Source organism: Nostoc sp. CmiVER01 (genome assembly GCF_034531135.2).
GTDB lineage: Bacteria > Cyanobacteriota > Cyanobacteriia > Cyanobacteriales > Nostocaceae > Nostoc.
Map to the genome: position 1 here is coordinate 182595 of NZ_JAVRBU020000008.1, position 57671 is coordinate 240265.

Annotated in this window: 50 protein-coding genes and 1 pseudogene; 31 read left to right on the plus strand and 20 right to left on the minus strand. The window is 41.5% G+C overall.

Annotation, left to right across the window (positions count from 1 at the left end; all coding sequences use genetic code 11):
- Positions 1 to 262: 262 nt before the first annotated feature.
- Entirely contained in the window at positions 263 to 985 is a 723-nt protein-coding gene (locus RMZ43_RS15350; protein WP_322650719.1) for an NnrU family protein, read from the minus strand.
- A gap of 212 nt (positions 986 to 1197) precedes the next feature.
- Here RMZ43_RS15350 and RMZ43_RS15355 point away from each other — a divergent pair, with 212 nt between their 5' ends.
- The 7 genes from RMZ43_RS15355 to RMZ43_RS15385 all read left to right on the plus strand — a co-directional run bounded on the left by RMZ43_RS15355 (position 1198) and on the right by RMZ43_RS15385 (position 11734).
- Complete coding sequence (locus RMZ43_RS15355; protein ID WP_322650720.1) at positions 1198 to 2211, plus strand: LysR family transcriptional regulator; 1014 nt, start codon at positions 1198 to 1200, stop codon at positions 2209 to 2211.
- Positions 2212 to 2475: 264 nt separating this feature from the next.
- Positions 2476 to 3876: a serine/threonine-protein kinase gene (locus tag RMZ43_RS15360; protein ID WP_322650721.1), complete on the plus strand. Its 1401-nt coding sequence runs from the start codon at positions 2476 to 2478 to the stop codon at positions 3874 to 3876.
- Positions 3877 to 3902: 26 nt separating this feature from the next.
- The gene (locus tag RMZ43_RS15365; protein WP_322650722.1) at positions 3903 to 4940 is read left to right on the plus strand and encodes a PstS family phosphate ABC transporter substrate-binding protein; all 1038 of its coding nucleotides are present in this window, start codon (positions 3903 to 3905) and stop codon (positions 4938 to 4940) included.
- Between the two features lie 149 nt (positions 4941 to 5089).
- A complete protein-coding gene (locus tag RMZ43_RS15370) occupies positions 5090 to 6487 on the plus strand; it encodes an ABC transporter substrate-binding protein (protein WP_322653438.1) in 1398 nt (465 codons plus the stop codon).
- Positions 6488 to 7220: 733 nt separating this feature from the next.
- Entirely contained in the window at positions 7221 to 9293 is a 2073-nt protein-coding gene (locus RMZ43_RS15375; protein WP_322653439.1) for a phospholipase C, read from the plus strand.
- A 298-nt stretch (positions 9294 to 9591) separates the two neighbouring features.
- Entirely contained in the window at positions 9592 to 10569 is a 978-nt protein-coding gene (locus tag RMZ43_RS15380) for a hypothetical protein (RefSeq protein ID WP_322653440.1), read from the plus strand.
- A gap of 118 nt (positions 10570 to 10687) precedes the next feature.
- The gene (locus RMZ43_RS15385; RefSeq protein WP_322653441.1) at positions 10688 to 11734 is read left to right on the plus strand and encodes a PstS family phosphate ABC transporter substrate-binding protein; all 1047 of its coding nucleotides are present in this window, start codon (positions 10688 to 10690) and stop codon (positions 11732 to 11734) included.
- An 80-nt stretch (positions 11735 to 11814) separates the two neighbouring features.
- On the opposite strand, the gene RMZ43_RS15390 is transcribed toward RMZ43_RS15385, so the two are convergent.
- Positions 11815 to 12534, minus strand: coding sequence for a Crp/Fnr family transcriptional regulator (locus tag RMZ43_RS15390; RefSeq protein WP_100901811.1), 720 nt, complete (start codon positions 12532 to 12534; stop codon positions 11815 to 11817).
- A gap of 525 nt (positions 12535 to 13059) precedes the next feature.
- On the opposite strand from RMZ43_RS15390, the gene RMZ43_RS15395 reads away from it, so the two are divergent.
- Positions 13060 to 13755, plus strand: coding sequence for a DALR anticodon-binding domain-containing protein (locus RMZ43_RS15395; protein ID WP_322653442.1), 696 nt, complete (start codon positions 13060 to 13062; stop codon positions 13753 to 13755).
- Positions 13756 to 13934: 179 nt separating this feature from the next.
- On the opposite strand, the gene RMZ43_RS15400 is transcribed toward RMZ43_RS15395, so the two are convergent.
- Positions 13935 to 14804 carry a Cof-type HAD-IIB family hydrolase gene (locus tag RMZ43_RS15400; RefSeq protein ID WP_322653443.1) on the minus strand — a complete coding sequence of 290 codons (870 nt, stop codon included), beginning with the start codon at positions 14802 to 14804 and terminating at the stop codon, positions 13935 to 13937.
- Between the two features lie 142 nt (positions 14805 to 14946).
- On the opposite strand from RMZ43_RS15400, the gene polA reads away from it, so the two are divergent.
- A complete protein-coding gene (gene polA, locus RMZ43_RS15405; RefSeq protein WP_322653444.1) occupies positions 14947 to 17886 on the plus strand; it encodes a DNA polymerase I in 2940 nt (979 codons plus the stop codon).
- Between the two features lie 143 nt (positions 17887 to 18029).
- Here the strand turns inward: polA and psb27 are convergent, their stop codons facing one another.
- The 4 genes from psb27 to RMZ43_RS15425 all read right to left on the minus strand — a co-directional run bounded on the left by psb27 (position 18030) and on the right by RMZ43_RS15425 (position 21017).
- Positions 18030 to 18434: a photosystem II protein Psb27 gene (psb27, locus tag RMZ43_RS15410; RefSeq protein WP_322650730.1), complete on the minus strand. Its 405-nt coding sequence runs from the start codon at positions 18432 to 18434 to the stop codon at positions 18030 to 18032.
- A 270-nt stretch (positions 18435 to 18704) separates the two neighbouring features.
- Positions 18705 to 19403, minus strand: a complete 699-nt coding sequence (locus RMZ43_RS15415) for a phosphatase PAP2 family protein (protein ID WP_322650731.1) — start codon at positions 19401 to 19403, stop codon at positions 18705 to 18707.
- A gap of 31 nt (positions 19404 to 19434) precedes the next feature.
- Complete coding sequence (locus tag RMZ43_RS15420) at positions 19435 to 20178, minus strand: COG4705 family protein (protein WP_322650732.1); 744 nt, start codon at positions 20176 to 20178, stop codon at positions 19435 to 19437.
- Positions 20179 to 20249: 71 nt separating this feature from the next.
- Positions 20250 to 21017, minus strand: coding sequence for a COG4705 family protein (locus RMZ43_RS15425; protein WP_322653445.1), 768 nt, complete (start codon positions 21015 to 21017; stop codon positions 20250 to 20252).
- Between the two features lie 304 nt (positions 21018 to 21321).
- On the opposite strand from RMZ43_RS15425, the gene RMZ43_RS15430 reads away from it, so the two are divergent.
- Complete coding sequence (locus RMZ43_RS15430; protein WP_322653446.1) at positions 21322 to 21807, plus strand: PepSY domain-containing protein; 486 nt, start codon at positions 21322 to 21324, stop codon at positions 21805 to 21807.
- A 23-nt stretch (positions 21808 to 21830) separates the two neighbouring features.
- Here RMZ43_RS15430 and RMZ43_RS15435 read toward each other — a convergent pair whose 3' ends face one another.
- From RMZ43_RS15435 to RMZ43_RS15460, 6 genes are all read right to left on the minus strand, one after another.
- Positions 21831 to 23063: a sensor histidine kinase gene (locus tag RMZ43_RS15435; protein WP_322653447.1), complete on the minus strand. Its 1233-nt coding sequence runs from the start codon at positions 23061 to 23063 to the stop codon at positions 21831 to 21833.
- Between the two features lie 42 nt (positions 23064 to 23105).
- Positions 23106 to 23780: a response regulator transcription factor gene (locus RMZ43_RS15440; RefSeq protein WP_322650736.1), complete on the minus strand. Its 675-nt coding sequence runs from the start codon at positions 23778 to 23780 to the stop codon at positions 23106 to 23108.
- Between the two features lie 228 nt (positions 23781 to 24008).
- The gene (gene cofH / locus RMZ43_RS15445; RefSeq protein ID WP_416212432.1) at positions 24009 to 25151 is read right to left on the minus strand and encodes a 7,8-didemethyl-8-hydroxy-5-deazariboflavin synthase subunit CofH; all 1143 of its coding nucleotides are present in this window, start codon (positions 25149 to 25151) and stop codon (positions 24009 to 24011) included.
- A 56-nt stretch (positions 25152 to 25207) separates the two neighbouring features.
- Positions 25208 to 27154 (minus strand): ArnT family glycosyltransferase, encoded by a 1947-nt coding sequence (locus RMZ43_RS15450; protein WP_322653448.1) that lies wholly within the window; start codon positions 27152 to 27154, stop codon positions 25208 to 25210.
- Positions 27155 to 27675: 521 nt separating this feature from the next.
- Positions 27676 to 28845 (minus strand): hypothetical protein, encoded by a 1170-nt coding sequence (locus RMZ43_RS15455; protein WP_322653449.1) that lies wholly within the window; start codon positions 28843 to 28845, stop codon positions 27676 to 27678.
- 289 nt (positions 28846 to 29134) lie between these two features.
- Positions 29135 to 29326: a CbtB domain-containing protein gene (locus tag RMZ43_RS15460; protein WP_322650739.1), complete on the minus strand. Its 192-nt coding sequence runs from the start codon at positions 29324 to 29326 to the stop codon at positions 29135 to 29137.
- Positions 29327 to 30021: 695 nt separating this feature from the next.
- Here RMZ43_RS15460 and RMZ43_RS15465 point away from each other — a divergent pair.
- The 5 genes from RMZ43_RS15465 to RMZ43_RS15485 all read left to right on the plus strand — a co-directional run bounded on the left by RMZ43_RS15465 (position 30022) and on the right by RMZ43_RS15485 (position 34474).
- Positions 30022 to 31047 (plus strand): multicopper oxidase domain-containing protein, encoded by a 1026-nt coding sequence (locus RMZ43_RS15465; protein ID WP_322650740.1) that lies wholly within the window; start codon positions 30022 to 30024, stop codon positions 31045 to 31047.
- Between the two features lie 172 nt (positions 31048 to 31219).
- Complete coding sequence (locus RMZ43_RS15470; protein WP_322650741.1) at positions 31220 to 32254, plus strand: helix-hairpin-helix domain-containing protein; 1035 nt, start codon at positions 31220 to 31222, stop codon at positions 32252 to 32254.
- 180 nt (positions 32255 to 32434) lie between these two features.
- Entirely contained in the window at positions 32435 to 32869 is a 435-nt protein-coding gene (locus RMZ43_RS15475) for a ferritin-like domain-containing protein (protein WP_322650742.1), read from the plus strand.
- A gap of 86 nt (positions 32870 to 32955) precedes the next feature.
- Positions 32956 to 33924 (plus strand): FTR1 family iron permease, encoded by a 969-nt coding sequence (locus tag RMZ43_RS15480; RefSeq protein ID WP_322650743.1) that lies wholly within the window; start codon positions 32956 to 32958, stop codon positions 33922 to 33924.
- 112 nt (positions 33925 to 34036) lie between these two features.
- Positions 34037 to 34474 (plus strand): hypothetical protein, encoded by a 438-nt coding sequence (locus tag RMZ43_RS15485; RefSeq protein WP_322653450.1) that lies wholly within the window; start codon positions 34037 to 34039, stop codon positions 34472 to 34474.
- Positions 34475 to 34706: 232 nt separating this feature from the next.
- Here RMZ43_RS15485 and RMZ43_RS15490 read toward each other — a convergent pair whose 3' ends face one another.
- The gene (locus RMZ43_RS15490; protein ID WP_322650745.1) at positions 34707 to 35642 is read right to left on the minus strand and encodes an ABC transporter substrate-binding protein; all 936 of its coding nucleotides are present in this window, start codon (positions 35640 to 35642) and stop codon (positions 34707 to 34709) included.
- Between the two features lie 286 nt (positions 35643 to 35928).
- Between RMZ43_RS15490 and RMZ43_RS15495 the strand changes: the two genes are divergently transcribed.
- From RMZ43_RS15495 to RMZ43_RS15505, 3 genes are all read left to right on the plus strand, one after another.
- Positions 35929 to 37428 carry a family 10 glycosylhydrolase gene (locus RMZ43_RS15495; RefSeq protein ID WP_322653451.1) on the plus strand — a complete coding sequence of 500 codons (1500 nt, stop codon included), beginning with the start codon at positions 35929 to 35931 and terminating at the stop codon, positions 37426 to 37428.
- Positions 37429 to 37728: 300 nt separating this feature from the next.
- Positions 37729 to 38109, plus strand: a complete 381-nt coding sequence (locus tag RMZ43_RS15500; RefSeq protein ID WP_322653452.1) for a hypothetical protein — start codon at positions 37729 to 37731, stop codon at positions 38107 to 38109.
- A 22-nt stretch (positions 38110 to 38131) separates the two neighbouring features.
- Entirely contained in the window at positions 38132 to 41638 is a 3507-nt protein-coding gene (locus RMZ43_RS15505; protein ID WP_428850736.1) for a hypothetical protein, read from the plus strand.
- Between the two features lie 120 nt (positions 41639 to 41758).
- Here RMZ43_RS15505 and RMZ43_RS15510 read toward each other — a convergent pair whose 3' ends face one another.
- On the minus strand, positions 41759 to 42361 hold the full coding sequence (locus tag RMZ43_RS15510) for a molybdenum cofactor guanylyltransferase (RefSeq protein ID WP_322653454.1): 603 nt from the start codon (positions 42359 to 42361) through the stop codon (positions 41759 to 41761).
- Positions 42362 to 42453: 92 nt separating this feature from the next.
- Between RMZ43_RS15510 and RMZ43_RS15515 the strand changes: the two genes are divergently transcribed.
- On the plus strand, positions 42454 to 42678 hold the full coding sequence (locus tag RMZ43_RS15515) for a hypothetical protein (RefSeq protein WP_322653455.1): 225 nt from the start codon (positions 42454 to 42456) through the stop codon (positions 42676 to 42678).
- On the plus strand, positions 42675 to 43097 hold the full coding sequence (locus RMZ43_RS15520; RefSeq protein WP_322653456.1) for a type II toxin-antitoxin system VapC family toxin: 423 nt from the start codon (positions 42675 to 42677) through the stop codon (positions 43095 to 43097). The genes RMZ43_RS15515 and RMZ43_RS15520 overlap by 4 nt, the downstream gene beginning before the upstream one ends.
- A 70-nt stretch (positions 43098 to 43167) precedes the next feature.
- Here the strand turns inward: RMZ43_RS15520 and RMZ43_RS15525 are convergent, their stop codons facing one another.
- Positions 43168 to 45222 carry a thioredoxin domain-containing protein gene (locus tag RMZ43_RS15525; RefSeq protein WP_322653457.1) on the minus strand — a complete coding sequence of 685 codons (2055 nt, stop codon included), beginning with the start codon at positions 45220 to 45222 and terminating at the stop codon, positions 43168 to 43170.
- 503 nt (positions 45223 to 45725) lie between these two features.
- Positions 45726 to 45881 (minus strand): hypothetical protein, encoded by a 156-nt coding sequence (locus tag RMZ43_RS15530; RefSeq protein WP_322651923.1) that lies wholly within the window; start codon positions 45879 to 45881, stop codon positions 45726 to 45728.
- 436 nt (positions 45882 to 46317) lie between these two features.
- On the opposite strand from RMZ43_RS15530, the gene clpP reads away from it, so the two are divergent.
- Positions 46318 to 46929, plus strand: a complete 612-nt coding sequence (gene clpP, locus RMZ43_RS15535; RefSeq protein WP_109007488.1) for an ATP-dependent Clp endopeptidase proteolytic subunit ClpP — start codon at positions 46318 to 46320, stop codon at positions 46927 to 46929.
- Positions 46930 to 47082: 153 nt separating this feature from the next.
- Here the strand turns inward: clpP and RMZ43_RS15540 are convergent, their stop codons facing one another.
- Entirely contained in the window at positions 47083 to 47970 is an 888-nt protein-coding gene (locus RMZ43_RS15540; protein WP_322653458.1) for a hypothetical protein, read from the minus strand.
- Between the two features lie 1288 nt (positions 47971 to 49258).
- On the opposite strand from RMZ43_RS15540, the gene RMZ43_RS15545 reads away from it, so the two are divergent.
- The 4 genes from RMZ43_RS15545 (at position 49259) to RMZ43_RS15560 (ending at position 53640) form a co-directional block, all read left to right on the plus strand.
- A complete protein-coding gene (locus RMZ43_RS15545) occupies positions 49259 to 49381 on the plus strand; it encodes a hypothetical protein (RefSeq protein ID WP_322653459.1) in 123 nt (40 codons plus the stop codon).
- Positions 49382 to 49440: 59 nt separating this feature from the next.
- On the plus strand, positions 49441 to 51795 hold the full coding sequence (locus RMZ43_RS15550) for a ribonuclease R family protein (protein WP_322653460.1): 2355 nt from the start codon (positions 49441 to 49443) through the stop codon (positions 51793 to 51795).
- Positions 51796 to 52013: 218 nt separating this feature from the next.
- Complete coding sequence (locus RMZ43_RS15555; RefSeq protein ID WP_322651926.1) at positions 52014 to 52634, plus strand: flavin prenyltransferase UbiX; 621 nt, start codon at positions 52014 to 52016, stop codon at positions 52632 to 52634.
- A gap of 304 nt (positions 52635 to 52938) precedes the next feature.
- Positions 52939 to 53640, plus strand: a complete 702-nt coding sequence (locus RMZ43_RS15560) for a LapA family protein (protein WP_322653461.1) — start codon at positions 52939 to 52941, stop codon at positions 53638 to 53640.
- A 19-nt stretch (positions 53641 to 53659) separates the two neighbouring features.
- Here RMZ43_RS15560 and RMZ43_RS15565 read toward each other — a convergent pair whose 3' ends face one another.
- Together RMZ43_RS15565 and RMZ43_RS15570 are read right to left on the minus strand one after the other, a co-directional pair.
- Positions 53660 to 53854, minus strand: a complete 195-nt coding sequence (locus RMZ43_RS15565) for a hypothetical protein (RefSeq protein WP_322651928.1) — start codon at positions 53852 to 53854, stop codon at positions 53660 to 53662.
- Positions 53855 to 54367: 513 nt separating this feature from the next.
- Complete coding sequence (locus RMZ43_RS15570) at positions 54368 to 54568, minus strand: hypothetical protein (protein ID WP_428850737.1); 201 nt, start codon at positions 54566 to 54568, stop codon at positions 54368 to 54370.
- A 189-nt stretch (positions 54569 to 54757) separates the two neighbouring features.
- Between RMZ43_RS15570 and RMZ43_RS15575 the strand changes: the two genes are divergently transcribed.
- The 6 genes and pseudogenes from RMZ43_RS15575 to argB all read left to right on the plus strand — a co-directional run bounded on the left by RMZ43_RS15575 (position 54758) and on the right by argB (position 57657).
- On the plus strand, positions 54758 to 55303 hold the full coding sequence (locus tag RMZ43_RS15575) for a shikimate kinase (RefSeq protein ID WP_322653462.1): 546 nt from the start codon (positions 54758 to 54760) through the stop codon (positions 55301 to 55303).
- Positions 55304 to 55323: 20 nt separating this feature from the next.
- Entirely contained in the window at positions 55324 to 55740 is a 417-nt protein-coding gene (locus RMZ43_RS15580; protein WP_322653463.1) for a XisH family protein, read from the plus strand.
- Positions 55728 to 56063, plus strand: coding sequence for a XisI protein (locus RMZ43_RS15585; protein WP_322651931.1), 336 nt, complete (start codon positions 55728 to 55730; stop codon positions 56061 to 56063). The genes RMZ43_RS15580 and RMZ43_RS15585 overlap by 13 nt, the downstream gene beginning before the upstream one ends.
- Positions 56063 to 56206, plus strand: a pseudogene (locus RMZ43_RS15590) (shikimate kinase); the annotation flags it as partial. The gene RMZ43_RS15585 and the pseudogene RMZ43_RS15590, both read left to right, overlap by 1 nt.
- A 295-nt stretch (positions 56207 to 56501) precedes the next feature.
- Positions 56502 to 56702, plus strand: coding sequence for a hypothetical protein (locus RMZ43_RS15595; protein ID WP_322651932.1), 201 nt, complete (start codon positions 56502 to 56504; stop codon positions 56700 to 56702).
- Positions 56703 to 56763: 61 nt separating this feature from the next.
- On the plus strand, positions 56764 to 57657 hold the full coding sequence (gene argB / locus RMZ43_RS15600; RefSeq protein ID WP_322653464.1) for an acetylglutamate kinase: 894 nt from the start codon (positions 56764 to 56766) through the stop codon (positions 57655 to 57657).
- The last annotated feature ends 14 nt before the right edge of the window (positions 57658 to 57671 follow it).

Here is a 57671-nt window from a genome sequence, read left to right on the forward strand (position 1 = left end):
TGATAATAAAAGCCAGCGCCACTCTCACGGTGGCTTTTTTGGATGTTAGGCTCCTGATTGCCATGGCCACCTGGGGATCTGACTGAATATGACATTTTTCCCCAAGGAAAAGCAACTAACCAATAACTACCAATTTAAAATTTTAACTCGACTCAGACCACCCCCATCGATAGATGTTTGAATTTATCCTACATTGATTTAGGGCAATTGATAAGCTGAAATCCTCATCTATTTTGGATTTTCTGTTGACACTGGGGATCGCCTAGATTTCCCATCTTATCTTACTAGTTGCTTCCAGCAACAGAGGGTGCGACAACCAAAGCAAAACTATAAAAATGGCAACTCCTAAATAGGAAGGGCGAATAAATTCCCGCCATTTGATAGATTGACGGCCGTCGATAATTGCTTTAAAGGGAATAATTGAAGTCCGTTGCTTGGCAATTTCAAAGGCTTCCCCATAGCGATCGCTTAAACGGCGATCGCCATGCCAAACTCCAAACAAGTGATGCAACACCAATCCAATAGAAGTCACAAGGGTAAAGGTAGTACCCAGCCACAGAGTATGGGCAATACACCAAATTATTTGTCCTACCATCTGAGGATGACGGGTAATCCGAATAATTCCTGTTTCATAGAGATGAACTTGGGGCTTTTGAATGGCAGCAATTTCTAGTAGATTGAAGGTAGCAGGATATAAAAATAAAAACGAGATAGCTGACAGCAGCCAAACAAATTCTCGCACTCCTGGTACTCCTTGTACCTGCCAAAGTTGCAAACCATCATATCGATGCCCAAAAAAGTAAATAATTAATATCACAGCCAACGGTAGGCTGACTAATGCAAAGAGAACGCGATAAAGCCTTGGGCCAATATATTTTTCTGCCCTTGGACGCAAAGCAGCGCCTCCACTGTGAGCGATCGCAAAAACTATTTGTAGCCCCAGCATGACAAAATGACTGGGTGTCAACCAAGAAATCAACAGCATATACACGGGTGAAATAATTTAAAGAAAATGGAACTCAGTACAACCAATACCACAAAGTATTCAAAGGGAGACTTTAGTCAAGATGTTGTGCTTCTGTCTTTTTCGAGTCAAGTGTTCAAGTTTAATCTGCAACAAATCATACCTGGCTGATTGTTGCCAAACCTGATTTGTTGTGTGCATCCGCTCCTTTCAAAGTTTGTGGTTTGAGCCTTATGTCTGACCTTCCTTTCACTTTAGATCAGTTACGTATTTTAAAAGCGATCGCCCAAGAAGGAAGCTTCAAGCGTGCCGCTGATAGTCTGTACGTTTCTCAACCTGCCGTTAGCTTGCAAGTGCAAAATCTCGAACGGCAGCTAGATGTCCCCCTATTTGATCGAGGAGGACGACGCGCCCAATTAACTGAAGCAGGGCATCTACTCCTAAGTTACGGTGAAAAAATCCTCAGTCTTTGTCAGGAAACCTGCCGCGCGATCGAGGATTTACAAAATCTCCAAGGCGGTACTTTAATTGTCGGTGCTTCTCAAACCACCGGTACTTATCTTTTACCCAAGATGATCGGTATGTTCCGACAAAAATATCCAGATGTGGCAGTACAATTACACGTCCACTCTACCCGGCGGACTGCTTGGAGTGTCGCTAACGGACAAGTTGATTTGGCAATTATCGGCGGTGAAATTCCTGGTGAATTATCAGAATCCTTGGAAGTTCTTTCTTATGCTGAAGACGAACTAGCGCTAATCCTACCTGTCTTTCATCCCTTTAGCAAACTAGAAAAAATTCAAAAAGATGACCTATACAAATTACAATTCATTGCCCTAGATTCCCAATCTACTATCCGTAAAGTAATTGACCAAGTATTAGCACGCTGTGAAATTGATACCAGACGTTTTAAGGTTGAAATGGAATTAAATTCCATTGAAGCAATTAAAAATGCTGTGCAATCTGGTTTGGGCGCTGCCTTTGTTTCAACTAGCGCGATCGCTAAAGAGTTACAAATGGGTGTTCTGCATCGTACCCCCATTGAAGGCGTTGTTGTCAAACGGACACTGTGGCTGATTTTTAATCCTAATCGCTATAGATCCAAGGCCGCAGAAGCTTTTAGTCGGGAAATTTTGCCTCAGTTTGCTAATCCTGGATGGAGTCAAGATGTGTTAACATTAGCACAAAAAACCATAGTAATATCTACATTAGATATAGCGACGTCTACCTCTGCCGCCGAAGACTAAAATTTGGTGATTAGTCCTACCCTTAAGGCGTCTACGTCATTTGTACTATGTTTTTTGTGAATGACCAATGAACAAATAATTCGTAATTCGTAATTGGTAATTATTATTTCATAGCTTTTCGCCTAACGTAACGTAGGCAAGCTAAGAATTTGACATCAGTAAAAAAGTTTCCTGCTCTTGATAAAGAAGTTGAGTTTCTATGTAATTTAAAGGAATTACGTATTATCAATTACGAATTATTTTGACTAATGACTAATCACAAAAATGGAAGTTTACTGTACTCGTCCACGTTGCCCACGCCCACAAAACTATTTTGCCGATTTAGATGATATTACGACGCTGAAAACAACGCAGCAAAAATACTGTACTAGCTGTGGTATGCCATTGCTGTTAGATGGTCGATATGTGCCCGTAAAGCTGCTGGGAAGGGGGGGATTTGGAGCAGCCTTTTTGGCACGCGATCGCCGAATACCGGGAATGCGCCAATGCGTAGTAAAGCAGTTTCAGCCTGCGGGAAATTTAAGCTTAAATCAACTACAACAAGCACAGTTGATGTTTGAGAGAGAGGCAGAAGTTTTATCACAACTGGGTAACGATCACGAGCAAATACCTGACTTGTTTGCTTTCTTTCCAGTAATAGTTAATGGTTTACAACCAGGAGAGCAAGACCAGTTTTTTTACTTGGTACAAGAATACATTGATGGGCAAAACTTAGAGGAAGAATTAGTTCAACAAGGCAAGTTTTCTGAACAGCAGGTGTTGGAAGTGCTGCAAGAAATCCTGAAGGTGCTAAAGTTTGTCCATCATAGAGGCATTATTCACAGAGATATTAAACCCTCTAACATCATGCGCCGTCGTGATGGTAGACTTTTTCTCCTAGATTTTGGCGCAGTTAAGCAAGTAACAAATGTTGCACTTGGTTCTGCTGCTTCTTCCACAGGAATTTATTCTATGGGATTTGCACCGCCTGAGCAGATGGCTGGGGGTCAAGTATTTCCATCTACGGATTTATACGCTTTGGCTGTAACTATTATTATTTTGTTGACAAATAAAGAAGCAGTTCAATTATTTGATGCCTATAGCAATCAGTGGAAATGGCGATCACAAGTAACTGTCAGCCCTCGCCTTGCTGATATCTTAGACAAGATGCTATTACCTGCTGCTAATCAGCGCTTCCAGTCAGCCCAAGAGGTTTTAGATGCACTTAACTCACAGGCGGCTCATGCTTCTACACAACTTAATTCGCCTTCTGTAACACTTCCACCACAACCACCTAGTTCTAGTCCCGTCGTCCCCCGCCCTTCACCAACTCAACCAGCGTTTTCGACAGTGGAATTGTTAGGTGGGGCGGCATTTAGTGGATTTGAAGGGGCATTAATTGCGATCGCTCTCTTCAGTCTAGTAAAATCACCAATAGTTAGTTTCACTGTTGCATGTGTGATTTTGGGGATACTGATATTTGCCCAAACTAGGCGATGGATTGAAAAGTTCGATTTATTAATTATTCCAACAATTAGTTTTGCGATTATTTTTTTTCTCCCTTTTTTACAGGGAGGGCTTGGCATTAAGGCAGTAGTAATTTTATCAGTTGCAGCAGCCTTAGTAGCCATTTCTTTAACAGCCGTATTTCGGCTTATTTATAAATTATTATCTCTTTTACTTTAAAAAACTTTTGGTGCTAACAGCTAACTATGTCTCAGAAAAACGAAACACTTAGCCTTTTCTTAGCTGCTGTCATCACCATTGGCTTAATCTTTAGTGGCTTATGGTTTTTTATGGAACGGTGGGCGCAATTAAATGGAACTGTTACTAAACCTTTGGGGAATAGCACCACAGATAATGCTACAAACCCCAACAAATGTAACGTGCCAAATCTCCCAGAGGGAACGTTCAACTATGGTGGTAGCACAACCTGGGCACCCATTCGTAAAGACGTAGACTCTGTACTAAAAAGCCTGTGTCCTCAATTTACTTTACGCTATACTCAACCTCCTTCAGGTCAACCAGGATCTGGAACTGGGATTCGGATGTTGATAGATAATCAACTAGCTTTTTCTCAATCTTCTCGCTCAGTTAAAGCTGAAGAAAATGCTGAAGCTAAACAAAAAGGATTTAGTTTGAAAGAGATTTCGGTAGCGATTGATGGAATTGCGATCGCAGTTAACCAAAATCTTAATGTTTCTGGTTTAACTATCGCCCAACTAAAAAATATCTACACTGGCAAAATTACTAATTGGCAACAGGTGAATGGGCCAAATTTACCAATTACAGTTTACTCTCGCAGTAAAGAAGCTGGAGGAACAGTTGAGTTCTTTGTGGAAAATGTTTTAAATAAAGAGAATTTTGGTAACAACGTTAATTACATTAGTACGACCACAGAAGCAGTACGAAAAGTAGCTGCAAGTCCTGGTGGAATTTACTATGCTTCTGCGCCAGAGGTTGTACCCCAGTGTATGATTAAAACTCTACCACTAGGGCGGACAAGTAGTCAATTTGTGCCTCCCTACCAAGAACCCCTTGTACCTCAATCTGAATGTCCCAATAAACGTAACCAGTTGAATAGTCAGGCGTTTCGTAGTGGTGATTATGCAATTACTCGCAATTTATTTGTAATAGTTAAACAGAATGGTCAAACAGATCAGCAAGCTGGAGAAGCTTATGCAAATTGGCTTCTGACACCTCAAAGTCAACAACTGATCGAAAAAGCTGGATTTGTCAGAATTAAATGAACCAAATTGCTAAATTTAGCCAAATAATCAAATTAGGGTTTATACAACTTTATTAAATTTTTATTTATCGTGCATCTGGAATGGTTCCTTTTTACTTCCAAACGTAAGTTCTACAAATAATAAACATTTTTATCTTATTAAATTTGTTCATGTCACAAAAGAATGAAACTAAAATTTTAGCTTTGACCCTGCTGTTGACCGTTGGAATAGTTGGCGGTAGTATTTGGTGGTTTACTAACAATGGGGTCAAATTTAGTAATAGTATCACTCAAAATCCAGAAACAGATAGCAATCCATCCTTACAAGACCGCATTAGTTTTGGGGAAAAATCCTTAACTTTGGGTGATATCTCTCCAGTTAAAAAAGAAGGAGTACAGGCGATCGCAGCTAAAAGTTATGATAAAGCGATCGCTAATTTTACAGATGCCTTAAAACTCAACCGTAACGATCCAGAAACGCTTATTTTTTTGAACAATGCCCGCATTGGTTCTTCCCAGAGCTACACCATTATGGCTTCTGTACCATTGGGCACTGACCCCAATGCTGCTTTAGAAATTTTACGTGGTATCGCTCAAGCCCAAAATGAAATTAATACCTCTGGAGGAGTTAAGGGAGTACCGTTAAAAATAGGGATAGCTAACGACGACGACAATCCAGAAATAGCCAAGCAAATCGCTTCCAACTTAGTCAGTAATTCAGAAGTATTAGGTGTAGTTGGGCCGAATACTAGCGATTCTACCTTAGCCGCAGGTACTATTTATACTTCAGGACAACTTGTAGCAATTTCCCCTACCAGTACATCTGTAAAAATTTCTAACTTTAGCCACTACGTTTTTCGCACGGTTCCCAGTGATTTTATGGCTGCTAGAAGTTTAGCCAACTACATGGTAAGAACCTTGCAGAAAAAAAATGCAGTAATTTTCTTTAATTCTCAGAGTAACTATAGCCAGTCTTTAAAGTCGGAGTTTGTCTCATCAGTTTCCCTAGAGGGTGGACAAGTATCTAGCGAATTTGATTTGTCTCAGGTGAATTTTAGTGCGGTTAAAAGTGTAGAACAAGCAACTAAGCAAGGTGCAGAAGTGTTGATGTTGGCTGCTAACACTGAAACTCTTGATAAAGCGCTGCAAGTAATTCAGATTAATCAGAAAAAATTAACTCTGCTGGCGGGAGATGATGTTTACACCGCTAAAACTTTAGAAATTGGTAGAGAGCAAGCTGTGGGAATGGTATTGGCAGTTCCCTGGCATATTGATGGCGCTCCCAAGTCAGATTTTCCTCAAAAATCTCGGCAGTTATGGGGCGGTGATGTGAGTTGGCGAAGTGCCCTTAGCTATGATGCCACTGTAGCTCTGATTGAGGCATTAAAACGCAATCCTACACGTTCTGGAGTCCAACAAGCACTTTTATCCTCTGACTTTTCTGCCACTGGTGCTTCTGGTACAATTCGGTTTTTAGCATCAGGCGATCGCAATGCGCCAGTCCAACTTGTAAAAATTGTTCCTGGTTCTCGCTCATGCACGGGTTATGACTTTGAACCAGTGCGATAATCACCGAAGAAAATTAGAAGCCATGAATGTTTTAGCTTAGTTTATCTTTATTTATATAGTTTGGTTTTGTTAGCTTTTTCTTAACTTTTCATTAATTTTCAGGTAACAAAATTATAGAAGTGAGGATTTTTAGCAACTGGTGAGGTAGGAATAATACCAATTCACAATGGGCTTCTCTGCGAGACGCTAAAAGCGAACGCCCCGCTACACTAACGCAATGGGCTTCGCTAACGCAATGACGCTCGAATATTATCCAACAGTTTGGCTGACAATACAGCTTACATTAAAGAGAATATACTTGCTTTTTCAGACGCAGGCTTACTGACAGATAAAAACAATAATTTGTACAGTTTATAACTGAATTTTGACAGCTATATAACAGGGACTGGTAGTACCAATAAGAGAAAGTTTTTGGACAATAGCGACTTTGGAAATGTTCAAACTTCGGGTATTACTGCCGTTAAATTCGTTAAAACTGAGCCTGTTCCTGAGCCTCAACCTTTTGCTGAAACACTAATTTTTCTAACATCGGTTTTTGGCTAAGAAGAAAGCAAAAAGGTTAAATTAGAGCATGATTTTGCTTATCTTAAAAGATATTAATTTTTAATAGAGTTCGGAACCAATAAAGCAAAGCGTAACCAAAATACCTATTCTAAATCAATCAAATGCTTGCAGTATATAAAAATGAATTCCGCATAGCGTAGCTGGATAGAAATTACTAAGGAGATGTGCTTTGAGACAATTTACGAAATTCTATTTTGTTCTAACACTCTTGCTACTTCCCTCGTCACTCGCACCGTCTATGTTTCTCGGTTCAGCGATCGCAGAGGAGTCTTCTGGACACGAAGCTTCGCCAGCAAACTCAACGGTCACAACTCAGCCAAATGCAACGCCAGACGTAGCACGATACTTAAACGATCCAAGCAAGGAACCCCAGCTACCACCAAAATTGCTCACAAGGCTGCTTCAGGAGCGGATAAAATACGTCTTCGTCATCTTTAACGAGAACCACTCTTTCGACAACGAGTATGGCACATTGCCCGGTGTTAACGGACTCTATTCAGATGGACAAAAGCCTCGTGACCCGGAGAAAACGCCAGGTTTCACCCAGACCTACACCGATGCCAACGGCGCAACCGTAACAGTTCAGCCATTCCGAATCGGAGCTGAACAGAACGCCAGCGACGTTGACAGCGTTGACCACTCGCACACGGGACTGGCAGCCAAGCTCCATGTTGTAGACGGCAAGCCACAGATGGATCGGTTCGTCTATGACGAGTACACACGCTTCGCGTCAAAGGGTGGAGAAGCCAATATTGCTGAGGGCAAGCAGTTCGCACGCCTTGTGATGTCGCACATTGACTGCGATACCATTCCATTTTTCTGGAAGTGGGCTAGTCGCTTCACAGTCTTTGATAACATCTTTGCAACTGAAGACACACCTTCAACCCCGAATGCAGTAGCGATGCTCGCAGGGCAGTCAGGTGAAACACAGTGGGTTAAACACGGTGCAAATGGTCAATCTTACACCGTGGGCAGCCACAGTGGCATAACGCAGGGTGTACCCTTGGTCAACGACCCACAGCCCTTTTATGGCTCCCAGTTCGACATAACCACAGATAACAAGCAACCGGCTGGTGCAAAAGAGAGCTACGCTGATAACAACATTTCCTCGAATCTGACCTTCGCCAGTCTGCCACTCACCTTCCAGGGGCGTGATATTAAGTCGGTCTTGGCTAATAACAAGAATCCTTTATTTGACCTAGTTGACATCCAAAAGGATATCTCATATATCGACAAACTCAAGACTGAGCCGGTCAATTGGCGCTGGTATCAGGAAGGCTACGATCTCGAACCGACCGATACCAACGGCATTGCTTCGCATAATGCCTATGTCAGCCATCACAACGGCGCACAGTATTTCGGCTATATTGCCAACACGCCGCAGGTGAGCAAAAACCTCCGTGGGCTGAATGACTTTTTTAGCGACATAGCCAACAATTCGTTGCCCAAAAGCGGCGTGTTCTACATTCGTGGCGGCTATACAAACCAGCAGGGGCTGAAGCCGCCGATCACGAACCCCAACACACCTGCGGATGAAATCGCCGCAATTAATGCCGCGAAGTCAGGTGATGACGACCATCCGGCCTACACCGATCGCCAACTCAGTGAAGCGATGGCAGCTAGGACGATCAACGCGATCGCGTCAAATCCAGAAATTTGGCAGCAGAGTGCCATTATCATTACCTATGACGAGTCCGATGGCTTCTACGACCATGTACCACCAAGGATCTTGTCCTATGGCCCTGATGGGCTGCCCCTCTCTCGTGGTATCCGTGTACCACTGATCCTCATTTCACCCTATGCCCGGACGCACGCAGTCTCGCACGTCGAGGGCGATCACAACTCGGTGATCGAGACAATCAACACGATCTTTGGTTTGCCTGCTCTTGCTAGTTTGCCCGATGAGGCACAGGCACTCGCTGCTGGCAACTCCCCAGAGTTCAACAAATTTGGGCCGCCAGGATTCCAGCAGAAATACCTCGGCCCACGCGACATCAATTCGCCGATTACTGACAGCTTGCTGTCGGGCTTCGATCCGAAGCGCCTGCTCGGTGTCTCGCCGCCACTGCCAGCCTCCTTTGCGAAGATTCCAGATAATGTAGTAAAGACACTACCGCACTACGGCGGTAAAGGCTGCCGGGCGATCGGGATTACGCCAGAGGACAAGCGCCAGGGGATAGTTAACAAAATCCCTAAAGGCTTCAACGCGCTACCAAGCACCTATCCAGCAGCTAACCCTTAAATCAGTGAACAGTTATCAGGTGTTGAGGGCCTAGGTTTATACCCCGGATTTCTCACCACATCTCTCAAAACCTTGAGCAGGAGAGCAGGGGAGCAGAGGAGAGTTCAATGTGCCTTGTTCAATCCCCTCTGCCCCTCTGCCCCTCTGCATTTCAAACTTGTGAGAAATGCGGGATACCTGCCACTACCTATCACTAATCGGCGGCATAGTGTTAATTTTCAGTTAAAAGTTTTCGGCTTAACTGATAACTGGTAACTTTCCCAATTCCCCGTTTTTCGCCATTCGCTGAGGATAATTCATGCGCTTTGTGTTAGTCTTCCTGACTCTATTTGGTGTCTGCTGTTCGATTTCCGATGCTCAGGCGGGTTCGGTTATCAAACGTGTCAAGGAACACAATGTGGTTCGCTGTGGTAGCGTCGAACGGGCGGGTCTAGCAACTTCCGCCGAGCCAGGTGGCTGGAGTGGTCTAAACGTCGATATCTGCCGTGCGATCGCCGCCGCCGTGCTAGGAGCTTCTGACCGCATCGAATATCATCAGTATGAGACACCGAAAGACTTTGACGCGGTGCGTAACCAACAGGATGACGTATACTTCCTCACTGGGTCGGAGATTGAGGAGCAGAAATTGGCTGGTAAGCTGCTGCCTGGCCCTACTGTCTTTGTAGAATCTAATGCGGTAATGGTGGCGTCCACCTCGGCTGCACACCACGTCAGCGACCTGGGCAAAGAAAGCATCTGCTTTATGATTGGCAGTTCAGTTGAGCGGAGCCTCACGGGTTACTTTGGTGCGCTCCACAAAAACTGGTTGCGTCGGCCGTTCTCTGAGGATGGGGAGATGATCGATACATACAACGTGCAAAATTGCCAGGCGATCGCGGGTGAGATCACGACCCTTGCAAAAATCCGCCTCGACCCTGGAGTAAACCGATTATCGAGCCGCATCCTCCCAGAGTCGCTGACGGCCTTTCCGGTAATCGCTGCCACCGGAACCGAGGATGCCCAGTGGTCAGCGATCGTCGCCTGGACAGTTAATACATTGATCAATGCAGAGAGGCCGGAAACACACTGGTATGCGGGCGGTGCTGGGGTAATGCCGATCTCCGCACCAGATTTAGGTCTTGACAAAGAATGGCAGCGCCGCGTTCTTGCATCTGTAGGCAACTACGGCGACATCTTTAATCGCAATCTGGGGAAAGGCTCCCTACTCAAGCTTGATCGCGGATTAAATGCGAACTATTTCCGGGGAGGACTTCTTCTGAGTCCGTTCCTTGAGTAATTTCAACCAAGTATAAAAGTATCAAAATTTGTGAATAAAACACCTGTACTCCAAATACAATCTCAAGTAGCAAGAACCTATCAAGCACTTATATTGAATGGAAACGGCGGAATTTACTATGTCTCAAAAAAATGAAACAACTATTCTTGTATTATCAATACTGATTACGGTTGGGCTAATAGCTGGCGGTTTTTGGTGGTTTACTAAAAAATCTGGTGTTAACTTAAATACAATTAATTCTAGTAGCAGCAAAACGCCCCAAACTCCATTAGAAAAGCCTAGTGGCAATACTTTCACTTCAATACAGGATGTTCCTACAGGATTATTTAATTACGGTGGCAGTACATCTTGGGCACCGATTCGGCTGGTAGTTGATCCAGCACTTCAAGCCGCGCGGCCAGAGTTTCGGCTGCGCTATGTAGAACCAAGTAATGCATCTCCTGGTTCTGGTACTGGCATTCAATCTCTGATAGACGGTCAACTAGCCTTTGCCCAGTCTTCCCGACCAGTTCTAGATCAGGAATTAAGCCGTGCCCAGCAGCGTGGGTTCACTTTGAAACAAGTTCCTGTGGCAATTGATGGTTTAGCAGTTGCAGTTAACCCCAACCTTAACATCCAAGGGCTAACGGTAGAGCAGTTAAAGTTAATTTACACAGGTAAAATTAATAATTGGAGCCAGGTGGGCGGCCCCAATATTCCAATTAAACCCTATTCCCGCCGCATTACTGATGGTGGTACGGTGGAACTTTTTGTCCAAGATATCTTGGGTGGTCAACCTTTCAGTCCCAATGTGGAATTTATCTCCACAACCACCCAAGCCTTGCAAAAGTTGGCTGATAGTCCTGGTAGCATCTACTACGCTTCTGCCCCAGAGGTGATTCCTCAATGCTCAATCAAAGCCTTGCCGTTGGGGCGGACGCAAGGGCAATATATTGCTCCATACCAGGAACCATCTGTCCTCCCGTCCGAATGTCCTGGTAAACGGAACAAATTGAACATTGAGGCTTTCCAATCAGGGAAATATCCGATTACCCGCAATCTGTTTGTGGTGGTCAAACAGAATGGTCAGACTGAGCAGCAAGCAGGTGTCGCTTACGCCAACTTACTGCTGACTGAGCAGGGACAGGAACTGATTTCCCAAGCTGGGTTTGTCAAAATTCGCTGACTCTTGCGATCGTCTCCGGCGGGGCGTAGCCCATCGCGCTCAAGACAGAGTGGCGGAAATCGCCGCTCTGAACCCGTGCTTTAACCAGCTCTATTAATCGATTCTGCTGGCAAGCAAATGAGATTATCGCCTTGAGTCAGAATTAAGCCACGTTGGCGCAGCTTACCCATCAAGCGGGTGACAGTAACACGAGTCGAACCAATCGCACTCCCAATTTGGGCATGGGTGAGGGGGAAGGGCAGACAATAGCCGCGAATCACATCAGGATCAGTGTCGCTCATTGCTGGCTCTCCATATTCCTCAATTAACAATGTGAGAAATCCTAAGAGTCGGTCAATTGTGCGGCGTTGTCCCAAGGCACTCAGCCATAGTAGCTTACGCTGGTGCTGATACCTAAAGGCATCCATAACTTCACGACGGAAGTGAGGCCAGTTATCTAAGTCATGCCAGTACATCCACAACACCGCAGTTTGGTCAACATGGGCGTAGGACTGGAGTGTGAATGGTGATTGAGCAACAATTTCAAATGGCTGTCCCGCTCCCACAAAACCCAAGAACGCTTCTTCTGGGGTTCTGTTAATTCGTCGAGACGTTAGCTGGCTGGCAGTCGCGCTAACTTGGGCGGTTCCTACCATACGGATCGCACCCCTTTGCACCAAATATAGCAATCCAGGCCGGGCTGGAATGCGCTCATCTTTGCTAAAGGTACGGCAGCGGTAGTGTTCTTGAGCCCAGTCAAGAATGCGTTGCCAAGTTAAAAAAGGCCGTGATGCCTCAGAAAAGGAGGATGGAGATTGCATAGGTAACAAAGAGCGTTCGGCTGAAGACAAAGACGTAAGTAAAAGGGTGCAAGGAGTGTCTTTGTGTTGGCGAGGCAGGCATAACGCCTAACAGCGCCAGCCAATCCAAAGAATAGAAAGCAAATTACTCTCTACTCTTTTGTTATACTTCCTACTGTACAATGATGGTAGTAAAGTTTACTTACTATTCATCGATTATTCATCAAATTTTATCCTCTTCTCATTTTTCTTTATCTAAATTAAATTTATACCGCAAGACTGATGACAAAAAAGTAACAAATATATCTTACATGATGATTTAAATAATATTACGTGCATTATAAAATACAAGTTAGCAAATATACGTCAATAAAACAGTTAGTATACAGTTGCTTGATAAAATCACTAAGCATTGATACTTATAAAGCAGAAAATAGATGCATAAAGAATGAGAAAATTCCTCTACACAAAGGTAGAGATAACAATAGATTTTTATACACCTCAAGTGTGTCTTTGGGACTATCAAAATCTCAGAATCGAAAAGCGATGGAGCTTGCCAGTGCGATCGCCTCAGATATATCAGGGATCTGTGGCGACGTTTTTAGCGTCCAAATAGTTCCCCCTGGTTTGATACATTTTGAATTAACTCACTCGACGTTAGCGACTTGGTTACAAAGTCTTGTGGAGGGGAGTGGGAAGTGGGGAGATGAGGGAGATAAGGGGACAAGGAGACAAGGGGACAAGGGGACAAGGGGGATTACTAAAGCCAATGCCCAATGCCCAGTGCCCAATTTGTTTAGTGTTCAGTACGCCCATGCACGCTGCTGTTCGCTAGTGCTTCTGGCTCATCGAGATGGATTGATTAAACTTAGAGAACCAGTTCCAAATACTAGTCCAGCTTTTTGGAGTGTTATTTCTCCTAATCCTTTACCTTGGCTTAATGGTGACGGAACACTACGGCTCAATCACCCAGATGAGCGTCGTCTAATTAGTGAGTTAATACAAGTGGTAGACAACATAGAGTGCCCTGATGTTAAGGGTTCTGTGAAATGGGAAAAAGTAGCGTTGAGTTTGAGCGAAGCTTTTGAAAAGTTTTGGTGTAATTGCCGGATTTGGGGTGAGGTGAAAATTACTTCACTAGAGTTAGCCCAAGCCAGGCTCGGATTGCTTATGGCTACTCAGTCAGTATTAAGATTTATGCTGGAGGAAAACTTAGGTGTTTTTGCGCCCTTGGAGTTATGAATCGGTAATGTCGCTTAAGCCAAAATAAAAACTTTTATATATCTATTGACTCAATGCACCACCTCAGCTACATTAACAGGTGTGTGAGGAGCGAACCAGCTAGGACACCGAGACGAAACACGGCCAGTCGTCGGTGTCCTTTCTGATTTATATGGGTTAGGTTTGAAAAAGTACCTTCATTACAGCAAAAACTTTTCAATTGCTACTGCTGCACCATCTTCCTCTACGTTGGGAGCTACCCACTGCGCGATCGCTTGCACTCCTGCTGGTGCGTTGCCCATAGCTACACCCAGTCCAACATACTCCAGCATTTCTACATCATTGAAGTTATCGCCAATTGCCATAACATTGGCTAACTCTAATCCCAGCAATTCTTCGGCTAGGTAACGTACAGCAGTTCCTTTATTCACAGAGGCGTTAGTTGCTTCAAAGAAAGTAGCAACAGATGTTGTGAGATAAAGTTCAGCCGGTGTGTATTGACGGCGCAAATTTCCCAATAGCTTGTCGATTACATCTGTGTCATCGCATAAAGCGAGAATTTTTGTCGGTTCATTCGTTAAAGCTTGGCGCAAATCACCTACTGGAATCGGGGTAATACCAGAACGTTCTGCATAAATTTTGGTTTCTCTGGTTACTTCACGGACGTATAGTTGATCATTGATGTAGAAGTGGACAGATAGAAGCGATCGCAACTCAGGTTGTTCAAAATAGTCGAGTAACTTGTGGGCAATTTCTCTAGAAACAGCCCAATGGCGATGGATTTTTTGAGTGATCGGATCTTGAATCCAGGCTCCTTGATAGGCCATTAATGGTAGTGTAGAGCCGATATCTTGGTGAAAGCGCAAGGCTGAACGATACATCCTCCCTGTTGCGATCGCCACTTTAATTCCTCGTGCTTGCGCTGCAATAATAGCTTGCTTTACAGGTTCGCTGATAGTGTTAGAGTGTCCAGCGATCGTGCCATCTATATCCAAAACTAGTAGTTTAATGTCTTTTGTAGCAGCCTGATGATCAGTAGATGCCAAGTGTGTGGCAGATGCTTTCGGCATAATTTCCTAGATTTATAAGTTCCAGTAAGAGGTTATACCATTTTGGATTTTGGATTTTAGATTTTGGATTGAGAATAGAGTTCTGAATCTGAGTTTACTGAATTGCGATCACAGTAACGAAGCTTCTGGCTAAAATAGGGCTATGTCTGAAATCACTTCTAAAACTGCAACACGCCCCACGTTCATCCTCATAGATGGACACTCGCTGGCTTATCGTTCATACTTTGCTTTCGCCAAAGGGCGAGATGGAGGACTGCGTACAAAAACGGGCATTCCTACCAGTATATGTTTTGGTTTTGTGAAGTGCCTGCTGGAGGTAATGGCAACACAACAGCCCCAAGCAATGGCGATCGCTTTTGATTTGGGTGAGGCCACCTTTCGCCATGAAGCTGATGATACTTATAAAGCCGATCGCAAAGAAACGCCAGAAGACTTTATTCCCGACTTAGAAAACCTGCATGAGTTGCTCAATGGCTTCAATTTACCAATTTTCACTGCCCCTGGTTTTGAGGCAGATGATGTTTTGGGAACATTATCACAACGAGTAACTGCTGCTGGGTATAGGGTGAAGATTCTCACTGGCGATCGCGATTTATTTCAACTAATCGACTCTGACAAAGAAATCACTGTTCTGAATTTTAGTCCAGATGCCCTAAAACGCTCTACAAATAGCATTACGGAATTTGAAGCAGAACAAGTCAAAGAGAAGATGGGGGTTTTACCTTCACAAATTGTTGATTTTAAAGCTCTTTGTGGTGATAAATCAGATAATATTCCTGGTGTCAAGGGAATTGGAGAAAAGACAGCAGTGCAGCTGTTAAACACCTATGGTTCCCTTGATGGTGTTTATGCTGCGTTAGATGAAATTAAAGGCGCAACTCAGAAAAAACTGGCAACGGGTAAAGAAGATGCCGAAAAGTCTCGGTATTTGGCAACCATAGTTTTAGATGTTCCTATAGAATTTGATTTAGAAAATTGCAAGTTAAAAGGTTTTGATACAAACGTCTTATCACCAATTTTAGAAAAGCTAGAATTTAAGTCTTTTTTAGGTAAAATCAACGACCTACAGCAGCGTTTTGGAGGAAAAGTTGAAGAGAAGCAAGAAGCCAAAACAGATATAAGTAACCCCAATACTAACTTAGAATTCAGCAATGATGAAGATAGTGATTTGTGGTTTTTTAGTGATAGCGATACAGCAGCAGTTACACAACAATCTACTTCCCCAATTACACCACGCATTATCAACACTGAAGCAAAATTAACTGAGTTAGTAAAACTTTTGCAAAAATTCACTAATCCAGAAACACCCGTTGCTTGGGACACAGAAACTACAGCTTTAGAACCAAGAGACGCTGAGTTAGTAGGAATTGGTTGCTGTTGGGGAACGGAACCAGATGAAGTAGCCTATATTCCTCTGGGGCATAAAACTGGGGAAAATTTGCATAAAGATTTGGCGCTAGAAACATTACGCCCAATTCTCGAAAGTGCTGAATATCCCAAAGCTTTACAGAATGGAAAATTTGACCGTTTAGTTCTAAAGTGTCAAGGAATTAATTTGGCGGGAGTAGTTTTTGATCCCATGCTGGCAAGTTACATTTTAAATCCCGATTCAAGTCATAATTTGATGGATTTGTCACAGCGATATTTGGGATTAATAGCGAAAAGTTATTTGGATTTAGTTCCTAAAGGTAAAACCATTGCTGATATAGATATTCCTGCCGTAGCAGATTACTGTGGTATGGATGCCTATTCTACCTTTAGCTTAGTGTCCAAATTGCGTGAAGAACTGGATAAAATTCCAACTTTGTCTAAGCTATTAGTGGAAGTGGAACAGCCGCTAGAAGCAGTTTTAGCCGAAATGGAATACACGGGTGTCCGCATTAATTCAGCTTATTTACAAGAACTTTCACAGCATTTAGAAACTGAGTTAGCCAGGTTAAAAGAGAAAGCTACTGAAATAGCTGGGGAAAATTTTAACCTGGGTTCGCCTAAACAGTTGAGCCAAATTTTGTTTGAAAAGTTAGGGTTAAGTACTAGACATTCTCGCAAAATTCAAACAGGCTTCTCTACAGATGCCGCAACATTAGAAAAACTCCAAGAAGATGATAAAAGTGGATTTGTTGAGGCGATCATTGAGTATCGTACTCTATCTAAATTAAAGTCTACTTATGTTGATGCATTACCTGCATTGGTGCGTCCAGATACACAGCGAGTGCATACTGATTTTAATCAAGCAGCAACATCAACTGGTAGATTATCTTCTTCTAATCCAAATTTGCAAAATATCCCCATTCGTACAGCTTTTAGTCGCCAAATTCGCAAGGCGTTTTTGCCAGAACCTGGTTGGTTAATGGTGGCTGCTGATTACTCACAAATTGAATTGCGGATTTTGGCTCATTTGAGTCAAGAGCCGATATTAGTGCAAGCATATCAGCAAAATGAAGATGTTCACAGTGTTACGGCGCGGTTAGTGTTTGAAAAAGAAAATATAACCTCAGAAGAACGAGGGATAGCAAAAACTATCAATTTTGGCGTGATTTATGGAATGGGTTCTCTAAGATTTTCGCGCTCAACTGGGATAGATAAAACTATTGCCAATGAGTTCATTAAGCGGTTTAATGAACGATATCCGAAAGTATTTGCATATTTAGAGCGAATGAAAAAAGAAGCGATCGCTCTTGGTTATGTAGAAACTATTTTCGGTCGCCGTCGTTATTTTGACTTTACTAATAATAGTTTACGCAGATTAAAAGGCAGTAACCCAGAAGATATTGATCTGAGTAAATTGAAAAATTTGGGTGCTTATGATGCAGGTTTACTACGCTCTGCTGCTAATGCACCAATTCAAGGTTCCAATGCTGATATTATCAAAATTGCAATGGTGAGATTGCATGAGGTTTTGAAGAACTATCAGGCGCGTTTGTTGTTGCAAGTTCACGATGAATTAGTGTTTGAAATTCCCCCTGATGAATGGGAAGAATTACAACCGCAAATTAAGTCGGTGATGGAAAATGCAGTCGAGTTAAGTGTGCCGTTGCTGGTGGATGCGCGTGTCGGTGAAAATTGGATGGAGACGAAGTAAGTTGAACTGTGACAACGCCTTTATTTATAAAAGTGTCAATCAGTTTATTTGACAATTTAAAACTTTGATTTATATGAAGTTGATAAAATAATCAAGAGCCAAAAGTATTGACTCTTGATGATGGAGTAGGCAATAGTTAAAAATTAACCGCCACGCTTTAGCGCTGCTTCTACCTGCTGTAACTCCTTCTCTAAACGATTTTTGAGTTTTTCGGGTACTGCACGATTTGGGTAAGAACTGTAGTGTCCAGCCAGGGAGTTGAGGGCTGTTCGCATGGTTGTAAAGGAGCCAAGACCAGAAACAGAGTTAACTCGCTGATAGCGAGCCGAAAAGTCATTAATTTTTTGACGCGCTTCTGCTTGAACTGCTGCTTTTTCTGGTGAATCTTGTGATAGATCCAGAGCTTGTCTCATAATATTGACCACAGCTAAGGTGTCTTGGCGATAATCCCCAGTCAAGCTATCTGGACTGCCAGAACAGCCCATTAAGCCGATAGATACAACCAAAACCAGTGCAAGCAAACGCGACCAATAGCGCTTCATATGCATTAAGTAAAAGGATACGTAAATCAACGTCTATCCTATCTTGGATTGGTAACTTGGGGATCAATTGAATGGGGAGTGGGGAGAGACGCGATTAATTGCGTGTATACTAAAAAGTAGGCTGGACTGTTTTTTCCCTAAAAGGCGCTCATTTATAGGTATATTGGGCAAAAAAATCGGGTGATTAAAAAATCTGATGAGACAATTATCACCAAGATGCCTTTTTTTCGAGAGACTTTAGCAACGGCAACTTCTTGGGTGTACATACTTAAAAATTTAATTAACTAACTTTTCTTGCCTCAATCTTTGCAATTTAAGCATCGTAATACATACCATCAGCCACAAAAAGCCGACTCCATAACCTGCAATTATGTCTGTGGGCCAATGGACTCCTAAATATAAGCGGCTGATTCCAATAGCAGCAATTAAAATAACCGTCAAACTGTAAATAACTTTAGCAAAATGAGGATAGTGAGTTGCCAATTCGTAAGCAATAAAACCATAAAGTACCATAGAGCCTAGTGCATGACCACTAGGGAAACTAAAAGATTTTTCAGAAATCAATTGATGCCACAGTTCTGGGCGAGGTTTAGAAAAAAACAACTTTAGCCCTGTATTTAAAATTAACCCTCCTAAGCAAGCAATTACAAAAACTTTTGCTTCTTCTTGGTAATGTCGCCACCAAAGTAACAAGACAGTAATGCCTGCAACTATAACTACTGTATTGGGATTACCAATATTTGTAACAAATAGCATTAAATTGTCTAAATTTGGATTGGCAAACTGATGTAGCCATAACAAAAAATTAGTATCAAATACAAAGCTTTCTCGCTCCAAAACCTCTTCTGCCAGTTTTGCTAAAACAAAAAGGATGAGCAGACAACTAGCAAGTCCAACAATACCAATTGTGGCAATTAAGGGAGCCAAACGAGGATGTATATGACGTAACCAAAAATTAGAAATTTGTCGGAGCATACTTTAATTTTATTCATTATGCTTAAACGCATCACTCAATTGGGTAACGCACTTTTTTTTCCTTTTGCACGGAAAAGAATAGCACAATTGCGAGCAGGATAAAGGCGATCGCTGAAGCATATTCCCTCGGCAGTGATAAACCGCCACTTTTAACTGGTTTAGTCAGAAAATCTCCGAAAGTGGCTCCGAAGGGACGTGTAAAGATGAAAGCGAGCCAGAATAGAAGGATATCGCTCAACTTTGTTACGTAGTGAAGGGCGATGACAACACCAATGACGCTGGCTGTCACCAATGCGCCCTGAATATAGCTTAGTCCCAAGTTGCTTGTGAGAAAGTCACCAAAGGCTGTTCCCAAACTGTTAGAGAACACGACAGCCAGCCAGTAGGTGGTCTCTGCATCTTTCTTCACAATCGGATAAACACTCAGATCGCGATCGCGATAGTACCAGATGCTAAGAATGCTCAGAAGACCGGCTACCAGGATAAGCGATCCCAGTGCGTAGCCAAGCCCAAGAGATCGATCCATCAGGTCTGAAACTTCGGTTCCGGCTGTAGTTGTGGCGATGATGGCCACCCAATAAAGGGCTGGACGATATCTGTCGGATTGAATTTGAAAAAACAGGAGAATAGCCAGAATAGCAAACGTTATGGCAAAGCCCATGTAATACCCCAGCCCAAGAGTCATTGAGATGAAGTCACCTGCCGTCTCGCCGAGTGTTGTGGCAATGATCTTCATGATCCAGAAGAAAATTGTGACTTTTGCAACTTTGTTCATTTATTTTTCACAATAAAAAATAGTAAGTCATCGTTTTTTATACTCATGAGATTCAATTAGCTAGATGCTAATCAGTCTTGTCGGTCAATCGGTAGTAAGGCTGGTTTCTTCTGCTTAAGGCTTAAGTAAATAACCAGGCTTATGATTATAGAAAGAAAAAGCATACTGGTTCCGACAGTACCAAAACCAAAGCCACCATTTGTAGGAGATTGGGATAGTAAATCACCTATAGATGCTCCAAGTGGACGAGTCAAAATGTAAGCTAACCAAAATGCCAAAACTGCATTCATCCAAAGGTAATAATAACCGATCGCTATGATTGCAATTGAAGCGCCAAATATCAGTGCTGATTGTGCATAACCTAACCCCAAAGACTCTGCCAATAAGTCTCCTGTTGCAGTGCCTAATGCAAACGTAAACAAAACAGCCACCCAATAAAAAAGTTCTCTTTTAGCTGTATTGATGGAGTGCATAGCTAATGTCTTTTCGTTTGAATACCAGAGCGCAAAAACTAGCAACAAGGAAACGCTAAAAATTACAGTAGTTGTCATCAAGCTAACTCCAAGCTCGTCTACTAATCTATCAGTGATTAGTGTGCCAACGATACTTATCAAAACGACCACAAACCAAAAACTTCCTGGAACATAGCGTTTAAGCTTAAACTGATGCAACAGCGCAATCAATAATACACCGCTCATAATGTAAGATGTAACATCTAAACCAAGGTTTAGGGTTGCTGACAGAAAATCTGCTGCGGTTTCACCTACTGTGGTTGCCAAAACCTTAATAATCCAGAAGTAAATTGTAATCTCTGGAACCCTGTTTAACATCTTATTCATAATCTTTCCTTTGCTGATGTTTCCGTATAAGTGAGATTCACATCAGATATTAAAGTTAGCTGTGTTGTAAGCAAATTACTGAGTGATTGTACTTTACACAGCAAAAGTCAAGAAATAGTCAAGGTTTGACTAAAAACGAAATTTTCTTGTGATAAAGTCACTAAAAATAGCTAAAATGTCTACTAAAAAGTTAATTCCACTATTAGATATTGAATTTATTGAAGTTAAACAAATCTTGACTATTTCTGGACTTTTATTTCCTACTGTGAAAATACAAACCCAGACTTAAAGGGATTTTTCAAGTATGAAAACTTCAACAAAAATCATTTTGGCAGCAGCTTTTGTTGGTACTTTGGGACTTGCTGGATTGTCGAGAGTTGTGTCTGCCAAACAACCACAATCTTTTGTAGCAATTGCACCTCAGCATCATAGTACTATCCAAGTTGCTGAAGCCAGTGATGGAGACGGTGAAACAAACGATGATGTACAAGAAGCAGCAAAACTGCAACCGCTAGCTAAAATTACAGCACAACAAGCACAGCAAGTAGCTGAAGCATCTGTGGGCGGTAAGGCAAAAAGTGTTAAAGTCGAAAATGAAGATGGTAACTTAATTTATGCTGTAGAAATTGGTCAGCAAGAAGTTACAGTAGATGCTGGTAATGGCAAAGTTCTCTATGTTGAAAATGCTAATCAACAAGATGAGAAGAATGAAGCAACTCGTCCCAAGAGTAGTATTCAAGTTAAAGAAACTAGTGATGGCGATCGCGAAACCAATGATGATGGTAAGTAAGTAGGGAACTTAAAATCACATTGTCAAGAGGTTGGTAAATGCACAGTAAAACAACTACCAACTCCTAATTGACTCGTAACACTAATTAATCCACCGTGATTTTGGGCAATAGCTTGAGCGATCGCTAACCCTAAACCAGAACCACCAGACCAATAAGAACGAGACTGATCTGCTCGCCAAAAACGCTCAAAAATCTTGTCAATATGCTCTGGTGCAATTCCCACGCCTGTATCTTGCACGTTGATATAAAGCTGGGAACCAACACGACTAGTTTTAATTTCAACTATACCTCCTGATGGTGTATAGTAGAGGGCATTTTCAATTAAATTAGTAAACAGTCGTGTTAATTGAACTGAATCACCTATTAGCTGAAGACTAGCAATTAATTTAAATTTAAAGTTAATTTGTTTGGCTTCAGCTTGAGGTTTATAAAGTTGTATTAGGTTCTCTAATATTGAGGTTAAATTTAGAGTATCTTTATTCTGAGTTGCGATTTTATCAGTACGTGCTAACAATAATAAGTCTTCTGTGAGGCGAGTCATCTGGTTAGTAGCACTGGCGATCGCCTGAAACTTTTCTGCATCTTTTGGCCCTATTTCTTCTGGATATTGTAGCGGTAACTCGGCATTAATTTTGATAGCCATTAACGGACTGCGTAGTTCATGGGAAGCATCAGCAGTAAATTGTTTTAGTTTTTGAAAGCTCTCTTCAATGGGTTGCATTGCTTGACGAGTTAGTAAAATTCCGCCAATACTACTAAAAACCAAAGTTATAATAATTCCACCGCCTAACACCAAGTCCAGTTTTTGCAGAGTTTCATTAAATTCTTCTAAAGATTGGCTCACCCTTACATATCCAACAAGCTCACCATTATCGCTAGTAATAATTGGAACAGTCACCACTTGGATAGGAACTTTACCTGTTTGAATTTGTACCATTTGGTTTGGGAAAAAAGGCAAAGTTAAAACAGTTTTTCCTTGTTGGTTAATTAAATTTCCCTGAGTATCAAACCACTGTAATCCTTGATGAGAAGCAATTAAGTCTTGGGGACGAAAGTCACTTTCAACCGTTAAGCGACCTTTTTCAAACTCTACATTTGCAGCCGCACCTTTGCCTATGGCTGTGAGTTTATCTGTTATTTGCTCACTCAGACTGCGAGTGAAAGCAAATCGGACTGCGATCGCAAATATTCCTAGCAGCGATGCAAACACTACCAAATAAGACAACAATAAACGATATTTGATTCTTTGAAACACATTATTTTCGCTATATCTAAAATTAATATTTTTTTAACTAGTTTAATTTTGTCCTAAACGATAACCAATGCCATAAATATTTTCAATCAAGTTCTCTGAACTTCCAGATGCTTTAAGTTTATTCCGCAAATTGGTAATATGAGTTTTAATACTTCCTTCGCCCGAAGATTTATCAAAGTCCCACAGTTTGTCAAGAATTGCAGAACGAGTTACAACTAAATTGGGATTTTTCAAAAAATATTCTAATATCATATATTCTTTAGGAGTTAATGATATGATGTTTCCTGCATAAGTAACCTGTTGATTTGCTGGGTCTAGTTGCAAATCACCGTGGATTAAAATCTGGGGACGAATCTCTGGAGTTCTTCGAGCTAAAGCCCTGATGCGTGCTGCTAATTCTTTTAGTTCAAATGGCTTAACTAAGTAATCATCAGCACCAGCATCAAGTCCTATAATTTTATCGCCTGTTGTATCTCGTGCCGTCAGCATTAAAATCAAAACATTAGATGAAGTAGCGCGTAAACGCTTACATAAAGTAATTCCATCTAATTTAGGAAGCATTAAATCTAATAAAATTAACTCATATAATCCTGACTGCGACCATTCCCAGGCTGCAAAACCATCGGTTGTTATATCTACAATATGGTGTTGTCGTCTTAAAAACTCGGCTAATGGTTTAGCAATGCGATCATCATCTTCAACTATCAAAATTCTCATAATGCTCCACCTCTAAATTATTAGAGCTTGCCAACACCAAATCAGGATTATCTTACCTACAAGGGTAATCTTAAAATTTTTATCATATATTCTTAATTTGAACTTAATTCGATTTGATTAATGTTCCTATAAATTATTTATTGATCTTTGAACTCTCGGGATTTCTGCGGTTTAAAAGTAATTTATTTCATCACAGAGGCGCAGAGAATACAGAGATCAAAGCTATTCTTAACTATTAACTTTTTGATAAAGAGTGTTACGTTGTTGGTAAGGTCTTCCTAAAGAAGCGATCGCATTTTCCAAAGTTTCCACTTCCATACACGTACCACCCAAAGCACCTGCCATTGTGGTAATATGCTCCTCCATCAATGTGCCGCCGATATCATTACAACCCCAAAGTAAAGCTTCTGTTGCACCTGCAAGCCCCAGTTTTACCCAACTCTGCTGATGGTTAGGAATCCAATTACCTAAGTAAATCCGCGCCACAGCGCCTAGCAGCAGTGCATCACTCAAAACTGGTTGATCGCGTCCCACACGGCGACGTAAAGGTTTGGGCGCTTCTTGCCCAACGAAGGGTAATAAAATAAACTCTGTGATGTTTGCTGGATATCCCTGATTAATGGCGGTTTGTTGGAGCGATCGCAATTTTTCTAAATGCCCAATTTGCTGTTCGTGGGTTTCAATATGCCCAGATAACATGGTGCTGGTGGTATGCAAGCCTAATTTGTGAGCGGTGCTGACAATTTCTAGCCAAGTGGCTGTGTTGATTTTCTCTGGACATAATATCCGCCTTACTTCATCGTCTAACACCTCAGCTGCTGTTCCTGGCATTGAGCCAACACCAGCATCGCGCAAAGCAGCAATTACATCACCATACCCAAGTCCATCAAGTCTGGCAATAAATTCCACTTCTTGGGGAGAAAAAGCGTGAAGATGTATGTGGGGAAATTCCTGTTTGATGGTTTCTACAACCTTGAGATAATAGGGTAAAGATTTACCATTTATCTGCGCTTGTGGATTTAATCCCCCCTGCATACAGATTTCCGTCGCACCCCGTTGCACTGCATCTGCCGCTTTTTCTAAAATTTGCGCCGAATCTAACCAGTATGCACCGACATCACCATCATCTCGACGAAAAGCACAAAAACTACAGTGCTGCTCACAAATATTAGTAAAGTTGATATTACGATTAATTACATAAGTAACCGTATCGCCTGCTTGAGTGTGGCGGAGTGTATCGGATGTATCACGTATCGCTGCGATCGCCTCCTCGTCAGTTTGTTGTAACAACACCACTCCCTCTTCTTGAGATAAGTCGTATCCCATCAAGGCACGGTCAAGAATTTTTTCAACAGTAATTTTTGTCAGCATTACTTTCTTAACTTCTGAGTAAATCTTAATTTTAGGATCTTGTAAATAATAAAATTCTACTTAATAAATACACCAAGTTCTGGAGAATCCCAACCTCGGACATAAATTTTATCTTTAAAATTAATTTCTTGAGATTTATTTTGTTTACTTTTTTTAGTTTCCATTGAAATAATCCCGCAAGGCTCAAAATCTTTATAGAAATCCTCTTTTTCTAAAGTTGCCGAAATATTATTAACATTAATATGTTGAATTTTAAGTACTTTTTGATTATTTTCCTGCAAAAGTACCCATAAAGGGTATTCCCAAGGATCATTCCCCATTGATAGCCCAATATTAGAGCATTTTTTGGAATTTAAAAACTCAACTGCTCCTGTGTAAGTACCTTTAAGGAATGGTCTATTACTAAAATACTGCTCAATTCTGGGGGTTTGGAATATATTATTGCTATCAATAATAGGTCTGTATCTATTAAAAAATATCCACGGTAATGATGAGATTAGCAGAAATGTTACTATAAAAATAGCGGTTTTTTGCTGTTTAAGCTTAGATAATACCACACCTACAAATGGAGACATTAAGACAAACAAAGGTAAATGCAGGCGACTATTCCAGGTTTGCCATTTTAGTAAGTAGCAAAATATCAAAAATGTAGATATAGTAGCAATAAGATAAGTAAAAATATAACGTTCTTTACGGAGAGATTTTCGAGTTAAAAAAATAATCATACATATCAATATTAGTGCTAAATGTAATAAATTACCAGCACTGTTTTCATTGCCAGTTATCCCAATTGTTGACCAACCTCCTGGTACAAAGAATGTCTGGGAAAAAGTTGTTCGAGGATCGTTATAATCTATACCAATAAATGTATGTATAAGTTGAATTAATCTGTTCGCTTTTCCATTCCAGAAACCAATCGGTGTTCCTATATGTAAAGCAATATTTCTCAGAATATTAGAAATGAGTACATTAACACCAAGTATTTCATTACGATAGCCACCTGGTTCACCAAGTGGCGAACCAAATAAATTATAATTTCGTAAATAGTGGCTAATATTAAGCAATAAAGATATACTGCCTACTATCAAAGCAGGCTTCCATGCTTGCCAGCGTAAGCGTTTAACCAGGTAAAAACCAAACCAGATTAAGAAGGGAAATACATAAAAATAAGCTGTTCCCTTGCTCAAAATAGCTAATCCTGTGCTACTACCAATGTTGAATGAATTCGTCCAAATATCGCTTTTTCTTGCTTGGATAGTTGATAGTAAGTAGTAAGCAAGACAAACTACCCAAAATGCAGCTACATAATCATTTTGAGTGCTTGAAGCTTGCAAGATTCCCATAGGAATTGTTGCAGTTACAACCGCAGAGAAAACTTGACCTCGTAAATCTGCTCCGAGTTTTTTTGCAATTAATGACACTCCGATAATACAGCCAATCATACTAAACCATTGGACTAAGTTAGCGAAGTAGTCACCACCACTGAGAATTCGAAAATGTAAAATTACGAACTCTGACCAAGGGTTTTGATATAACTGTGGAGTATAATTTGTTGGATAATGGGCAATGCTATGATTTTGTATCCAATGAACAACACGGCTCATGTGATAGTCCATAGAATCCCAATTATTGGGTGGCGCGATGAAGGCAATTATTCCAACTGTCGCTACAACGAAACCTATGCCATACAATAATAAATTTGCGAAGGGTTTAATTTTAATATTTTTCTTTATTTGAGAAAAATTTCTTGGCTCTGGATTCGGAATTATTTGGTGATTTACTCTAAAGTATATATAAATTAATACGATACATATCAATCCCCAAGTTCCCAATATCCAGCCAAAAGTAATTAATTTAAAAAGACTCAAAAATTCTGTTATTGCAGTGACTAAAATTCCCCAGTAAGTAATTGCTAATATCAGCGACTCACGCCAATCGATACATTTTTTATTAACTAACAAAAAAATAGTAATTAAGGAAATAACAGGCAAAAATATAAACATCAATAATATTACCCACTTTAAATCTAATTTCTGCTGTGGTAATTGTAATATGGGCTGAAGCCGCTTACTACCAGCTAATTTAATTAATTTTACATTGCGTAAGATACTTTGATTTATTGTTGCCTACTTAAGAGACTTCCAGTTTAAAAACATCCTATTTCCTGGGTGCAAAACCTTGCATCCCTAGAAATATAGAAATAATTTGGGATAATTTATTTTTTGCCAGTCTAAAAGTTAAGTAGGTAGGCGTAATTAAACATAAGATAAAACCTTATCCTCAATCCCTTTCCTTTGTAAGGAGAGGAATTGAGGATGAGATTTTGTATTTAATTTGACCCACTTACTTAATGCACATTGTTATATTGGCTGAAATTCTCACTAAAAGACTGATATAGGAATCGTATTTGATTTTTGAAATTATCTCCGTAGGCGGGGAGTGGGGAGTAGGGAGTAGGGAATAGGGAATTAGGCTTTTAATTTGTACCGAGCTTTTTCAGAAATCAAACATTAGTCCTATATTACTAACTTTCCCTTACTTGTGGTGTGCGTCGGTGCTGTATTAGCAATCCGATCGCCATACCAATGCCGACAAAGGCTGTAAAGTAGAATAAACCAATCAATCGGATATAAATTGGTGGTGCGATCGCTTCAACTTCAACTTCTTGTGCTACCTTCACTGGTGCAAATTGACGGCTAGATCCTGGTAGAGGAGTTGCTTCCACCTCGATTTTGTGGGGTGAACCATCAAAAAATTGCTCTAGCCATGTTAACTTCCCTTGTTCGTCAGGAATACCTTTGTAATCAAAGACTGTTAAATTATGTTCAAGGGCGATCGCTTTTACCTGTAACGCTACATCTTTGATAGGTTGTCCTGTTGCGCTATCTTTCACCTGTAGTGATAAGTTCGCAAGTTTTCCGACAGTTGCGTTTTTATCTCCCCCAAGGTTAATTTCCAACCCTTGAGATTTTTGAGATGATGGTGCGATTACTTCGGTACTATTTGAATGGTGTTCACTGCCATGAGCTTCGGCAACTTCTGCACTGATGTTGATAACTAATAGGGTTACTATAGCTACCACTGTCAATGCACTTAATAAAAGGCGGACTGACTGTGGTGCAATTTCTCCTTGTTGAAGTTCTTTTTGTCCGCCAATAACCCAACCACCCAACAATCCAAGTGATAGTAAGATAGCTGCAATAACAACAAAATATTTATATTTAATAGGATTTTCCCGGACATTCAGATTTAAAGTTTGCTGATATGGGGTAAAAGCATTTGCTACTAAAGGTGACACATTTACCAGTAGTTGGTAATTACCACGAATGGGTAACATCTGCTGAATTTCTAGCTTTCCATCAGGTGCAGTGGCATTCATTTGCAGCAATTTTGTTCCCTCAACAATGGGAAAATCTGTTGTTAACCAAGGATTCCGATTAGGCGTGAGAATTTGTAAGCTGATTTTGGTATTTTCTAATGGTTTACCCGCAGCATTAACAGCTTGTAACTTTAAGGTAACGGGAGATTGCGGCCTTTCTGCCTCTGCTTCAAAAGGGAGAATACGTTCTAAAGGTGGGTTGGTAGAAAGTAGTACTCTAGATGTAGAAATTTGGGAATTACCTACAAAGGAATAAAGAATTGATAAAGTGATGCAAACAGCGCTGATAACTCCAAAAAGCCGATATTTTTTCATAAAAACTTACGGTATATGTGAAACTCCTGTACTTTTGGCAACTGAAACTTAAATAAATAGCAGTTGATGAAGTCAAAGCCAAAAATTCAAATCAAAGAATTAGTTCTAAATTAGACACTATTTTCAATCCAGTTAAGGTTATGTAGAGATAGTAAATAAAGCATCTCTACATAACCTAAAAGTATATCCAAACAGAACACTGGCGTGAAATTTGCGCTATTTTAGCGTCATAATTGTGTTAGATGTCAAAGCATTGCTTCATCCTAAAAAATCTTGAAATTATGATAATTTAGTGACATGCAACGCCTAATGTGTGGTGACGCGTTGAGTGTGCTGTGTTATGAACCGCAGGATAGGTAGAGAACAACACAGTCCAGATAACTAAAGAAGATAGCAACATATAAAGCGTTACCTGCACAGGCTTGGATAAGGTAATACCTGCGGTCTTCTGCAATACTGAAATATGAGAAAAAGTAGTCATTTTTGACCTCCTATAATAAATTCGGGTAATTCATCAATCAAAGGGCATTATGCCGCTTGATTGCAAAAAGATATACGATCAACTTTGTTTTTGACAAGTGTGTATCAAATGTATTGGGTAAGTGGGCTTTAGTGAATACTATACTATCTTTTGAAGATTGACTCATCATGAGACAGAAATCTCCACATAAAGTCCATACAAATAACAAAAGAATGACACATGGATTTGAATGATGGCATTTTCAATGCTGATAACACGAAGGTAACAGATAAAAATTTAAAATTGGTCATGTTGCCAAGCATCCAAAAATTCCTTGAAATGCAATTGATATTATCTCTAAGCTAATTAAATACGCCACAGATTACTAAGAGACTTGATATTAAAGGTGCTATTATACTCATTGTTTGTACTTAAACCACTGCTGAAGCAATAAGCATATTAGGAATAGGCATAATAAAGTTAGTTTAATCTAAATATTATTTATACATAAATTAAACGTATAAATACTGTAAAAGTTAAAAATAATTGGCTACACTTTTCAGGGACTGATTCTAGCTTTATCTAGATTTAGCAACTTAACTAGCCATTTTGAAGCTCCATAAAATTATTGACAATAATTATTAATTCCTCTAATATCTAAAAGCAATTGCAAATCTTTTGCAATTCTTTTTTGGTGCTAACCGTAACGAAATGTCATGCCCAACAACTTCGCTCTAGGTAACGGAAAACCCTGGAGCCGCCGTCAATTATTGCAGTTAGGAGTAGCAGGTGCTGGATTAACTGGTGCAGCTGGACTTTGGCAGATGCTAAATCTACAAAGTAAGTCAATGGTCAAAGTGCCACCATTCAATATTGAAACACCAGACGACGTTACTAACCCGATGAGGATGTTAAGGGATTTTGATTACGGGACGGTAAAGCAAGAAAATGGACGAACTATCCGGGAATTTCAGTTAACTGCGGGTACTTCCATCATTCAACTTAATAGTGCTGTCTCTTACAATATCTGGGATTTAAACGGACGTATACCAGGGCCAACGCTACGGGCAAAACAAGGCGATCGCATCCGGGTACTATTTCTCAACAATGCGGGACATTCTCACTCTTTGCATTTTCATGGAGTTCATCCGGCAGAAATGGATGGTATTCGCCCAATCAGCAATGGTAGTGCCACAATTTATGAATTTGATGCTGAACCTTATGGCGTTCACTTATACCACTGCCATATTGAACCAGTCACCCGCCACATCGCCAAGGGATTGTACGGAATGTTCATCATCGATCCACCTACTGCCCGTTCCCCGGCTGATGAGATGGTATTAGTGATGGGTGGGTATGACGTGAATGATGATAGCCATAATGATTATTACGCCTTCAACGGTCTGCCCCACTATTTCATGCATAACCCGATTCGCATTTACAAAGATCAGTTGATTCGGCTGTATGTTCTCAACATCATTGAATACGATCCGGCGGTGACGTTTCATCTCCACGCCAATTTCTTTGATGTCTATCGCTATGGCATGAGTATGACTCCTAGCGAGAAAAGTGATGTGATTACGATGGGTGTCGCAGAAAGGCACATCTTGGAATTTGCTTTTCGCTACCCAGGTAAGTATATGTTCCATCCCCATCAGGATGCGATCGCAGAAAACGGTTGCATGGGTCAATTTGAAGTACTTGCTGAGAGTAACTCTCAAAATTCTGTTAAAAAATCTTGACAATATTATTAGCAGTTAGTAATTAACTTATAAAATTTTTAGATAAATAGTTGATAAAAAATCTCATTATATGAGACAGTAAAATCTATGACAATGTGTCAAACAAACTAGCTTCTAGTAATAGTTTGAAATGTTTCAATTAATACCTTTTTTAGTTGTGCGAGGAGCAAAGATGATAAAAGTTCGTTATATCTGTTTAGCAGCAGCAGCAGCAGTAATAGTTACCTTAAGTTCCTGTAGTAGTACACCAACCGCAGAAAATCCCTCAGCACCAGTTGCTAGCCCAGCTACAGAAGCAGTAAGTAGTAACAGTCATAGTGGCCACGCTAGCAAAGAGAAAATTAATATTAATACTGCTATATTGTCCGAATTAGATAAATTTGAAGCCAAACTAGGTGTTCCGGCTTTATCGAATAAAATCCAGGCAAGTCGTCCTTATGGTAGCCCAGAAGATTTAGTTACTAAAAAAGTAATTACTCAAGAACAGTTCGACCAAATTAAAGACCAAGTTGGTGTTCAAGAAGTGGCACTTACGGGTGAGGCAAAAGATGTTGACTATATGTCTAAATTAGGCTTAATGAAAGGGCATCTTTTAGTAGCACGAGAACTGTTGGATCAAAATCAGCCGAAGCAGGCAGAACCTCATATAGGACATCCAGTTGAAGAGATTTACGTTGATGTAGAAGATCAACTTAATGAGCGCAAAGTCAAAGAATTTAAGACAACATTAGTAAGTTTACAAGACTTAGTAAAATCTAGTCCGAAAGATAGCAAAGTTAAAACTAATTTTGCCTCTTCAGTGCAAGCAGTTGATGGAGCGATCGCAGCTTTGCCAGAATCTCAACGCTCAAAACCAGGATTTGTGCTACAGGTAATTAACGAATTGCTAGATTCAGCTAACTCCGAGTATGGCGCTGCGATCGCAAATGGTAAAATAACCGCACCAATTGAGTATCAAGACTCCCGTGGTTTTGTATTTTACGCCAATGAATTATACAAAGGGATTTCTAGTCAAGTAGCTCAAGCAGATCCCGAAGCACACAAAGCGATCGATACTAGTTTCGCTGAACTCATAAAAGTTTGGCCTTCTGCTATCCCACCAGCAAAAGCAGTCAAAACTTCTAGTGATGTTACCAAGGTAGTGAAAACCATTGAGGAAAACTCCCAAAAAGTGGTTGATAAATCCAATACCCAAGCACAGAGATAACACTTTCTTTTAATGGGAAGTATATGGTAAGGAGTTTAAAATAGTTAAGAGAGACGCGATTAATCGTGTCTGTACAAGAGTTAGGAGTTATGAATCCCAAACTGTTAACTCCTAACTCCTCACTTCTAACTCCTAACTCCTAACTCATTACGCTCCATTCGTTACTTGAATTAACAACTGATGCAAGAACTTGACCAAAAAAAGACCATTGACCTGCTGAACGCCATCATGGAATTTGAACTAGCAGGGGTAGTACGCTATACACATTATTCTTTGATGGTGACTGGCCCTAATCGTATTCCAATTGTGGCTTTTTTCAAAGCACAGGCAAGTGAATCTTTACTTCATGCCGAACAAGTGGGAGAAATTCTTACCGGTTTAGATGGGCATCCCTCCCTGAAAATTGCTCCAATGGAAGAAACCTATCAGCATAAAGTCAAGGATATCTTAGAAGAAAGCTTATCCCACGAAAAAAAGGCATTGGATCTGTATAAAAATCTGCTCGATACTGTTACCAATGCCAGCATTTATCTTGAAGAATTCGCTCGCGGTATGATTGGGCAAGAAGAGATGCATAATCTCGAACTCAAAAAGATGCTACGCGATTTTGGTTAATAGTCATTAGTCCTTAGTCATTAGTCATTAGTTAAATTAAAATGACAAATGACTAATGACAAAGGACAAAAAACGAAGGATAAAAGATGGATTTTAGTACTGCTCTACCTACTTTTGTAATAACGCTCCGAGAAGGAGTAGAAGCTGCCCTTGTTGTTGGCATTGTGCTAGCTTTGCTGAAAAAAGCTAAACAATCTCGGCTCAACTCTTGGGTATATGCTGGTATCGGCGTTGGTATTGTCGTCAGTGCCTTAATAGGCGTGCTATTCAGTTGGATAATTCAAATACTGGGAGCAGCGAATCCTCAATACACCACCGTAGTTGAGCCAGCCTTGGAGGGTGTGTTTAGTGTGTTAGCGATCGCAATGCTCAGTTGGATGCTAATCTGGATGACTAAACAAGCCAGATTCATGAAAGCTACAGTTGAGGGAGCAGTAACAGAAGCACTCACACAAAACTCAAATGCTGGTTGGGGTGTTTTTACTTTAATTTTAATTGCCGTTGTCCGCGAAGGCTTTGAGACTGTTCTGTTCGTTGCTGCTAATTTCCAACAGGGATTAATGCCAGCATTGGGTGCTATTGGTGGTTTGGTAGCGGCATCCGCCATTGGGGTGCTGTTATTTAAAGGTGGTGTCAAAATTAACATCCGTCAGTTTTTCCAGGTAATGGGCGTTTTATTAGTATTAATTGTCGCTGGGTTAGTAGTTTCAGCCTTAAAACATTTTGACGAAGCAGTGGCTAACCTTGCCCTTAGCAGTCGCGCCACAGAAGGACTTTGTTTCTATTACGAACGTTTTACAAAAATCCACTCCTGTATTTTGGGGCCAATGGTTTCAAATACTTCCACAATCTTGCCTGACGAACAGTTTCCTGGCATTATTCTCAAATCTTTATTTGGTTATAGAGATAATCTCTATCTTGTGCAAGCAGTGGGATATGTGGCATTTTTACTCACCATTGGAGGACTGTATTTCCGCAGCCTTGGAGGTGCTTTTCCTAAAGTTAAAAAAAATATCCCCTTTGGTCAAAAACCAATTAGTTCTGCAAAAGATTAAAAGCATAGTCAATTACCTTGTTCCCAGTCTATCTATGACTGGGAATTACCTTAGCGAGCGGTATTTGTCAGCAACACAAACCAACTAAAGCTTCCCTAAAGCGGATTAGGTAATGAGCAAAACTTTTATATTAAATTCCTTACTATTGCTTTCTCAAATACCCAATCCAGAAGCAAAATTTTTAGATTTAAAAAATAAATTAGAAAAAAAAGGGTTTCAGGTAATCATTGCACTACCACCAAAGCGAGGAGCTTATGGGTTACTGAGAGAAGCTGACAAAAAAATTTGGATTAATCCCGTAGTGTTTGAGTTAAATATTGGAACTCAAACATTAATCCATGAAACTGTTCATGCAGCGCAGATATGTGCCGGAAAAGGAAAAATCAAAACTTTAGGCTTAGACATTCAACCAATCAATTATTCTAAACCATTTTTTAAACGTTATACCGATATTAAACGACAAGATTTAGAAAAAGAAGCCTATGCAGTACAAACTCAACCTAATAGTTTTGAATTAGCTGTATCTCTTCTTCAACAACACTGTAAATAGCTAGTTTTTATTGTTGATAAGGCAAAACCGTCTTTATCTAACTGCTTTGTAATAAAAAGTGTTGAGTGTTGCCGAGTGAAAATATTGAGTGCAAGGAATGCTTGAAAAATAAATTTGTTAATAATTATTTAGCACAAAATAACGGCAAAACTGATATTAATTTTGAATTAATCATAGTAATTGTCGAATTTATCTTGTCTTACTTATCGGGTACAGGTATTTGTAAGACGAGCTAAGTGCCCTGTGATGCAAACAATGCTTGCTTAAGCTGCTGACAAGCCTTTTCAATTGCATCTATACTACCCGGATTTACTAGACCATAATAATCAAACACATAGACTCGGTTATTTTTTGTTGCTTGCAGTTGTTGCCAAAAGGCTTCCTTTTTCAGTGAATCTAAAAGCGCTACTTCCGAATTCCCTTGTGGGGGATTAACCAAAATTATTACCTCTGGATTTGCTTCTAAAACCTTCTCAGCCGAAAGCGTTACATAGCCACCAACAGGACTTTTCCCTTGTAAATCTGCTGCTATATTTTTCGCTTGGAATTTCGCCAGCAAATCCCCTGCCCAACTATTTTTATTTGGCGCTAAAATTGGTTGACGACTAACTAGTGCTAGAGTAGAAAAACCCTGAGTTGGCTTTTCTGGCAAGAAAGTTTTGTAACGATTTAACAAAGGCTGAGGATCAGCATCAATTGATTTAGCAAGTGTTTTAGTAAGTTCTTCTAGAGATTCCCAATTATTCACCTTAGTGAGAAAAGTCGGAATTCCTAGCTGCTGAAGTTTTTGAATTGGGATGTTAGAAAAACCTTCTGCACCAATAACTAAATCTGGTTTAAGTGCTACCACTTTTTCTAAATTTGGCGGACTTTGCCCTTCACTAACACGGGGAATATCCTTAAATCTTGAGTTATCCTTAAATAATTTACTACCAGTAATGCCAACAATTTTTGTTTGATTGAGTCGAGAGATAATATCAGCAGAAAGAGAAGAAAGAGCAACAACTCTTCTTGCTGATCCTTTTGGTAATTGCTGAGAATTTGTGTTTATCGTCTCCGTAGTGCTTGTGATTTTTGTTTGTGGCTGCTGAGTGGTTGCAGTCGTGCAAGCAACTAAAAATATACTCATCAAAAGTGCTAAAGCAGATAAAAGCCAACGACGATGCATATTAAAATTCCTTTTGGGGTAAGAATAGCATAAGCAGATTTTTACTTACGAAGGCACAAGCAGAATCTATCTAATAACAGACTAAGCTTGGTGTATCTTCAGATGTTTTATACTTCCCTATATGTATTTATGTCTTTATCAAAAAATTCAGCAACACAAACAAGCCTTTGGTAGTCTTAAAAAAATAGGTTTAAAATATCTGCCATTTAAATGTATTATTTTATACATATAACCCACAATTATCTGAATTGGGGTCGATGATTATTGTGTCCATCTACTGCTAGATATGTCAAACCATCCCTTGAACGTTGCAAGATCAACATTATTTTGGCGGCGTCTATTCGCTATTGTTTTCACTAGTAGTTCGTTGCTCCCCAACTTTGGAAGCGAACCAGCAAGGGCACAAGTAACCCAGTATTGCCAATTATCATCAACGGCGGCACAAGAAAAAGAAAACTTACGTTTGTCAGCCCTCAAAGGCAAACCAGATGCCAAAACCCGCTATCAAAACATTATAAAAAAACAGGCACAGGAATTACAGGAGTGCCGCACTAGGACTTGGCCGCAAGTCCAAGCCATTTGGTTGCGCTTGTATCCTTGTGACATTCAGCCAGGAATAATTGATCAGGTTATGGATCGGATTGTTAACCGTGGCTATAACCAAGTTTATTTAGAAGTCTTTTACGACGGGCAGGCATTATTGCCAGCAAAAGCTAACCCGACGGTTTGGCCTTCTGTAATTCGCACTCCGGGAGCAGAAAACGCCGATTTACTCGCCACAGCAATTCAAAAAGGTCGGCAACGCGGTTTAAAAGTTTACGCTTGGATGTTTACTGCCAATTTCGGCTATACTTACGCCCAGCGCCCAGATAGAGAAAGTGCGATCGCTCGTAATGGCAAAGGTCAAACGAGCCTATATGTGGTAGACAATGGCTCTCAAGTATTTATCGACCCCTACAACTTACAAGCAAAACGCGACTACTTCCAATTAGTAAAAGAAATTTTGCGCCGTCGCCCAGATGGCTTGCTATTAGACTATGTGCGCTATCCCCGACAAGCAGGAAGTGATTCCATCGCCACCAAAGTTTCAGATTTATGGCTATTTAGTCCCGCAACCCAAGAAGCTTTATTTAAACGGGCACTAAATTACAAAGGGCTGGAATTGATTCGGCGCTTTTTAAGTAAGGGATTCGTTGGCGCCGGAGATATAGCGGAAGTTGATAACCTTTATCCCCAAGAAGGCGAACCTCTGTGGCAAGGACGCATTCCTCCATTAGGGCAAAAGTCAATCCTGTCTGCAACCGATAGACAGCCGCTTTTACAATGGGAATTATGGCAGCTTGCTGTTGCCCACGCCATGCAAGGAATTTTAGATTTTGTCACCATAGCTAGTTATCCAGCAAAGGAGCAAGGTATTCCCACGGGAGTAGTGTTTTTCCCTGATGGCAACCAAACTGTAGGGCAAGGTTATGATTCTCGTTTGCAACCTTGGGATCGGTTCCCCACTTCATTGCAGTGGCATCCTATGGCTTATGGGAATTGCGGTAATACCAGTTGTATTGTGGCGCAAGTGCAACGAGTTTTGAGTATGGCAAAACCGGGTACGCAGATAATCCCAGCCTTAGCAGGCAAATGGGGAGAATCCGTTAGCAATCGTCCATCGCTAGAAGCGCAAATGGAGGCACTTCGCAAATTTTCCCCTCAACTGAAGGGAGTTAGCCATTTTGCCTATTCTTGGCAATATCCTGAGAGTGATAATGATCGCAAATTTTGTCGCATTCGGTAAACAGCAGATACTAAATATACACATCGTAAGACTTCTAAAAAACTTTTTAGTTTACTGATTGTCAAATTCATGCTGTCAGTAATAAATTACACGTTTTGTGATAATCTAAGAGGATATTTGAAAAGTCGCAGAAAGTGTATTTTTGCCGTTTTGATCTGGGTTAGATGCTAGGGAAAATAAGTTTTTTAGCCATGTACTGAGATGCTTTACTGTGCTAAATATGAGAGCAAAAGACCATTTGCAAATATTATCTAAACTTAGAATATACCTGTAGCTGTTACAAATTATTGAGGATTAACTATGGAACCTGTTTCTATGATTATTACGGCTTTAGGTGCTGGTGCGATCGCTGCTACTAAAGATACCGCAGGAACAGCCGTTAAAGATGCCTATCAGGGATTGAAAACCTTGATTAAGAAGAGATTTGAAAGTGAACCAAAAGCACAAATGGTTCTGGAAGAACACGAAACAGACCCTGAAACCTATGAAGCACCACTTATAAAGAAATTAGCGGAAGCTGGTGCTGATCAAGATGCAGAAATTATTAAGTTAGCGCAGGAGTTGCTGAAACAGTTAAAACCTGAAGAGTCAGCAGCAGGTAAGTATAACACAGTATTTCAAGGAGAAGTGAAGGGGATTCAGGTGGGCGATCGCAACACCCAAGAAAATAAATTTGGCTAGTAGAAGCCACTGGAGTATCTAGATGGCTGAAGAGAGTTCCAAATACCACTCAACTTTTCAAAATGAAGTCAAAGGTGCTGTAGTTGGTGAAGGAAACATTATCTACAACTACTTCTACTCTAGGGAAGAGGTAAAACCTGTTGATTCTGCGATCGCTGTTGATGAATATCTCCCTTGTCCTTATCAGGGTTTATTTCATTTTGGCCCTAAAGATGCTGAGTTTTTCTTTGGGCGGGAAATATTTATAGAAGAACTTTATATTACAACTAAAACCCGTAATTTTATACCCGTGCTGGGTGCGTCGGGAAGCGGTAAATCTTCGGTGGTATTAGCTGGATTAGTCCCTAAGTTAGAAAAAGAGGGTCATTGGCAGTTTACTCACTTTCGTCCTGGTTCTGATCCTTTCCATGCGATCGCTTTAGCTCTTGTCCCTCTTTATACACCCAATTTAAATGAAACCAAACAAATTATCCAAGCGCGAGAGTTAGCTGATTATTTGCAAAAAGGCTCTGTTCCTCTCTCGGACGTTTTTGCTAAAATTCGGCAAAATCACCCCGATCATCGTGTATTACTGATTGCTGACCAATTTGAAGAAATTTACACACTCTGTAACGATCAGGAAATTCGCCGTAAATTTCTCGATTGCTTATTAGCCAGTCTAGAAACTCCTACTTCTCTGTCTTCATCCGCTACGGTGTTGGTAGCAACGATGCGGGCAGATTTTTTGGGAAATGCTCTCTCCTATCGTCCTTTTGCTGATGTCTTGCAAAATGCTGACCTGAAACTGGGGCCAATGAATCGGGAGGAACTAAAAGAAGTCATTGAAAAACCTGCCCAAAAATTAGGGGTGACATTTGAAACTGGACTGGTAGAACTCATTCTCAATGATGTGGAAGACCAACCTGGAAATTTACCTTTGCTAGAGTTTGCATTAACAGAGTTGTGGAACAAGCGAACGGGTAAACAATTAACTCACAAAATCTATGAAGAAATTGGTCAAGTAGAAGGTGCATTAGCTCGCCATGCTGATGAGAAATATGGCAACTTGACAGATGATGAGAAGGAAAAAGTCCGGCGCATTTTTATTCAATTGGTGCGTCCGGGTGAGGGAGCAGAAGATACCCGACGCATAGCGATGAAAGCGGAATTAGGGGAGCAAAGCTGGTCTTTGGTAAAAAAATTAGCTGATGCTCGGTTGGTGGTGACAAGTCGCAATCTCAGCAGTCAAGAAACGGTCGAAGTAGTCCATGAAGCTCTGATTCGTAATTGGGGAGAACTGCGAGAATGGATGAATACAAACCGCGTTTTTAGAGCTTGGCAAGAGCGACTGCGGTCAACAAAGGGACAATGGGAAGCAACGAAGCAAGATTCTGGGTCATTATTGCGTGGTGCAGCTTTGGCGGAAGCGGAAGAAAGACTGAAAGAACGCCCAGAAGACTTAATTGATGAGAAAGAATTTATTGAGCAGAGTATCAAAGAACAACAGCGCATCAGGAAGAATGGAATCAGAGCTATATGGGGAATTGTTGCGAGTTCCCTGTTGGCGGTGGTGGTTAGCAGTGGATTGGGTTTAATGGCTTGGCAAAAGACAAAAGAAGCGGAACTCAATCTTGCAGATTCTCTCGGTTCTTCTTCCTTGTCTCTACTCGATAGAAGAAAAGAGTTAGATGCTTTTGTCAAAGCAATTAAAGCGGGAAAAATCCTGCAAAACCAGCACGTATACAACTCAGTGGTAATGAATGCCTTGCAAAAAGCTCTTAATGAGAGCAGCGAACGCAATCGCTTGCAAGGGCATGATAGGGATGTCTGGAGCGTGAGTTTTAGCCCCGACGGCAAGACTTTGGCTTCTGGCAGTGGTGACAACACCATCAAACTGTGGAATCTAGAGACAGGGAAGGAAATCCGCACCCTAACTGGGCATCATTACACTGTTAGAAGCGTGAGTTTTAGCCCCGACGGCAAGACTTTGGCTTCTGGCAGTGATGACAAGACAATCAAACTATGGAATCTAGAGACAGGGAAGGAAATCCGTACCCTGACTGGGCATGATGACTGGGTCTCTAGCGTGAGTTTTAGCCCCGACGGCAAGACTTTGGCTTCTGGCAGTGGTGACAACACCATCAAACTGTGGAATCTAGAGACAGGAAAGGAAATCCGCACCCTAACTGGGCATCATTACACTGTTAGAAGCGTGAGTTTTAGCCCCGACGGCAAGACTTTGGCTTCTGGCAGTGGTGACAACACCATCAAACTGTGGAATCTAGAGACAGGGAAGGAAATCCGCATCCTAACTGGGCATAATAACTTGGTCTGGAGCATGAGCTTTAGCCCCGACGGCAAGACTTTAGCTTCTGGTAGTGAAGACAAGACAATCAAACTGTGGAATCTAGAGACAGGGAAGGAAATCCTCACCCTGACTGGGCATGATAATACTGTCAATAGTGTGAGTTTTAGCCCCAACGGCAAGACTTTGGCTTCTGGCAGTGCTGACGCGACAATCAAACTGTGGAATCTAGAGACAGGAAAGGAAATCCGCACCCTAACTGGGCATCATTACACTGTTATAAGCGTGAGTTTTAGCCCAGACGGCAAGACTTTGGCTTCTGGCAGTATTGACAAGACAATCAAACTGTGGAATCTAAAGACAGGGAAGGAAATCCGCACCCTAACTGGGCATGATGACACTGTTTATAGCGTGAGTTTTAGCCCCGACGGCAAGACTTTGGCTTCTGGCAGTGGTGACAACACCATCAAACTGTGGGATCTAGAGACAGGGAAGCAAATCCGCACCCTCACCGGGCATGATAACTGGGTCTGGAGCGTGAGTTTTAGCCCTGACGGCAAGACTTTGGCTTCTGGCAGTGTTGACAACACCATCAAACTGTGGGATCTAGAGACAGGGAAGCAAATCCGCACCCTCACTGGGCATGATAACTGGGTCTGGAGCGTGAGTTTTAGCCCCGACGGCAAGACTTTGGCTTCTGGCAGTGCTGACAAGACAATTAAACTGTGGAATCTAGAGACAGGGAAGGAAATCCGCACCCTGACTGGGCATGATAACACTGTCAATAGCGTGAGTTTTAGCCCCGACGGCAAGACTTTGGCTTCTGGCAGTGATGACAAGACAATCAAACTCTGGAATCTAGAGACAGGAAAGGAAATCCACACCCTTTCTGGGCATGATAACCGGGTCTGGAGCGTGAGTTTTAGCCCCGATGGTAAGACTTTAGCTTCTGGCAGTGAAGACAAGACAATCAAACTGTGGAATCTAGAGACAGGAAAGGAAATCCGCACCCTGACTGGGCATGATGACTATGTCAATAGCGTGAGTTTTAGCCCCAACGGCAAGACTTTGGCTTCTGGCAGTGGTGACAAGACAATTAAACTGTGGAATCTAGATTTCTGGAATCTAGACTTAGACACTTTAATAGGGCGCAGTTGTGATTGGGTACGCGGTTATTTACAAAATAATCCTAATGTTAGCGAGAGCGATAGGTACTTGTGCGACGGTATTGGCACGCAAAAATAAAATATATAAGTCAGACAAGCCGCAACATGAGTAGATTCTATTGATGGGGCTTATACCCGATCGCAGGTAATGTACTGCAAGTAAGCTAATTTTAACGTGTGCCTCCGTTAGAGACTGACGTTAACTTAAAGCCAAGTCCTCTGGTGTATTACAGTTAAACAACATTTCTGGTTCTGCTAAAGGCAAAACTTCTACAGGATGTTGCTGAAGCCATTGCTGAAACGATCGCCCCCCTTTGTTGATAAACTCTAAAAGCTGTGGCAAACAGCGACGGCGATAGAAACCACACAGAGGTTCCCAGCCTTTAGGATGTTCAGCTAAAGCTGCGATCGCATTATCCCCCACGCTATCAAGTCTAGTTACCCAATCTTGCAACACCTCAACCCGCAACCTCGGCAAATCGCAAGCAAGCAACACTACCCAATCTGTTTGCACTTCGGCTAGTCCTTGAGCAAATCCAACTAAAGGCCCGTGAGCTAGAGATTCTCCAGATAAAGGCACTTCCCGAATAAACTCACAACCAGGCAAAAGTAAGTCTTGATAGCGTTCTGGCCACGGAGTAACTACATAAACAATATCAGCACAGCTATGAGCAATGCTACAAACTCGCTGCAACAACGGCACTCCTTGAACGGGAATCAAGGCTTTATCTTGACCCATACGAGAACTCTTACCGCCTGCTAATACAATGGCGGTTAATCTGCTAGATGAGTTAATAGTCATTCATCAAAAAAATAGAGGGTAAAAAACAAGTCAAACTAAATTAACCTTGACGCTGAAAGTAGAATAAATTTATCTTCTACTTAAACCCCATCATGGCTATCCAAGAACTCGAACAACAACTCCTTCAGCTTTCCCCCAACGATAAACTGTACATCATCCAACTCCTTGCCCAAAGCCTGACCACACACAACAACACCCAACCAGATCAACCAAGCAAACTCTCAGATTTTTTCCGTCAATCCCCCCTAGCTGAACTCACCGAAGAACTTGACCTTAGTCGAGATCGCACCCTTCCGCGCGATGCCTTCACCCCATGAATTATCTCCTTGATACCTGCCTGATTTCCGAACTTGTTGCCAAACAACCAAATCAACAAGTTTTAAATTGGCTAGATGCCCAAGTGCCAGAAAAACTTTACCTTAGCGTCATCACAATTGGCGAAATTGCTAAAGGCATCAGCAAAATTACTGCATCTAAGCGGAAAGAATCTCTAACAACTTGGCTGAATGAAACCCTGCCCAATCGCTTTCAACAAAGAATCTTAAATATAGATGTCTCAACAATGTTGTTGTGGGGAAATTTAGTCGGGCAATTAGAACACAATGGGCGACCTCTACCTGTCATGGATTCTTTGATTGCAGCGATTGCAATTCATAACTCTTTATCACTTGTCACCCGTAACGAAAAAGATTTTGCTGGGACAGGGGTTGTAATGGTTAATCCTTGGTCTGTTTAGGTTCATCGCTATACAAAGTCCAATGAGCAACCGTGCAGAAAGTTGCGATCAAGACTGAAATAAAACTATTTCACGCCCTCACCTGACTTTTCTCCATCTGCTGTAATAAATGCTCTACACTTTCTGCTGGTGCAAGACATTTCAAACCTTGGCAAACTAACCCAACACTTCCCTCTGGTAAATCAGATGTTACCGTAAATACAGCCGTTGGTAGAAACTTGGGGATCAGAGAGTTTATTTGCTCAGTTGTGCTGCGAATCAACGTAGAATTACGATACCAATCCAACGCTGTAAATAAACTAGGACAAGCTTGAGGGGAGCGATGCATCACACTCCTAAAAGCTTTCAAACCAATTTCCGCTAAATCCAAATAATCTAAATTATCAGTGAGTAGAGCCAGACGCACAAGATTAGCGATCGCAATTCCATTCGCTGATGGTGTCGCATTATCAGCGTAACTGCGCTCCCGCACAATTAAATCTTGACTAGAATCGCTTGACGTATTATAATAACCACCTAACTCTAAACTCCAGAGAAATTCGTTGAATTCATCTTGGATAGCGATCGCTTTTTCTAACCACAGTTTATGTTCAGGGTTGGAAGCTTGTAAATCCAGGAGAGCTTTAATAAAAAAAGCGTAATCTTCAGACTGCGCTAAAACGGTTGGTTCTCCTTGATAGTTGAGTCGTTGAAAACGTCCATCGACAAACTGATTTTCCAAGATAAAATTTGCTGCTCGTGCTGCTAATTCCAGATATAACGTTTCTTGAAAAACCCCAGCAGCCCTAGCTAGCCCAGAAATCATCAAGCTATTCCAAGCGACAATCATCTTCGTATCTGTCACCGAGGGAATGCGACCTGGCCAGTTCGTGGTTTTTGCTTCCTGGTTGTTACGAGCTAGGGGAAAAGTTTCTAAAGACTCAGAACTAACGCCATAGCGAGTGGTAAAAAGCTTACTCAGAGCCATTTCCACCGTTGCACTCAGTTGCCCAGAATAGCGTCTTTGCAAGACATTACGCCCTTCAAAGTTGCCGTTAGGTGTAACAGTAAACTGTTCTAATTCCTTTAATTCTTCAGGCGTTAACAATTGTTGTAGTTCGCCGTAACTCCAGACGTAAAAGGCTCCTTCTTCAGGTTCTACTGCCGTGGGATCAATAAAACTGTCGGCATCTTGAGCAGCATAGAAGTAACCTTCAGGCGCGGTCATTTCCCGCTTCAGCCATTGTACAGTACCAGCAACTGCTCTCTCAAAGGCTGCTTCTTCAACTCCTGCACTCCATAAAGAAGCTATATACTCCACAATCTGCCCATTGTCGTAGAGCATTTTTTCAAAATGGGGTACTGTCCAAGTAGCGTCAACAGTATAGCGATGAAAGCCGCCGCCCACATGGTCGTAAATGCCTCCCAGTGCTAAGTCTAGTCCCCGTTGGGTACAAACTTGCTTGCCATCATAACGAGATTCAAAATTAAATCGAGTTCCTCGCAGTGCTAATTCTGCATAGGGAATCATCGGAAAGCTATTACCAGATTGACTAGGAGTAATTACAGCTGTGCTGGTTTCCCAACCTTGACGGAGTAATTCATGGTCTTCAAGCTCATCTGTTGTACCGTCTTGTAACACCGCAGACGTGAGCAACGACTCAATAATTAAGGCTTTGCGTTGCTGTAATTCTGCTTTTTCGGTATCGTAATAACGGCGAAGAGCTTGCAACACCTGCAAAAATCCCGGACGGCCATAGCGGGGATCTACAGGGAAATAAGTACCAGCATAAAATGGCACTAAATCTTCTGGGGAAAGAAATACGTTTAAAGGCCAACCCCCTTGACCACTCATCATCTGCAAAGCTTGCATGTAGATGCTATCGAGGTCAGGTCTTTCTTCTCTGTCTACTTTGATGGGAAGAAAATTAGCATTCATGTAGTCAGCGATCGCAATATCAGAAAAAGCCTCGCCTTCCATGACAGTACACCAGTGGCAACTAGAATAGCCAATGGAGAGAAAAATCGGTTTATTTTGCGCCCTTGCAGTTGCAAGTGCTTCATCACACCAAGACCACCAATCAATGGGGTTTTCGGCGTGTTTGCGGAGATAGAGGCTCTTAGCTTCAGCAAGGCGATTAGTCATGATTAAATGCAAATAGTTGCCTTCTTTGCTCAGTCTATCCTCTTCTCAGGAGTCTTAGGCTAGACGGGTATGTAGATAAGCAAGAAATCCTACGAGCGAATTAGCTCTTGGGTCAGAAGTCGTAGTACATAATGTGATATCGCTGACCAAAGAATAATTTTAATGCAGAACAACTAAATTTATTTATGGGGTTCTTATACCAATTCAAATAATATTTGCGACATATCAATTATTTGTAAGGGCACAACATTGCTTATTGGTGTCAGCTTAAGGTAAAAGCCATGTCCCGCAAAGAACTTCAGTTACTTGCTAATAGCTCAAGTCATCTTTAGATGACTAAATATTCCTAAAGATCTTTAGTCTACTGAAGTAGACTTGAGCTATGAGCCTTGAACTTTAGTTCAAGGCGGGTGAGGAAGCTTTCAGTTAAGCTACTTTTAGGTTAAATTGACACTTTTGACTTCCCTGTAGGGGCTGACACCTATACAATTGGTGAAAAATTCTTACTGAAAAGATCGCAATAGCAAGCTAACAATATTTGGTGGCGTTTCTCGAACAGGTGATGCTGTCTTGGACTGAATTAAAGTATTTGGGCTAAGTACTGCTATCAGATGGAGTAAGAAGGTGATGATGGCAGCTTGTATAAGTTTTTCCAACATGGCACGTCTCTCTGGATGGATAGCATTTCAAGTATGACTAGTTATTCTAAATACATTTAGTTTGATGGACTTACTGAATGTAACAAAAATAATTTGATATTTTCCAAGGGAAATCCTAAAAAAATGTTTAAATTGTTACAGGATTAAGATAATTCCCTAAGCAAGTCTGATTTTGGTCATCGGTCTAATCACCACATCGTCAAAGTTATCCAGCAAATGCCGAGATATGAAGTTGGCGATGATTAGAGTATTTTGATTTGTTCTTCATGGGATATTTTCTTAGACATATTTTGCGGTTAAAAAGTGCCTTTGGGGGTTGAATTTATCGCAAAATCATCTTTTGTACTGTTTTTGGGCAAGGGAAACAGTAGAGATAAACCCCAGTTTCGTGCTGTCACCGATAAAATGTATTTAAAGTAGCCACAAACACGCTTCCATGATTCCTATCGTTATTGAACAATCGGGTCGAGGCGAACGCGCCTTTGACATCTACTCACGGCTGTTGCGTGAGCGCATCATCTTTTTGGGACAACAAGTTGACAACAACATTGCTAACTTGATTGTTGCCCAACTGCTGTATTTGGATGCCGAAGACTCGGAGAAAGACATTTATATGTACATCAATTCTCCCGGTGGTTCGGTGACGGCTGGTATGGGTATTTTTGACACTATGAAACACATTCGCCCTGATGTCTGTACAATTTGTACCGGATTGGCGGCGAGTATGGGCGCTTTCCTCCTCAGTGCTGGTGCTAAGGGTAAGCGGATGAGTCTACCCCATTCTCGGATTATGATTCATCAACCTCTAGGCGGTGCTCAAGGACAGGCGACTGATATTGAAATTCAGGCGCGGGAGATTCTATACCACAAACGGCGGCTAAATGACTATTTAGCTGAACACACAGGTCAACCAATCGAGCGAATTGCTGAAGATACTGAACGTGACTTCTTCATGTCACCAGAGGAAGCCAGAGACTACGGCTTGATTGACCAAGTGATTGACCGTCACGCTGCTGGTAGCCGTCCAGCAGTTGCTGTTCTTAATTAATAGTTGCGATCGGTAAATGGTGATTTACCACTTTTAATTTCCTTAAACCCCAAAAATAACCCCTTTTCATAACTGAAGAGGGGTTATTTTTGGAATAGGTGGACTGCTTAACTTAATACCGATTTGGACAAAGAACAAATGACAAATGACTAATCAAAATCCTGCTATTGGGTCTGGCTGTGATTGTAAGTATTTGAGGAATCCGTGTAATTCTTCTTCAGTTAGCAAAGTACGCCCCCGCTTACCGTAGGTTTCAATTAGATGTTCCCGCCCTTGTTCTGGTGTCCAGCCTAAACGCTGAAGTTCGACATCTGTTTTAGCAATTACATCCGATAAATCCACGGGTTCAGCTTTCTTCTTTCTCTTTCCTGTCACTGACGGGGTGGCAACATTCTCTTGAGGGCTGTAACTCCGAGGTGTAAATGGTGTGACATTATTGGCAGAAATTTCTGGAAAGGTTTGATTTTCTACCCGGTTATCAAAGGTTATTTCCAAGTTTTCCACTGGAGGGTCAAATTCTAGCTCTTTGTTGGCTGTCGTAGGAAAGTTTTGACCTAAATCCTGGCTATAGCTATCGCTTGGTGGGGACGCACTACTGCTGTACCCGTACTGTTCATTATTGTTTGTTACTACTTCTGGTTTGATGTTCCGTACTTTAGAAGGTGGTATCGATATTTCTTTGTCGCTGACCATTGGCCACTGACTACCAACAAAATCCTCATCCTTTGCAAAGGAATAAGCAGCCGATTCATTTAATCCACCTTTGGTATTCAAGGAAGGATTTAGCTGCGCTGGAGGAGTTGGATTTGAGCTAAATGCCACTGATTGCTGTGGTGCATTTGTAATACCCAAAACTATCAACGCCCTAGTTCTGGCTTGGTCTTCTGCTGCTTCTACTGTTTCTGCTGCTGCCATACCCGTAGCACGGGTTACGCCTTCTATTTGCACGCTTGCCCGGACAATATATTTTCCTTGAAAAATTTGCAATAATTCAGAAATCAGACTGCCTTTGGGATACAAGCTCTGGAATTGAGCCAACATAGTACTGCTACCAATCTAAATATTTTTAATAACGGAGTTGATCCTGCCTGTATGTTCAAGCTAGCTCATCTGCCCTTACTTTAATTTACATCTACTCGATACCCAGGATGCCTTAAGGAAGAAGACAAGGGGCAGGGGGCAGGGAGCAGAGGAGAGAACCCCATACACCCCATACATAAATGTAGGGGCCTTATACTGTAGACGCATTATTTCTTGCGCTTGAGCGTCTCGAAATAAATGTTTAAATCAAAGGACATAAATAAATTTATTTGCTCTGGATTCCTTTTGACAGGGGAATCTTAGAATCTTTCTCCCCTGCTCCCTGCCTCTTCGGTGATCAGTTTCTTGGCAGGCAATGAAGTTATCAAGGTGATATTCTTACTTTGCCCTGTGTCCCAATTATTGTAGCAATAGCTCTTTTTTGACGAAATTTTTTGCTAGTGCTAACTTATCTGGGTAGTCTTGCCTGCAATGCTATACTGATTACCCAACAGGATATCTAGAACTATTTTCTGGAAGTGCGCTCTAAATCGACAATAATGGAGATAAGGTTCGCCCTCACTGCTTATTAAGCTGCTTACCTAATTGTTACCGATTCTACATGTGGGAAAGTTAGGTTCACGGCAGTTTTGCCTAGTTCAAAATCAGAGTCTAATGTCGTAAAATTACCTTCACTCTAGACAATCAAACACCTGTAGTTTCCACGCCACTTGACGGCAGTTGCTCCACTTGGGGAGACCCCAAGACCGCACTGCCTTCTCCATTTGGGGAAGCCCTAAGACGGCAGTGGCTCCCCTGCATAGCCCTTTTGGGCAGTCTGGATTCTCTAAACCCAGCTTCTCAAAAACCCGTCGTGTAATTACCTAGCGGGGCTAAATCCTAATCAGGCGTGTAATCTTAAGTTTGGTTAGGTGAAGAGACTTGAACGCAGGCGAACTCTGAGATCATCGTGCAGTGAGAAGTTCGTAGACGCCCATTGTCTGTGGGTCGGCTTCCTTTGCTTAGACTGCGGGAGTAGTTTATCACTCTTGCGGGGTCGGGCTTCCTTTCCTTAGAACTTAGGAAGTCTTGCCTCTGAGCAATTCGTTTCCAACTTGTTTCTGTAAGCCGTGAGGATATACAGAAAAGAACCAGATTGAAGAAGAATTCAGAACTCAGAATTCAGGATTCAGAATCAATATAGTGGGGAATTCAGCGCCAAGTGCGGTGTTGGGGTCTCCCCAAGAGGAGCAACTTTGTAGGAGAGATCCGCCACTATAAAAGTTGACCACAAAACAAGAAAATTTTTGTGGGGAACTTAAACCTCTTGATTCAGACGCTTGCGGACTCGCTACCACTGCGCTATCCGCAAGTTACAGAGAATTTAATTCTGTTAGCGGTAGCGGGGCGTTCAGCCCGTTCTGGCAACTGACGCTTTTATTCTGTTTTGTTAAACAAAAATGATGTTTTGACCAAAGGTCGGTTCACTGCATGGAATTTTCAATCGCTACACTCCTTGCCAATTTCACCGATGATAAATTGGTAGCTCGGAAGGTTTTAGAAAAGAAACTTGGCTGTGAAGATGAAAAAAGTTTACAAAAACTTCACATTGCCTTAGATGTTCTGGAAAAAATCGGTATTTTAGTGAAAGAACGGGGCAAGTACCGCCGTGTCTCAGAAGAGGGAATAATCGAAGCAAAACTCCGTTGTTCTAGTAAAGGCTTTTGCTTTGCTATTCAAGATGTGGAAGGAGCTGAGGATATTTACATCCGCGAAAGTCATCTGAGTAATGCTTGGAATGGCGATCGCGTTTTGGTCAGAGTTCTCAAAGAAGGTAGTCGCCGTCGCTCTCCCGAAGGGGAGGTGAAGCTAATTCTAGAACGTTCTAACCACACTTTATTGGCACGAATTAAGCAAGTGGAAGCTGGTTTTAGGGCTGTGCCTTTAGATGATCGATTGCTGTTTGAACTGAAGATCCAGCCAAACGGGGCGAAGTTGGAAGAAGCGATCGATCACTTGGTTCATGTAGAAGTTTTGCGTTACCCACTGGCACAATATCCTCCCCTTGGTCGAGTGGTGCAAATCCTCGGTAGCGATGCCGAAGCTGCTGCTGATATAGATTTAGTTACGTGCAAACACGACCTTTCCCGGACTTTTCCAGATAATGTCCTAGATGCAGCGGCCAAGTTGCCCAAAAAGCTACTCAAAGCAGACCTGAAAAATCGGCTGGATTTACGTAATTTATTTACCTTTACCATTGCAGGGGTAAATGGCGATACCAAAGTTATAGAAAACGCTTTTAGTTTAGAAAAAAACTTAGCCGGAAATTGGCTTTTAGGCGTTCATATCACCGATGTTTCTCACTATGTCCAACCTGATGAAGCCTTAGATAGAGAAGCACTCAAACGGGGCAAATCAGTGTATCTGGGAGAATTAGTACTGCCAATTTTGCCCCCAACTGTGGCAGAACGCTGTTCTTTGATACCTGGGAGCGATCGCTTAACCATCTCTTTTTTAATTACCATTGATCCCCAATCTGGACAAGTCTTAGAGTGGGAAATTCAACCCAGTGTAATTAACGTCGAAACTGCACTGACTACTGAACAAGCCCAAGCAATTCTTACAGGTGAATCTCAAGTTCAATCCCCACAAGTTTCCCATATCTTGCAAGACCTCCAAGCCTTGCAAACAGCCGTGAAACAGGTGCGCTTGAATCGTGGTAGCCTCCAATTGAATCTGCCACCCAGCCAAAACGCCTACTATGATGAGGGGATTCTTGGCGCTGTGGTGGTGAATGATTTACCAGTGCGATCGCTACTCACTGAGTTGGTACTGTTAGTTAATCAACTAATGGCAACTCATTTAAATGCTCTTGGTGTTCCCGCTATCTGGCGAGTTCAAGGTACACCCGATGTTGAAGATGTCCAGGAAATGCTGAAATTGGCAGTCAATTTAGGCGTTGACCTCACACTAGATCCAGAAGTCGATATTCAACCCTTAGATTATCAACATTTGACCACAGCTTTTGCGGAATCTCCTTCTGAGCAAGTTCTTACTTACTTATTACAAGATACACTAAAACCATCTGCGTACAGCACCACCAAAGGATCTCACTTTGGTCTGGCATTACCGCAATATGTCCACTTTAGCGCTCCTTTGCGACGTTACCCAGATTTGCTCATGCAGAGAGTGTATTACGCGCTACTCGAAAACGGACGCGATCGCCGCAATACCCGTGTAAGAGAGCGCGTTAACCTGCGCCACTCCTCCAGCCACGAGGAAATTAACTGGAACGTTTTACCCCCAGAATTGCAACAAGAACTGCAAAGCGATTTAACTAGGGTAATTGTCCAAATCAACGACCGAGAAAAAGAAGTCCAAGAAGCTGAAGCCGATTTAGCCGGACTGCAAAAAGCCCAACTGATGAAGCAACGCATCGGTCAGGTATTTCAAGGCGTAATTACCGGGGTTCAATCCTACGGTTTCTTTGTAGAAATTGAAGTACCAGCATCTGAGGTAGAGTCCAGCAGTAATCCTGGTGTGCCTTTGCGGGTAGAAGGATTGGTACACGTCAGTTCTCTCAAAGATGATTGGTATGAATATCGCGCCAGACAACAAGCACTGTTTGGTCGCAAAAATCGCGCTTCTTACAGATTAGGCGATCGCGTCGCCGTACAAGTTAAGAGTGTCGATTACTACCGTCAGCAGATTGATTTGGTAACAGTTGGCAGCGATGGCGTACCCAGAGGTTTAACTGGCGGTGGTTCTAATGAGGAGTTTTCAGACCTCTACTTACCAAATGACATTGAACCTGATGACCTAGACCCTTACTCTGATGATGAGTAAAGTGAAAAAGCAGAGGAGCAGAGGGCAGGGAGCAGGGAGTGATGAGGGAGCAGGGAGCAGGGAGCAGGGGAGACAAGGGGACAAGGGGACAAGGTGATTTAAGTAACTTGCAACAAGTCTTTCCCTTTGTCCCTAATTCTCCTTGTCCCCAAGTCCTCTTCACCATGCCCCATGCCCAATGCCTCCTGACCCCTGTCTCTTAATAAAGTAAACCTTACGTGTCGAATAACACAAAACCTCTAATTTTAGGCGTATCAGGCGCATCTGGTCTGATTTACGCTGTTCGTGCAATCAAATTTTTGCTAGAAGCGGAGTTTAGTATTGAATTGGTTGCCTCTAAATCTACTTACATGGTTTGGCAGTCAGAACAGGAAATTCGGATGCCAGCAGAACCAACCGGGCAAGAACAATTCTGGCGAGAGCAAGCTGGAGTGGCAATTTCGGGTAAACTTCGCTGCCATCCTTGGGGTGATGTTGGAGCCGGAATTGCCAGTGGTTCATTTGCTACTCTGGGGATGATAATTATTCCATGCAGCATGAGCACAGTGGCAAAGCTAGCGACTGGCTTGAGTTCCGATTTACTAGAACGGGCGGCAGATGTCCAACTCAAAGAAGGACGAAAGCTGGTCATTGTTCCTCGTGAAACGCCTTTTAGCCTCATCCACCTCCGTAACTTAACCTCTCTAGCAGAAGTTGGAGTGAGAATTGTCCCCGCGATTCCTGCCTGGTATCACAATCCCCAAACTATTGAGGATTTAGTGGATTTTGTAGTTGCCCGTACTTTAGATCAACTAGATATTGACTGCATTCCAATTCAGAGGTGGCAAGGTCGTCGCTAACATTCTCAATGGATTTATTGTAAATTTCACAATAGTCCTAAAAAGGTAATGATAGAGATGGCTGATAGTGTCAGTAGTCAGTGAATAGTAGTTAGCGAAGAATATTCAGACCGATAACTGACCACTGACAACTGATCAAAGAGGCAGGGGAGTAAGGAGCAGAGGGCAGAGCGAGAAAGATTCTGGAATTACCGACTCTATTAGGGTCTCAGAGCAAATAAATTTATTTATCAGGTTTTCCCCCTGCCCCCTGCCCCCTTTCCTCTTTAGTGACCACTGATAACTGACAACTGACAAAATTGCTATGGCTGTAATTCGCTTAATTCTATTGGTGGCAGTACTGGGAGGACTAACGCTGTTATTAGTCCAAAATTTCTCACCTGCCCTATCGCTAGTATTTTTGGGCGTGCGAACTCAACCATTACCACTAGCGATATGGATTTTGTTTAGTACTGCCACTGGTGCTTTCACATCTATATTGATTGCGACCTTGTTTAATTTATCCAATTATTTTGGAGGAAGACAACGCCAAACTCCTAACCGCCGAAGCACAGCGCCTCGTGCGAAGGCAACCCGTAGAGAAGAATTTACATCTCGTCCTGCCAGTTCTCCACCACCAGCTAGTAAAAAAGAAGAGCCTACTAGTGATGTATTTGATGATTGGGAGACAAATAGCAGTAAAGATGATGATTGGAATTTTGATGAAAAGTCAGAGGAAACACCTACTTCTAATTCTCAAGCTCAACAGCCTAAAGACTCTACAAATTACGAACGTCAATCAGAAGCCAAAAGCAGTTCTCAATCTGGTTCAGTTTATTCTTACAGCTACCGGGAACCAAAAAATACGGCTGCGGGAAAAACTGAATCTGTTTATGATGCTGATTACCGGGTAATTATCCCCCCTTATCAGCCGCCAACTACCAATCAAGCCGATGATGATGATGATTGGGAATTTTTTGATGATGATGATGATTTTGAAGATGATGGTAAACGCCCCCGTCGGTGAGATGTAGCAGGCTACGTCTCTATTTGATGCCGCACCGCTCTCTAGACTCTTGCTTGACCTTACCAGTCATGGCAGCTTCCTGCAAAGTCATGAAAGCATTAAAATCTTCCAAGTCATACCGGGAAGTCAACAGTTGTCGTAGTTGATTTTCAGCTTCCATTGTCAAATAGCCAGTTGCTAAAGCTTTTTGTACAACATCACGAATTCGAGTCATAGTTGACGCCTCATCCATCCTATATTTATTCATTCAGCCTTATTGGGGTGAAATATGCAGTAGTTTTTGTGCCGAAATCTCAACTTGGCAAGCTTTTGTGGGCGATCGCAAGATATAAGTCATTATTTACACCTTTATAGGAAACATTTAATTGATTAGGGCTTGTTATAACTGAACTTTTAGAATAATGACGTTGTGCTAGTAGAAACACAGTATTCTGTATACTTGAATTTACCTACCAGAGTAAAAATTCGGATTATTTAAATAGACAGAAATAGTTTGGATAAAGTTTCAAACAAGCTATATTAATTTTTTAGTTAAGCATAGCGATCGCTATGCAGCAATTACCTAGTTACTTGAGGCAAATTACTACATTCGTGAGAAATTTATCATTTATGATTACAGTAATTTCACAGACGAATCGTTAATCTATTGCCTTAGTTACTTCAAATACATTAATAACGGTAATTACTACAGTTAATTCCTCTTAAATAGAAGAGAAAATTGTAGAATTTAAAAACAAATAAAAGCTTTCAGATAAATTCCAGTTGATATCTCATTTCTTCTGGCAATAACTTCCCAGATTAAAATTAAATCCCTCAATATTTCTCCAATTGAGCGGCGGTTTTGAGTGCAGTAAGTAATTTCTGAGTGCATAATAAAGCCACTATGATGAAGTATCACAAAGTTATCATCATGTGGTATCTTAGACATCTAATCAAGAAACACTCCTATAATAAGAATTTATATTTTAATTCTCAGATCATTAGCGCTCGCCAATCAAGTAATTTTATCCGGTTGCGCGATCGGTGAGAAACTCCATATTTTTAAATCCGAGATTAAGTCATTGAGTTTATAATTAGAAACTGTGACTCAGCACTCAAAATTGGAGCAAAGCAACTGGTGAGCAGCTTATTACAAGGAGTCAACCTGTACTTAATTGGGATAATGGGCGTTGGTAAGACGACAGTAGGACGCTTACTGGCGAAGGAATTGGGTTATGGGTTTGTGGATACCGATAATATTATTGCCCAAGCAACAGGTAAATCTATCAATCAGTTATTTGCACAAGTTGGTGAACCAGGCTTTCGCCAGTTAGAAAGCGACGTACTTTCACAAATTTGTGCTTTTACAAAATTAACTATCGCAACTGGTGGCGGCATTGTACTGCGGCGAGAAAATTGGGGTTACCTGCACCACGGTTTGATAGTCTGGCTAGATGTGCCAGTAGAGATAATTTACAGCCGTTTAGCTGAGGATACCACAAGACCACTGCTGCAAGATGCAGATCCTAAAGAGAAATTGCGATCGCTCCTTGAACAACGAACACCACTTTATTCTCAAGCTGATTTGCACATCACCGAGCGAGAGGGAGATACACCTGAAGACGTTGCCAAGCGAATACTCGAAGCAATTCCTGGCGTACTAAAAAAAACAGTTTCTCATTAATAGGGAATATTAATCTAACTGTGTCTGCAAAAGATATTTTTCATGAATCAGTTAAAAAAGCTTTGCAAAAAGAACAATGGAGGATTACGAGCGATCCATTAAAATTTAAATTTGGGGAAGTCAATTTTCAAATTGATTTAGGCGTAGAAAAAATAATTGCCGCAGAAAAAGGAAATGAAAAAATAGCAATTGAAATCAAAAGCTTTTTAAACCCCTCGGCAATTACAGATTTTTACTCTGCTTTGGGACAATTTCTTAGTTACCGTATAGCACTAGCAGGATATGAACCAGAGCGAGTCTTATACTTAGCAGTTCCATTGGATACGTACAAAACATTTTTTCAACTGGAGTTTACTAAAACTGCGATCAAACAGTATCAGGTGCTATTAATTGTTTACAATCCAGTAGATGAGGTGATTGTAGAGTGGATAAACTAGCAAGATATCAAGAATATGTTAAAACATTGTTGACGAACTATGCCAGTGCTGATGTCTCGGATAACAATGTCGAAGTCCAACTGATTTTAGACACAGAACGCAATCATTATCAATGGATGAATGTAGGTTGGCAAGAATTTAATCGTATTTATCGATGCGTGATGCATTTTGATATTAAAGATGGCAAAATCTGGCTGCAACAGAATTTAACCGATCGCAATCCAGCAGAGGAGTTAGTGATGATGGGAGTACCACGAGAGGATATTGTCTTGGGTTTGCAAGCTCCTTATAAGCGTCAGTATACAGATTATGGCGTAGCGTAATGCGATCGCTCCTTGACCAACGAACACCACTTTATTCTCAAGCCGATTTGCACATCACCGAGCGAGAGGGAGATACGCCTGAAGATGTTGCCAAGCGAATACTTGAGGCAATTCCTGGCGTTCTCAAAACACAATCTCATTAGCTGGTAAAAATATGTGATGGCTTCACATGAATTTAGTTTGATACTAAATTTTTCAGTTGAGGTAATGTCAATCAACTAACAACTGTTTGAGAGCGAATTCCTTGTAAGTAAGATATTTGAGATTTATTCTTTAGGCTTGTTTGTAGAGTTTTCTTAGAGAATGCTTGATCTGGATAACAGCTTGTACTTATTCCAGCAGCTTTTTTTAACATTTTTCAATAGAATGTTATACCCACTGTATTTTTGGGAACTCTTAACATTAAGTACAGTTTTCCCAAAGTTAGATTGGTAAGTCATGAAAGTTGCCCAGATTATTGACACATTAAGTATCTGGTGGAAGCAAAATTTGAGGTTAGGTATAAAGCCTGCCTTTTTCTGTTTGTTTGCGATCGCCCTTTCCCTAACTTTTGTGATCAATGCCTGTAGTCTTGGGCAAATTTCAGCACTAGCTATAGCTTATCAGTACAGACATACTCAATGGCATCAGAGATTGTGACGAGTTACAAAGTCTTCTACACTTACTGAAATAGGTTTTAACTCTCTCTATTAGGCTGCTCATGACGGTCAACGATTCTGAATACATCAGGCAAGCTGAAGCCACTCGTGTACGTGTACTAAGCGAAGCACTACCTTATATTCAACAATTTGCCGGTCGCACTGTTGTTGTCAAATATGGCGGCGCAGCGATGAAAGATAGCACACTCAAAGACAAAGTTATCCGCGACATTGTATTCTTATCCTGCGTCGGCTTGCGTCCGATTGTAGTCCACGGCGGTGGCCCAGAAATTAATAGTTGGTTAGATAAGCTGGGCATTGAACCACAATTTAAGAATGGTTTGCGAGTCACTGATGCCGCCACAATGGATGTAGTGGAAATGGTTTTAGTTGGTCGAGTCAACAAAGAAATTGTCGCGCTCATTAACCAAGCGGGTGGATTGGCTGTAGGACTTTGCGGTAAAGACGGTAATCTATTTACAGCCCGTCCCCAAGGTCAAGAAGGCATCGGCTTTGTGGGCGAAGTCAGCAATGTGAATATCAAGATTTTGGAAACCCTGGCTAGCAATGGCTATATTCCGGTAGTGTCGAGCGTCGCCGGAGACGAGACAGGGCAAGCTTATAACATTAACGCCGATACTGTAGCTGGAGAAATTGCTGCTGCACTGGGAGCAGAAAAGCTAATTTTACTGACTGACACCAGTGGAATTTTAAAAGATTACAAAGACCCATCTACTTTGATTCCAAAAGTAGATATTCGTGAAGCCCGCCAGTTGATTGCCGATGGTATAGTTAGCGGTGGGATGATTCCCAAAGTCAGTTGTTGTGTGCGATCGCTTGCTCAAGGAGTCCGTGCAGCACACATCATCGATGGTCGTATTCCCCACGCCCTGTTGCTCGAAATCTTTACTGATGTTGGGATTGGGACGATGATTCTGGGTTCGCAGTTTATGTAATAAGAGTGAGGAGT

Bases quoted from the DNA above. Each gene is read 5' to 3' on its own strand.
- RMZ43_RS15570 (WP_428850737.1), bottom strand. From the start codon at position 54,568: ATGTCTAAGATACCACATGATGATAACTTTGTGATACTTCATCATAGT.
- RMZ43_RS15395 (WP_322653442.1), top strand. From the start codon at position 13,060: ATGGAGCTTGCCAGTGCGATCGCCTCAGATATATCAGGGATCTGTGGC.
- RMZ43_RS15595 (WP_322651932.1), top strand. From the start codon at position 56,502: ATGAAAGTTGCCCAGATTATTGACACATTAAGTATCTGGTGGAAGCAA.
- RMZ43_RS15550 (WP_322653460.1), top strand. From the start codon at position 49,441: ATGGAATTTTCAATCGCTACACTCCTTGCCAATTTCACCGATGATAAA.
- RMZ43_RS15500 (WP_322653452.1), top strand. From the start codon at position 37,729: ATGGAACCTGTTTCTATGATTATTACGGCTTTAGGTGCTGGTGCGATC.
- RMZ43_RS15530 (WP_322651923.1), bottom strand. From the start codon at position 45,881: ATGTTGGAAAAACTTATACAAGCTGCCATCATCACCTTCTTACTCCAT.
- RMZ43_RS15475 (WP_322650742.1), top strand. From the start codon at position 32,435: ATGCAAGAACTTGACCAAAAAAAGACCATTGACCTGCTGAACGCCATC.
- RMZ43_RS15370 (WP_322653438.1), top strand. From the start codon at position 5,090: ATGTCACAAAAGAATGAAACTAAAATTTTAGCTTTGACCCTGCTGTTG.
- RMZ43_RS15565 (WP_322651928.1), bottom strand. From the start codon at position 53,854: ATGACTCGAATTCGTGATGTTGTACAAAAAGCTTTAGCAACTGGCTAT.
- RMZ43_RS15505 (WP_428850736.1), top strand. From the start codon at position 38,132: ATGGCTGAAGAGAGTTCCAAATACCACTCAACTTTTCAAAATGAAGTC.
- RMZ43_RS15465 (WP_322650740.1), top strand. From the start codon at position 30,022: ATGCCCAACAACTTCGCTCTAGGTAACGGAAAACCCTGGAGCCGCCGT.
- RMZ43_RS15525 (WP_322653457.1), bottom strand. From the start codon at position 45,222: ATGACTAATCGCCTTGCTGAAGCTAAGAGCCTCTATCTCCGCAAACAC.
- RMZ43_RS15355 (WP_322650720.1), top strand. From the start codon at position 1,198: ATGTCTGACCTTCCTTTCACTTTAGATCAGTTACGTATTTTAAAAGCG.
- cofH (WP_416212432.1), bottom strand. From the start codon at position 25,151: ATGCTGACAAAAATTACTGTTGAAAAAATTCTTGACCGTGCCTTGATG.
- RMZ43_RS15380 (WP_322653440.1), top strand. From the start codon at position 9,592: ATGCGCTTTGTGTTAGTCTTCCTGACTCTATTTGGTGTCTGCTGTTCG.
- RMZ43_RS15425 (WP_322653445.1), bottom strand. From the start codon at position 21,017: ATGAATAAGATGTTAAACAGGGTTCCAGAGATTACAATTTACTTCTGG.
- RMZ43_RS15455 (WP_322653449.1), bottom strand. From the start codon at position 28,845: ATGAAAAAATATCGGCTTTTTGGAGTTATCAGCGCTGTTTGCATCACT.
- RMZ43_RS15490 (WP_322650745.1), bottom strand. From the start codon at position 35,642: ATGCATCGTCGTTGGCTTTTATCTGCTTTAGCACTTTTGATGAGTATA.
- polA (WP_322653444.1), top strand. From the start codon at position 14,947: ATGTCTGAAATCACTTCTAAAACTGCAACACGCCCCACGTTCATCCTC.
- RMZ43_RS15515 (WP_322653455.1), top strand. From the start codon at position 42,454: ATGGCTATCCAAGAACTCGAACAACAACTCCTTCAGCTTTCCCCCAAC.
- clpP (WP_109007488.1), top strand. From the start codon at position 46,318: ATGATTCCTATCGTTATTGAACAATCGGGTCGAGGCGAACGCGCCTTT.
- RMZ43_RS15510 (WP_322653454.1), bottom strand. From the start codon at position 42,361: ATGACTATTAACTCATCTAGCAGATTAACCGCCATTGTATTAGCAGGC.
- RMZ43_RS15520 (WP_322653456.1), top strand. From the start codon at position 42,675: ATGAATTATCTCCTTGATACCTGCCTGATTTCCGAACTTGTTGCCAAA.
- RMZ43_RS15485 (WP_322653450.1), top strand. From the start codon at position 34,037: ATGAGCAAAACTTTTATATTAAATTCCTTACTATTGCTTTCTCAAATA.
- RMZ43_RS15360 (WP_322650721.1), top strand. From the start codon at position 2,476: ATGGAAGTTTACTGTACTCGTCCACGTTGCCCACGCCCACAAAACTAT.
- RMZ43_RS15450 (WP_322653448.1), bottom strand. From the start codon at position 27,154: ATGTTTATATTTTTGCCTGTTATTTCCTTAATTACTATTTTTTTGTTA.
- RMZ43_RS15470 (WP_322650741.1), top strand. From the start codon at position 31,220: ATGATAAAAGTTCGTTATATCTGTTTAGCAGCAGCAGCAGCAGTAATA.
- RMZ43_RS15430 (WP_322653446.1), top strand. From the start codon at position 21,322: ATGAAAACTTCAACAAAAATCATTTTGGCAGCAGCTTTTGTTGGTACT.
- RMZ43_RS15415 (WP_322650731.1), bottom strand. From the start codon at position 19,403: ATGCTCCGACAAATTTCTAATTTTTGGTTACGTCATATACATCCTCGT.
- RMZ43_RS15460 (WP_322650739.1), bottom strand. From the start codon at position 29,326: ATGACTACTTTTTCTCATATTTCAGTATTGCAGAAGACCGCAGGTATT.
- psb27 (WP_322650730.1), bottom strand. From the start codon at position 18,434: ATGCATATGAAGCGCTATTGGTCGCGTTTGCTTGCACTGGTTTTGGTT.
- RMZ43_RS15420 (WP_322650732.1), bottom strand. From the start codon at position 20,178: ATGAACAAAGTTGCAAAAGTCACAATTTTCTTCTGGATCATGAAGATC.
- RMZ43_RS15560 (WP_322653461.1), top strand. From the start codon at position 52,939: ATGGCTGTAATTCGCTTAATTCTATTGGTGGCAGTACTGGGAGGACTA.
- argB (WP_322653464.1), top strand. From the start codon at position 56,764: ATGACGGTCAACGATTCTGAATACATCAGGCAAGCTGAAGCCACTCGT.
- RMZ43_RS15440 (WP_322650736.1), bottom strand. From the start codon at position 23,780: ATGAGAATTTTGATAGTTGAAGATGATGATCGCATTGCTAAACCATTA.
- RMZ43_RS15385 (WP_322653441.1), top strand. From the start codon at position 10,688: ATGTCTCAAAAAAATGAAACAACTATTCTTGTATTATCAATACTGATT.
- RMZ43_RS15540 (WP_322653458.1), bottom strand. From the start codon at position 47,970: ATGTTGGCTCAATTCCAGAGCTTGTATCCCAAAGGCAGTCTGATTTCT.
- RMZ43_RS15495 (WP_322653451.1), top strand. From the start codon at position 35,929: ATGTCAAACCATCCCTTGAACGTTGCAAGATCAACATTATTTTGGCGG.
- RMZ43_RS15350 (WP_322650719.1), bottom strand. From the start codon at position 985: ATGCTGTTGATTTCTTGGTTGACACCCAGTCATTTTGTCATGCTGGGG.
- RMZ43_RS15400 (WP_322653443.1), bottom strand. From the start codon at position 14,804: ATGCCGAAAGCATCTGCCACACACTTGGCATCTACTGATCATCAGGCT.
- RMZ43_RS15365 (WP_322650722.1), top strand. From the start codon at position 3,903: ATGTCTCAGAAAAACGAAACACTTAGCCTTTTCTTAGCTGCTGTCATC.
- RMZ43_RS15480 (WP_322650743.1), top strand. From the start codon at position 32,956: ATGGATTTTAGTACTGCTCTACCTACTTTTGTAATAACGCTCCGAGAA.
- RMZ43_RS15390 (WP_100901811.1), bottom strand. From the start codon at position 12,534: ATGCAATCTCCATCCTCCTTTTCTGAGGCATCACGGCCTTTTTTAACT.